Consider the following 55665-nt stretch of genomic DNA (forward strand, 5'->3'; position numbering starts at 1 on the left):
CGCCCTCACGGTGTCGACCTATGGCGCGGACCTCGCCGAATTTCTCGGCTTCGTCAGCCAACATATCGGCGCCGAGCCGGCCGGCGCCGATCTCGCCGCGCTGAGCCTTGCGGATTTCCGGTCCTGGCTGGCCAGGGCCGCCACCGATGGCATCGGCAATGCGACACGTGCGAAGAAACTCTCCGCGGTGCGCAGCTTCTTCCATTGGCTCCGCCGGCGCCATGGCATCGTCAACGAGGCGCCCGGCCTCCTGCGCACACCCAGATCCCGCCGCCCCCTGCCGCGTGCGCTGAGCGCGCCGGATGCCGCCGCCGTGGTCGAAAGCCTCGGCGACGATGCGTCAAGCCCCGCGCTCGCGGCGCGCGACACGGCGCTGATGGCGCTGCTCTACGGCGCCGGGCTGCGAATTCACGAGGCGCTCGGGCTCGATATCGGCGATCTCCCGCCGGACGGCGCGCCGCTGGCGGTCCATGGCAAGGGCGGGCGACAACGGATCGTGCCGCTGCTGCCGGTGGTTCGGCGGGAAATCATCGCCTGGCTGCGGCATCATCCCTCCTCCGCGCCCGATGCGCCGCTGTTTCTCGGCGCGCGCGGTGGGCGGCTCAATCCCGGCGTGGTGCAGCGCCGGCTGCGCGAGTTCCGCCGGCTCAACGGTCTTCCCGAACACGCAACACCGCACGCGCTGCGGCATTCCTTTGCGACCCATCTGCTGGCCAACGGCGCCGATCTCAGAGCGATCCAGGAGTTGCTCGGCCATGCCAGCCTATCCACCACCCAGCGCTACACCGCGGTGGATACCGAGCGGCTGATGGATGTCTGGCAGGCGGCGCATCCGCGCGCGAGGGGGATCAGATGAAGCGCTCGATCCCGTCCCAGCGATAGGCGATCTGCGGCACGTCGACCCCGCCGACCTCGACGCTGCCATCCGCCACCCGCCGCCCGCCCATGCGCTCATAGAACCAGCGGGCGGGGTTGTCGGCCAGAACCCACAGCATCGCCGAGGCGCAGCCCCGTCCGGCAAGATGCGCCAGCGCCGCCGTGAGCAGCTGCCGCCCGAGCCCGCGCTCGCGGAAATCGTCGAGCACGTAGAGCGTCTCGATTTCGGCATCGGCCACGCCGTCGCCGCGGCGCCGCCCGGTCACAAAGGCGACGACATCGCCGCGGCGGCCGGCTTCCGGCAGTTCGGGACCGGAGGCGACGGCCACATGCACGACGGCGCCGCTGCGGATCACCCGGTTGTAATATCCTGCCTGGTCCGGCGCCGAGAGGCCGGTGAGCACCGGTTCAGGCAGCACGCCGGCATAGGCGCTCCGCCAGCTCTCCACATGCACGGCGCCGATGCCGCGCGCATCCGCGGTCCGGGCGCGGCGGACGGTGATCATCCGCGCCGCTCCATCCGGCAGGCGAAAAAACCCGTCAGTGCCGTCCCGCGCGGGGGACAGGCGCAGCATGTCGCCATGCAGGTAAGGCGGCAATCCGTCGGTGACCGGCAGGATGGCGAAATCGGTGTGCCGGGCCAGAAACGCTTCGATCTGCGCCTCGTTCTCCGGGCGCAGCACCGAGCAGGTCGCATAGACCAGCCAGCCGCCGGGCTTGACCAGTCGCTGCGCCGCATCGAGGATCACCGCCTGCTTGGCCGTGAGTTCGGCGAGATCGGTCTCGGTCAGCTTCAGCCTTGCATCCGGATTGCGCCGCCAGGTGCCGGCACCGGTGCAGGGCGCATCGACCAGCACGCGGTCGAATTTCTTTTCCTGCCGCTTCACCCATTTGTCGCCCGCTTCGAGCAGATGGCGCTCGGCATTGTGCACCCCGGCGCGGCGCAGCCGGCGGATCGCGCCGTCGAGCCGCGGCGCGGAGACATCGCAGGCAATGATGTGTCCCTTGTTGGCCATCGTCATCGCCATCGCCAGCGTCTTGCCGCCGGCGCCGGCACAGTAATCGGCGACGCGCATGCCCGGTTGCGCCCCGGCGAGCAGGGCGACGAGCTGGCTGCCCTCGTCCTGGATTTCCACCAGCCCGTCGCGGAACGGCGCGGCGGCCGTCACGTTCTGCCGGCCGGCAAGGCGCAGGCCCCACGGGCTGAGCCGTGTCGGCTCCGCCTTCAGCCCGGTGCGCGCCAAAGCATCCAGCGCCGCCTCGCGCGTGGCCTTGAGCAGGTTGACCCGCAGATCGAGCGGCGCTGGCTGCATCATCGCCGCGCATTCCGCCTCGAGCCTGTCGCCGAAGCGCTCGCGCAGCAACGGCAACGCGAACCCGGGCATTTCCAGCCGCACTGCCTCGGGCATCGACGGATGGTCGAGCGTATGAGTGTCGAGCCGGTCGAGCGCGCGCCGCTCGGCGGCGTCGAGCGGCGGCGGGGCGAACCGCATCACGCCGAACAGCCCGGCGACGCGCGGCGCCGGCATGCCGGTGAGCACGCGCAGGGCGGCGATGAGCAGGCGCGGCGTCGCCTCGGCGCCGACCCGTTCCAGCCACCAGCCGAGCCGGCGGCGGGCGCGCAGCACCGACCAAACGATCTCGCCGATCTCGCGCCGGTCGCCACCGCCGATGAAGCGGCGGGTGCGCAGGAAGTCGTTGGCAATGGCGTCGGCCGGCCGGCGATCTGCCTCGATCGCGTCCAGCAGCTCGATCGCCGCCTGCAGCCGGCCCGCGGGGGTCAAGGCTCAGTCCTGCCGGTAATTCGGGGCCTCGCGGGTGATCGCCACGTCATGAACGTGGCTCTCGCGCAGGCCGGCGCCGGTGATGCGGCGGAACCGCGCCTTGGTCTGCAACTCCGCGATCGTCGCACAGCCGGTATAGCCCATGCCGGCGCGCAGGCCGCCGACGAGCTGATGCACCACCCCGGCCATCGGCCCCTTGTAGCCGACCCGGCCTTCGATCCCTTCGGGCACGAGCTTCAGCGAGTCCTTGATGTCCTGCTGGAAATAGCGGTCGGCCGAGCCGCGGGCCATCGCGCCCAGGCTGCCCATGCCGCGATAGGATTTGTATGACCGGCCCTGGTAGAGAAACACCTCGCCGGGCGCCTCGTCGGTGCCGGCGAGGAGCGAGCCGATCATCACGCAGTCGGCCCCGGCCGCGAGCGCCTTGACCACGTCGCCAGAGGTGCGGATGCCGCCATCGGCGATCGCCGGCACATCGGCCGCGTGGCAGGCGGCGGCGGTTTCCATCACGGCGGAGAATTGCGGCACGCCGACGCCCGCAACCACGCGGGTGGTGCAGATGCTGCCCGGCCCGATGCCGATCTTGACCGCATCCGCCCCCGCCGCGATCAGCGCCGCGGCGGCTTCGGGGGTGGCGACGTTGCCGGCGACGATCTGAACCGCGTTCGAGCGTTCCTTGATCCGGGCAACCGCGCGCAGCACGCCCTCGGAATGGCCATGCGCGGTATCCACCACCACGACATCCACACCCGCCGCGATCAACGCCTCGGCGCGGCGCGCTCCATCCTCGCCAACGCCGGTCGCCGCGGCAACGCGCAGGCGCCCCAGCTCGTCCTTGTTGGCCAGCGGATGTGCCTCGGCCTTGTCCATGTCCTTCACGGTGATCAGGCCGACGCAGCGATACGCCTCGTCCACCACCAGCAGCTTCTCGATCCGGTGCTTGTGCAGCAGCGACCGCGCAACCTCGGGCGCGACATTCGCCGGCGCGGTGACGAGATTGTCCCGCGTCATCAGCTCATGGACCCGCGCGGCCGGGTCGGTCGCGAAGCGGACGTCGCGATGGGTGAGAATGCCGACAAGGCGATTGGTGCCGCGCTCGACCACGGGAACGCCGGAAATCCGGTGCTGCGCCATCAGCGCCTGCGCCTCGGCCAAAGTCTGCTCGGGATGGATGGTCAGCGGGTTGACCACCATGCCGCTCTCGAATTTCTTGACCTGGCGCACATGGTCGGCCTGGTCCTCGATCGAGAGGTTCTTGTGCACCACGCCGATGCCGCCCTGCTGCGCCATGGCGATCGCCATCTGCGCCTCGGTGACAGTATCCATCGCGGCGGAAATGACCGGGATGTTGAGCGAGATGGTGCGCGTCAGCCGCGAACGGGTGTCCGCCGCCGCCGGCAGCACCGTCGAAAAGCCGGGCACGAGCAGAACATCGTCGAAGGCATAGGCCTCGGTGATGCGGTCTGCGCCGCGCGGGAGAGAGAGTTCGTTGCTGGGAGCCATGGTGCGTCCTTGCCGGTTTGCGGACCTTGGCGATCCCTACTATCTGGCTCCCACCGATCCGGCAAGGCCGGCGGCGCAGGGCAGACCGCGCGCCACCGGAGCTTGCGGCCTCAACCGACCGCGTGCGCCCGGCCGGGAACCAGATCCTCCGCCTCGATCGTCTTCGAGGGCGGCGGCAGCGCGTCCGCCGGCAGGCGCGGATGGGCCTGCGGGTGAAGCGCCCGCGGCGGATAGCCGCTAAGTGCCCGCGGCGGATAGCCGCTAAGTGCCCGCGGCGGATAGCCGCTAAGTGCCCGCGGCGGGTAGCCGCGAAGCGCCTGCGGCGGGTGGCCCGGCATGGCGGCGGCCTGCGGCGGGCAGCCGGCGCTGCGGCGAACGAACACATGCATCCGGCCATCGCGCCCCGGCACGATCGCCATCTGCTCGCTGCACACACCCTCGCCGTCCCCCGCGCGGGCCATCGTGATCCGGGTGACGCCGCCGGGCACCGCGCCGGGACCCGCCATCGCCGAAACCAGCGCCAGCGGGCTGGCGGCGAGCTGCCCCAGCGCTTGCATCCGAACCTGCATCGCGCGCTGCATCTCGTCGATCTGGCGGATCAGCGCGGCCGGGGCGGCCGGAATCGCCATCACCGGCACAGGCGCCACCGCGACGGGCACGACAACAATTTCCGCGGGCACATTCCCGGCGGGCGGCGCGGCAAGGGCGGCGGCCGGCATCGCCAGAATAGCCACGGCAAGGGGCAGGAACGAACGAATCATCGGCGTGACTCCTCCAGTGCGGGATCAGCGGTTCGGCTCCGGCGGGCTTGGCGCCGCACGTCCGCGATCTTGGCGCCCCACCCCCGCATGTCCAGCATCATCCGCGCCCCGCCCGTTCACATCGTCGCGCGCGGGCGGGATGGCGGCTCCGGAGGGCGGCTGATATCCTCAAGGCAACCAAACCGCCAAGCCGAGGAAACCACCATGACCGATTTCACCACCGGCCTCGAAAAGACCGAAGCGAACTATCAGGCGCTGTCGCCGCTGTCCTTCCTTGCGCGGACAGCGAAAATCTGGCCGGAGCGGACGGCGGTCGTTCACGGCTCGATCCGGCGCACATGGTCGGAAACCTTCGCCCGTTGCCAGCGGCTCGGCGCGGCGCTCGCCGCGCGGGGAATCGGTCCGGGCGACGTCGTCGCGGTGATGGCGCCGAACATCCCGGCCATGGTCGAAGCGCATTTCGGCATCGCGATGGCGGGTGCGGTGCTGAACACGCTCAACACAAGGCTGGATGCCCCGACCATCGCCTATATCCTGCGCCACGGCGAGGCGAAGCTGCTGCTGACCGACACCGAATTCGCTCCCGTGATCGGCGCGGCGCTGGCGGAACTCGGCGATGCCGCGCCGCCGGTGATCGACATCGACGATCCCGAGGGGCCGGGCGGCACGCGGCTTGGCATCATGGAATATGAGGCGTTGCTCGCCACCGGCACGGCGGCGTTCGACTGGCGGTTCCCCGATGACGAATGGTCGGCGATCGCGCTGAACTACACCTCGGGCACCACCGGCAAGCCCAAGGGCGTCGTCTATCACCATCGCGGCGCCTATCTGAACGGGCTCGGCAACGCCATCACCTGGAACATGCGCCAGCACCCGGTCTATCTCTGGACATTGCCGATGTTCCACTGCAACGGCTGGTGCTTCCCCTGGACCATCACCGCGCTGGCGGGAACGCATGTCTGCCTGCGGCGGATCGACGCGCCGAATATCGCCGCCGCCGTCGAGCGCCACGGGGTGACGCATCTCTGCGGCGCGCCGGTGATCATGAACATGATGATCAACGCGCCGGAGCCGCAGCGCGCGGTCTATGCCGGGCGCGGCGTCGCGATGATGACCGCCGGCGCGCCGCCGCCGGCCGCCGTGATCGAGGCGATGGAAGGGCTCGGCGTCGATCTCACCCATGTCTACGGGCTGACCGAAACCTACGGCCCGGTCACCTACTGCGCCTGGCAGGAGGACTGGAACGGCAGCCCGGCGGCGGAACGCGCAGCACTGCGGGCGCGGCAGGGCGTGACCTACGCGGTCGAGGAAGGGGCGATGGTCGCCGATCCGGCCACCCGCGCGCCGGTTCCGGCCGACGGGATGACGATGGGCGAGGTGTTCCTGCGCGGCAACATCGTCATGATGGGCTATCTGAAAGATCCGGCTGCAACGGAAAAATCCTTCGCCGGCGGCTGGTTCGCGACCGGCGATCTCGGCGTCATGCACCCCGACGGCTATATCGAGCTGAAGGACCGCTCGAAGGACATCATCATCTCCGGCGGAGAAAACATCTCGACCATCGAGATCGAGACCGTGCTCTATCGCCATCCGGCGGTTCTGGAAGCCGCTGTCGTGGCCGCGCCGGACGACAAATGGGGCGAGGTACCCTGCGCCTTCGTCGTGCTGCGGCCGGAGATGACCGCCACGGCGGAGGACATCATCGCCTTCTGCCGGCAGAACATGGCGCATTTCAAGGCGCCGAAGCGAATCGTGTTCAGCGACTTGCCGAAAACCTCGACCGGCAAGATCCAGAAATACGTGCTGCGCGAGCGCGCGCGGGCGGGCTGAGCCACGGCCGCGGTCAGAACAGGAAACCGCGCTCGCCGTTCCATCGCGCGACCAGGCCGCGCGCCTCGGCCGATTCGTCGAGCAGCCGGCCGTGGGCGCGAGCCAGCGCCTCGGCATGGTGCAGCGCCGCGGCAAGCGCGCGCATCGCCGGATCGGACGGCGCCGTGTGGCGCAGTTCGCCGCCGCGATAATCGATCGGGTCGCATACCATCCGCACCGGATCGACCGGCTGGGCCAGATAAGCCGGCTCGCGCAGCAAGCTCGCCGGCGCATCGCGCAGCCGCTCGAAGGGCACCCGGTAATGCGCCGAATATCCCGCCTGCTCCGCCAGCCCGCCGGCGGCCAGCACCTTGAGCCAGCCGATCCCGCTCTTCTGCAGGTCGTGCCAGCCGGAGCGGCGGGGAAAATGCGCGAGCGCGGCACCGGCAAGACTGAACTGCGGCAGCGCAACGCCGTCGACCGACGCACCATGATTGCCTGGCGCGACCGCGCAGCGCGCACCGAATCCGCCGCGCACGAAGACCTTCGGCACCAGCGGTATCTCCCGCGCGCGCCAGCGCATCCGCCGCGGAATCACCAGCTCGGCGGGATCGTCATCCATCGTGTCGAAATAATGCACGAGCGGCAGCATCACCGCCGGTGCCCGGGCCCCCGCAAGCGAGGCCGCCAGCCCGTCCCCACCCGCGACGATGAACTCGTCAACGTCGAGAAACGCCACCCAGTCCGGCCGATGCAGCCCGTCGGCGGTCTCGTAGAGCCACGAATTCACCCGCGCTTCATCAAAGCCCACGGCGCGCGCCTGGAACACCGAGAGCGGCAGCCCCTCGTCGCGCAGCGCCCGCAGGATCGCGAGCGTGCGGTCGGTGCTGCCATTGTCGAGGAAGAGCAGATGCGCCGCGAAGGCGGCGTTGTGGCGCACGAACGCCTCGACAATGTCCTCCTCGTTCAGGATCCGGCTGGCGATGACGATCCGCATCGCCCGCCGGTCAGCTCCGGCGGCTGACGGTAAAGGCGGCGAGCGCGCGCAGCAGGTCGGCCTTTGCGCCGAAACTGTCGAGATAGGCGGCGGCCTGGCTTGCGAGATGCGCCGCATGGGTGCGCGCGCGCTCGATCCCCATCACCGCGACCATGGTCGCCTTGCCCTGGGCCGCATCCTTGCCGGCGGTCTTGCCGAGGCTTGCATCAGAGCCCTCCTCGTCCAGAATGTCATCGGCAATCTGGAACGCAGCACCGAGATCCCGCCCGTACCCCGCGATATGATGCCGCTGCGGCCCCTGCGCGCGGCCGAGAATGGCACCGGCCTCGGCGCTGAACTGGATCAGCCGCCCGGTCTTGAGCGCTTGCAAGCGGGTGATCACCGGCGGTTCGAGCTGCTTTCCTTCCGAGACGATGTCGATCATCTGGCCGCCGACCATGCCGCGCGCGCCGGAGGCCGCCGCAAGGGCGAGCACCAGCTCGCAGCGCACCTCGGGGTCGGAATGGGTGTCCGGCTCGGCCAGCACCTCGAAGGCCCGGGTTTGCAACGCATCGCCGGCGAGGATCGCGGTCGCCTCGTCGAACGCCTTGTGGCAGGATGGCTTTCCACGGCGCAGGTCGTCATCGTCCATCGCCGGCAGGTCGTCATGCACCAGCGAATAGGCGTGCAGCATCTCGACCGCGGCGGCCACCCGCACCGCGCAGGTGAGGTTGACCGAAAACAGCCGCGCTGTCTCGATCACGAGAAACCCGCGCATCCGCTTGCCGCCGCCGAGCACCGCATAGCGCATCGCCTCGACCAGCGGCCGCTCCTCGCCGTCCGGCAAGGGCAGCAGCACGTCCAGCTCGGTCTCGATCAGCGCGGCGGCATCCCGCAGCGCCGCGGCGAGCGCGGCTTCCGGCCCGGCGGCGCTCATTGGTCGTCCTTCAGCGCGAGCGCGCCATCGGCCCGCGCGACGATCGACTGCACACGGCTCTCCGCTTCGGCCAGCCGAGCCTCGCATTGCTGCTTCAGGCGGCTGCCCCGCTCATAGGCGGCAATCGCGTCCTCCAGCTTCTGCTGCCCGGTTTCAAGCCCGCGCACGATGCGCTCGAGCTCGGCCAGGGCATCCTCGAACGACATCTTGTCGATGTCCGGGCCCGAATCGGGGACGCCGGCATCCGGCTTGGCTGCGGCCATGATCGAAACTCCCAAGTTTTCCCCGCGATAGCGCCGGATCAGTGCCGCATCAAGGCGCGGACATGGGCGGCGGTGCCGGCGGCGAGCGCATCGAGGTCGTAGCCGCCCTCGAGCAGCGAGACCACCCTGCCGCCGCAATGCCGGTCGGCGACGCCCACCAGCGACTCGGTCAGCCAGGCGAAATCGGCGGTTTCGACATTGAGTTCGGCGAGCGGATCGAATTTGTGCGCATCGAACCCGGCCGAGATGATCAGCAGTTCCGGCGCGAACCGCTCCAATGCCGGTATCAGCGTCTCCTGCCAGGCGGCGCGGAAGGCGTCAGACCCGGAGCCGGGCGGCAGCACCGCGTTGACGATGTTGCCGGCAACGCCGCGCTCGGAAGGCCGGCCAGTGCCGGGATAACATGGAAACTGGTGCGACGAGGCGTAGAACAGATCGGCGTCGGTCTCGAACATCGCCTGGGTGCCGTTGCCGTGATGCACGTCGAAATCGACCACGGCGATGCGCCGAAGGCCGTGCGCGCGGGCATGATGCGCGGCGATCGCGGCATTGGCGAACAGGCAGAACCCCATCGCCCGGTCGGGTTCGGCGTGATGGCCGGGCGGGCGCGTGGCGACGAAGGCGGCCCGCGCCCAGCCCTCCATCACCGCGTCAACCCCGCGCATCGCGCCGCCGGCCGAGCGCAGCGCCGCGGCAAGACTGCCGCTGCTCATCAGCGTGTCGGCATCGAGATGCACCGTCTCGCCCTCAGCCGGCAATTTCGCGAGAATCGAATCGACATAGGCATCGTGATGCACGGCCCGCAACGCCGACTCCGGCGCTTCCGGCGCCACCTCGCGCAGCAGATGCTGGAATTCGGGGGTCTCCAGCGCGCCGAGCACGGCGCGCAACCTTGCCGGACGCTCAGGATGGTGCGGGCCGGTATCGTGCTCGAAGCAGGCCGGGTGGGTGATCAGCGCAACGGACATTTTTCTTGTTTCTCCCCAGGCGTTTCCTCATTTTGCCGGACCGCGCGGCGCCGTTTCATGGGGCGCGGCCTCGCGCGCGGCGCCCGCCGCTCGAATGGTGAAGCTGAACAAGCCCTTCACCTCGCTCCACGAGACCAGGGCATGCCCTGCATCGCGGCAGAAATCGCGAAAATCGACGACGGTGCCGGGATCAGTCGCCAGCACGCGCAGCCGGGTTCCGGGGGCGAGGCTGCGCAGCTCCCGGGCCGCCCTCAGCACGGGCATCGGCCCTTTCAGATAGCGCGCGTCGAGCTGTCTGTCCGCCATGGCAACATGGTGACGCCTCGCCGCCTCTTGAGCAATAGGCCCAATGGCGTGATAGAGGCGCGGAACGCAACGGACGGGACAGATCATGACCTATCGCATCGGCATCGACCTGGGCGGGACCAAAATCGAGATCGCGGCGCTGATGCCGGACGGGTCTCTCGCGCATCGCATGCGCGTCCCGACCCCCAGGATTACGGCCGCACGATCGAGACCATTGCCGATCTCGTGCGGGAGGCCGAGGCGAAGCTCGGCACCGCGCACGGTATCGGCATCGGCATTCCCGGAACGATCAGCCCGGCCACCGGCCTCGTCAAGAACGCCAATTCCGAGCGGCTGAACGGCAACCCGTTCGACAAGGACCTCGAAGCGAAGCTCGGCCGGCCCGTCCGCGTCTCGAACGACGCCAACTGTTTCGCGATGAGCGAGGCGGCGGACGGCGCCGGTGCCGGCGCGCATTGCGTCTTCGGCGTGATCATCGGCACCGGCTGCGGCGGCGGCATCGTCGTCGATGGCAAGGTGCTCGAAGGGCGGCACCACATCGCCGGCGAATGGGGACATACCCCGCTGCCCTGGCCTCGAATGGAGGAAATGCCGCTGCGCCGGTGCTGGTGCGGCAAATCCGGGTGTCTCGAAACCTACATCGCCGGCCCCGCCCTTGCCGCCGAGGCGGACGGGCCGGGCGCGCGCGACGCCGGCCGGCTGCCGGCGCGCGCCGCCGCCGGCGAGGAGCGCGCCGTTCGCGCCCTCGCGACACATGCCGAGCGGCTGGCCCGGGGCCTGGCGATGATCGTCAATATCCTCGACCCTGACGTGATCGTGCTGGGCGGCGGGCTGTCCAATCTCGATCACCTCTACACCGACCTGCCGGAACTGATGAAACCCTACATCATCAGCGACACGTTCGACACGCCGGTAGTCCGCAACAAGCACGGCGATTCCTCGGGCGTGCGGGGCGCGGCCTGGCTCTGGCCAGCGCCCTGAGCCGGGTCTTCAGCCGTCGGCGCGGCCGAAGCAGAGGAAGTGGGGGTTCTCGAACCCCGCCTTGCCGTAGCGCAGCGGGGTTTCATCCGCCATGGTGACGACCCGGCCGCCCGCCGCTTCCAGCACCGCCTGCGGCGCCGCGGTGTCCCATTCCATGGTCCGGCCGAGGCGGGGATAGAAATCCGCCACCCCCTCGGCAAGGCGGCAGAATTTCAGCGCCGAGCCGATATTGGTCAGCCGCGCCACCTTGTAGCGGGCAAGATAGGCGGCGAGTTGCGGATCGTCGGCATAATGGCGCGAGGCATAGACGGTAATCCCCTCGTCCGGCGGCGTACGCGCCGCGATCGGATGCCGCCCGGCACCGTTCTGCCGCCAGGCCCCCTGCCCGACGATCCCGCCATACACCGCCCCCTCCGCCGGCGCGCCAACCGCGCCGAGACGAACCCGCCCATCGACCACGAGCCCGATGCAGACGGCGAACTCGTCGCGCCCCGCGGCGAATTCCCGCGTGCCGTCGAGCGGATCGACCAGCCAGAAGCGCCGGCCCGGATCGGTCTGCCGCCCGGCCGCGACCTCTTCCTCGGCGATCACCGGAATTTCGGGCGCGGCGCGGCGCAGACCATCGACGATCAGCCGTTCGGCCCGCATGTCGGCGAGCGTGACCGGGGTTTCGTCGGCCTTGCGATCGACCGAGAAGCCTCCGGCGCGGACGGCGAGGATTTCACGCCCCGCGTCCTCGGCCAGCGAGGCGGCGAGTTCGAGCAATTCACTGTCATTCATGGACGCCTGATATCGCGGGGCTTGGAAAACGCCAAATTGGCGGGCATGCTGGATCGCGACGCGAAACAAAACGGAAAACGGGACAAGACGGCATGATCGACATCGGCTTCGCCAAGACCGCACTGCCCGAAAGCGGCGCCCTCGCTTTGCTGCTGGCCGAGGGGGCGGCGCCGGAGGGTGTGGCGGCCGCGCTTGATGCGGCGCTCGAAGGCGGGCTTGCCCGCGCGATGGCGGCGGCGCGCTTCACCGGCAAGCGCGGGCAGACCGCGACGCTGATCGCACCCGGCGCCGGTCTCGACCGGGTCGCGCTGGTCGGCCTCGGCGCCGCCGACGACATCACGCCGCATCGCGCCGAGCGCGCCGGCGCTTCAGCCGCAGCGCTGCTGCTGAAGGAACCGCTTGCCGCGCTGGCCGCCGATGCGCTCGATCCCGCCCTGCTCGCCCATGCTGCCCTCGGCGCGCGGCTGCGCAGCTACCGGTTCGACCGCTACCGCACCCGCCAGAAGGAAGAGCAGAAGCCGAGGCTCGCCCGCCTCACCGTGCTGGCGCAGGATGCCGCCGCGACGCGCACCGCCTTCGCCCCGCTCGCCGCTCTCGCCGCCGGGGTGGAGCTGACGCGCGATCTCGTCTCCGAACCCGCCAACATCCTCACCCCGGCCGAGATGGCCGACCGCGCGAAGGCGCTGAAGTCGCTCGGCGTGAAGGTCGAGGTGATGGACCAGCGCGATCTCGAGAAGCGCGGCTTCGGCGCGCTGCTCGGCGTTGCCCGCGGCAGCGTCAACGAGCCGCGCGTGGTGGTGATGCAATGGCTCGGCGCCTCCGAGCCCGAAGCCCCGGCCCGCGGCCGCAAGGCGCAGGCGAAACAGGCGGCGAAGCCCGCGCGCAAGGAGCGCGCCGCCCCGCGCGATCCGCTGGTCTTCATCGGCAAGGGCGTCACCTTCGACACCGGCGGCATCTCGCTCAAACCCGCCGCCGGGATGGAGGACATGAAATGGGACATGGCCGGCGCCGGCACGGTGATCGGCCTGATGGCCGCCCTGGCCGGGCGCAAGGCGCGGGTCGATGCGGTCGGGCTGGTCGGCCTGGTCGAGAACATGCCCTCCGGCAGCGCGCAGCGGCCGGGCGATGTCGTGACCTCCCTGTCCGGCCAGACGATCGAGGTGCTCAACACCGACGCCGAAGGGCGCCTGGTGCTCGCCGACGTGCTGACCTACGCGCAGGAGCGGTTCAAGCCGCGCTTCATGATCGACCTCGCGACGCTGACCGGCGCGATCATCGTGGCGCTCGGCCACGAGAATGCCGGCCTGTTCTCAAACGACGACACGCTGGCCGGGCAACTCGCCGAGGCGGCGAGGATCACCGGCGAGGGCGTATGGCGCATGCCGATGGGCGAGGCCTATGACAAGCTGATCGACTGCGACATCGCCGACATGAAGAATATCGGCGGCGGCCGGGCCGGCGGCTCGATCACCGCGGCGCAGTTCCTCCAGCGCTTCGTCGACAAGGTGCCCTGGGCGCATCTCGACATCGCCGGCATGGCCTGGGCAGGCAAGGACGGCGCCGTGGGCCCAAAAGGTGCGACCGGCTTCGGCGTGCGCCTACTCGACCGGCTGGTGGCCGACCATTACGAGCGCTGAAGCCTCCGGCCTGCTGCGCGCGGCGGGCGGCGCGATCCCGCGGGTCCGCCTCGTCGGCGCGGCGAAGCCGGCGCCCTTGCCCATACCGCAGCCGGCGGACCCCGAATTCATCGCGCCGGAATGGATAGCGCTTCACGCCGAGGCGCCGCGCGCGCCCTTCGATCTTGCCCTGCTCGGGCCGATGCGGGCGCGCCTCGCCGGGCCTGGGCTGGTCTGGCATGGCGGCGCGCTGCTCGACGACGAGAGCGTCATGCCCGTCTATGTCCGCCGGATCGTGCAGCAGGAGGACGGGGCGATGCCGGCGCATCTCGCCGCCCTGCCGGTGCGGCGCGAGACCCGGCCGGGCTTCGTCTTTCACGGCTGGGGCGTGCGGGTCTATGGCCACCTGCTGATCGAGATGCTGCCGAAGCTGCTGCTGGCCATCCGGTTCCTGTCGCTGCTCGACGGGGTGCGCCCGGTGCTCGACCGCGAGATGCCGGACTGGTTCATCGCGATCATGCGCGATCATTTCGGTATCGATACATACGAGGCGATCTGGTACGATTCCGCACGGGAACAGCTCGATCTCGACCACGCCATCGTCCTGCCGCTGCTCGGCCGGACAGGCGGGTATCATCCGCTCACGGGCGGGCTGATCGACCATATGCTCTCCCGCATCGCCCGCCCGCCGGCGACGCCGATGACGCGGATCTTCGTTGCCCGCGGCGATTTTGCCAACCCGCATGCGCCGCTGCGCCGCTACGCCAACGAGGAGGAGATCGCCGCCATCGCCCGCGACGAATTCGGCTTCGCCGTGCTGCGGCCGGAAACCCTGCCCTTCGCCGAACAGATGGGGCTGTTCGCCGGCGCGCGGGCGATCGTGGGGCCGATGGGCTCGGGGCTGCACAACGCGATCTTCGCCGGGCCGGACTGCGTGACCGGCGTGATCCGCTGCCACGCGCTCGACCAGTCGGCGATCGCGGCACTGCGCGGCCAGCGGATCGGCCTGCTTAGCGAGGGCATCCACGAGACCGCGCCGCAGGCCTATACCGTGGAGCCCCGCCGGTTCCGCCGGTTCCTCGCGGCGCTGCTTCAGTCGTGACCCGCGATGCGGTCGGTCAGCGCCAGCAGCAGGCCGGTAAGCACGAGGGCGAGCATCAGGCCTGACTGATACAGCACGACCCGATCGGGCTCTGCGCGGACTTCGAGAAACACCCGCAGGACATGCACCGCCGCGATCACGGTGATCGAGCCCAGCATTTTCAGCTTGAGCCCGCCGAAATCGATGCTGCCCATCCATTCCGGCCTGCGGTCGCCTTCCGCCAGGGTGATGCGCGCGACGAAATTCTCGTAGCCCGAGAGAATGACGAGCACGATCAGGTTGGCGGTGAGCGAGAGGTCGATCAGCGACAACGTCGCCATGATCACCTGCGTCTCGCTCATCGCGATCAGGCCGGGCGCGGCATGGATAAGCTCGACGATGAACCGCGCGACGATCAGCGCCAGCAGCACCAGCATCGCGAGATAGAGCGGCGCGAGCAGCCAGCGGCCGCCGAACAGCAGCGCCTCGATGATGCGCACCACGCCGCCATTGCGGCGGGCCGGGCCTTGATCGCTCATGCGATGGTCTCCGAAGTGACGGGTTGGCGGACAAGTTCCGCCTGCCGGGCCAGCCGCGCAAGCCCGTCATCGATCGCGGGCAGGCCTACCGGCAGGGGCAAGGGCGGCGGATCTGGCAAAGCAGGGTCGAACCAGGCGGCGAGCACCTCGCCCCAGGCCCGGCACCCGGCCCTCGCCGCCACCTCCAGGCGGGGTTCGAGGGCCAGCGCCGCCAGCCGGCCGGCCGTGCGGCGCAATGCGGCATCGGTGACGATCGCGGCGCGCAGCAGCTTGTCGTCGTCGCGATGCGGCTCCATCATCACCCGCGCGATCGACGCTTCGAGATTGTTGCTCGCCAGACCCGCCTGCCGCCGCGCGGCCTCCGGCGGCGGCGCATCGCCGGCCAGATGGGCGAAAGTCGCGACGAGATAGGCCCGGTGCGCGGCGACGGCCTCGCGCCGCGCTGCGCCAAGCCGGTTGCCCTCGAAACTCGGCCAGAGGGCGAGATTGGCGGCAACCGCGAGGATGCCACCGGCCAGCGTGAAGCCGACGCGCGAGGCGGCGACAACCCACTGGTTCGCCCCCGGATCGATCTGCTCGATCAGCAGCACGATCATCGGTGTGAGCAAAACGACCCAGGCGCTGTAGTTCACCCCGCGCACCGCGAAGGCGAACAGGGTAAGCGGCACCATCGCCATCGCGAGTTCCTGCCTGGTGTGAACCAGCAGGCCGATGCCGGCGGCGAGCAGCCCACCCGCCACGGTGCCGCCGACGCGCTCGACCGCGCGGACCCAGGTGGCCGAGAAATGCGGCTGCAACACAAGAATCACGGTGATGGCGAGCCAGTGGCCGAACGGATTGCCAAGCCAGGCAACGAAAGCGAGAACCAGCGTCGCGACCAGCGCGGTGCGCAGCGCATGGCGCAGCGGCACCGACGCCAAGGTGAGATTGGAGCGCAGCGGCGCGAGGATCGCTTCCTTCAGCCCCGGCTGCGCGCTCTCGGCCGCAACCGGCGCGCCGGGCGCGTTCGAGACCGTGATAAGCACCGAAAGCCGGTCGAGAGATGCGGCCAGCGGCCGGCGTAGTGCCGGATCGCCCCCGTCAATGGCGACTCCATCGCGCAGCGCCGCAAGAGCGGCGCGGAACGAGGCGGTATCGAGCGACTGGCCCGCCTCCAGCGCCGGCGCCATCGCCGCCAGCACGTCGCCGATCCCGGCCACCGCCCGTCGGGCCGCCGGATCATCGGTGCCACGGGCCGCCATGTCCTCGCCCAGTGCGATCAGCGCGCCGAACAGCTGATCGAAGGTGGCGATGCGCAGAACGAGCGCGTTCGCCCGCTGGCTGGCCGCGCCGCGCCGGCGGAGCGTTGCCTGGGTCACGGCGCGGGCACGCTCGATCGCCTCGCGCACCGCCCGACGATGGCCGCGGGCATGCAGGTCGAACCCGGTCTCGCCCTCGGCATCGGCCTTGCGCGCAGCAAGGTCGCGGGCAAGCTCGGCGAGCGCCAGCGCCGCATCGGCCAGCGCGGCGCGCGCCGGGCCGAACGGGCGGATGCGCCAGAGGGCAAGGGTCAGGATCGCGGCTTCCGCGGCCCCCGCCCAGAAGCCGAACGCCGCATGCAGTGCCGCGACCGGGGAGCCGGTCGGCATGTCGAGCGCCAGCACGATGGTGACGCCGAGCAGATTGCCCGCGAGCAGCCCGCCCTGCCCATAGATCCGCGCGAGGCTGCAACAGAAAATGCCAAACCCCGCAACCGGAATGGCCAGCAGCGGGCTCACCCCGTCCAGCAGCCGGAACAAACCAAGGCAGATCGCCCCGCCGACGCCGAACACCAGCATGGGCGGCAGGCGGGCGCGCAGCGCGCCGCCGGGATCGGTAAAACAGGCCAGCAGCGCGCCGAGCGCGGCAAGGCCGAGCTGCGGCAGGCCGAGCACGGCGCCGGCGCCCAGCGTGCCCGCGACGGCAATCGCGGCGCGTACCCCCTCAAGCAGCGAGACGGCACGGAAATTCAGGGCGAGGCTGCCACCCGCCAGCGGCAACCCGGCGCGATCGGTCAGGCGCGGCCGGGCATCAGCCCGCGTCATCATCCGGCGGGCCGAACGTGCCCGAGCGCGGGAAGCCGGTCGGCGGCAGCCGTCCGGCCTGCCCGCGCGCGCCCAGCCATTCGGCAAGCCGCGTCTCGGTGCGCAGCTTGTCACCGAGGCGCCAGCTCAACCCGGCGGCAAGGGTGAAGCCCTTGGCATCGGCCAGCCCGCCATCCTTGTATTTCTGCAGCATCACACCGGCGCCGCGCGCCATTTCCGGCACCTGATCGAGCGGAAAGACCAGCAGCTTGCGGTTCTGCCCGATCACCGCGAGATGATCGCCCGCAACCTTGCGGCACAGCAGGGCCTCCTGCCCCGGGCGGACGGCGAGGATCTGCTTGCCGGTGCGTTTCTCCGCGCCGAGTTCCGCGCCAGCCACGATGAACCCCCGCCCGTCGGTGCCGGCGACGAGGTAACGCGCCTCGGGTTCGGCGACGAAGAGCGCCGTCACCTCGTCCTCGTTGCCGAGATCGACCATCAGCCGGATCGCCTGGCCATCGCCGCGGCCGCGCGGCAGCTCGGCGGCGCGCAGGCTGTAGACGCGCCCATTGGTCGCGAACACCGTTACCCGATCAAGGCTGGAGCAGCGCAACAGCGCCTTCAGCCGGTCGCCCTCCTTGAATTTCAGCTCGGACTCGGCCACGGCATGACCCTTGAGCGCGCGGATCCAGCCTTTTTCCGATAGGATCACGGTGAGCGGCTCGCGCTCCACCAGCGCCTCGACCGCCACCTCGGTGACCGGCGCCGCACCGCTGATCGTGGTGCGCCGCGCCCCCGGACCGCCGCCGAATGTCTTCGCCGTCGCCTCGATTTCAGCCTCGATCCGCGCCCAGCGCTTCGCCGGGTCGGCGAGCATCGCATCCAGCGCCTTGCGCTCGGCGGTCAGCGCCTTGTGTTCCTTGCGGATTTCCATCTCCTCAAGCTTGCGCAGGCTGCGCAGACGCATGTTGAGGATCGCCTCGGCCTGGGTATCGGTCAGGGTAAAGGCGGCGATGAGGGCGGGTTTCGGCTCGTCCTCGGTGCGGATGATGCGGATCACCTCGTCGAGATTAAGAAAGACCGCGAGATAGCCTTCGAGGATTTCCAGCCGGCGGGCGATCGCGGCGAGCCGGTGGCGGGAGCGCCGCTCCAGCACCACGTGCCGGTGATCGAGCCATGCCAGCAGCATCTCGCGCAGCCCCATCACGCGCGGCGTGCGGTCGGCGTCGAGCACGTTCATGTTCATGCTGAACCGCTGCTCGAAAGCGGTGGCGCGGAACAGGCTCGCCATCAGCATGTCGGGATCGACGGTGCGCGATTTCGGCTCCAGCACGATTCGCACACGCTCGGTGCTCTCGTCGCGGATATCGCCCAGCAAAGGCAGCTTGCGCTCGGCCATCAGCTGCGCGACCTGCTCGATGAGCCGGGATTTCTGCACCTGATACGGAATTTCGGTGACCACGATCTGCCACGTCCCGCCCTTGAGATCGCTGCGGCTCCAGCGCGCCCGCACCCGCAGCGAGCCGCGGCCGGTCTCATACGCCGAGAGCAGGGTCGCACGGTCCTCGACCAGTTCGCCGCCGGTCGGGAAATCCGGCCCCTGCACGACATCGAGCAACGACGCGGTGTCGGCGTCCGGATGACGGATCAGATGGATCGCGGCGGCGCACAGCTCGGCCGCGTTGTGCGGCGGGATCGACGTCGCCATGCCGACGGCGATGCCGGCCGCGCCATTGGCCAGCAGGTTGGGAAACGCGCCGGGCAGGACGACGGGCTCGGAATCCTCGTTGTCATAGGTCGGGCGGAAATCGACGGCGTCCTCGTCGATCCCTTCCAGCAGCGCGGCGGCGACCTCGGTCAGCCGGCTTTCGGTGTAGCGCATCGCCGCGGCGTTATCGCCGTCGATATTGCCGAAATTGCCCTGCCCCTCGATCAGCGGATAGCGCGAGGCGAAATCCTGCGCGAGGCGGACCAGCGCCTCGTAGATCGACATGTCGCCATGCGGATGGAACTTGCCCATCACGTCGCCCACCACGCGGGCGCATTTCTTGAAGCCCGAGCCCGGATCGAGCCGGAGCTGCCGCATCGCGAAGATCAACCGGCGATGCACCGGCTTCAGCCCGTCGCGGACATCCGGCAGCGATCGCGCCATGATGGTCGAGAGCGCATAGGCAAGATACCGCTCGGAAAGGGCGGTGGCGAGTTTCGTGTCCTGAACATTGCCCAGGAGATCATCGGGCATCGTCGTCTCCGTTCAGTCTGCGGTTCAGCCGGTCATAGAGGTCGAGCCGGGCCGTGGGAAGCGGGGCATGGCGCGCGCCGAACGCATCGCGGGTGAGGAAATGGCCGGTAAGCGCCAGCCCGTCGCGGCAGGCGGCAAGGTCGGCCTCGTCGTCGGCGCCGTCCTCATCGAGCAGGAAGCCCGGCAGCCTCAGCAGCCGCGGCGCCCAGTCCCCGGCGGCTTCACGCGCCACGGCGCGGCCGGTGCGCGGCGAGACGAAGGCGAGATCCTCGGCCACACCGGACAGCGCGCAGCACGACAGGTCAAGCCCGTAGCCGAGTTCGCGCAGCAATTCGAGTTCGAAGCGCACCAGCGCTGGCAGCGCCGCGCCGGCGACGCCGATGCCCCCCAGCAGCCGTGCGAGCCGGATGAAGACGCCGCGATGCGCCTCGCGCTCCGGCAGCGCGCCGGCCGCAACCGAACAGGCCGCGCGCAGCACAGCCAGCGCCAGCTTGTCCGCCATCGCGATCGCGGCGGCGGGGTGCACCAGCTCGCCGCTGAGACTGCCAAGCTGTTCCGGCAGGCGCGCGACCCAGCGGGCGTTGATCAGATTGCCTTCCTGCCAGGTCGCCGCGCCGCGCCGTCCGGCCCCGCCGCGCGCGAGGCCATGCCAGGCGCCATGCGTCTCGGCAAGGACAACGGCGCGCAGGTCGCTCTCGCCGAACGCGGCGACGCTGAGGACGATCGCCGGCTCGCTCCACTCCACCCGGAAGGCCCGTCGCCGTTCAGAGCAACGCCGGATCGTGGAGTTCGAGCCACCCGCCCTGCCCGTTCCCCTCGGCCACCGTCGCCTCGAAAACAATCTCCAGCTCGCCGAAAAACACCGGCAGGTCGAACCGCCAGATCACGCTTTCGCCCGGCCTGATCTCGCGCGCGGCGCGATGGATCGTGCGGCCCGTGTCCGCGGCGGCGAACCCGATCGCAAGCCGGGTCGGTGCGACCGGCGCGGGCAGCAGCCGCAACCCCGCCTCGAACCCTGAAGCGCCGGCGGCGAAGCAGCGCAGCGCAAGCCGCACCGCCTCCCCGCCGGCAGGCGGGGCGAGGCAGAACCCGGTCTCTCCGGCCGGTCGCCAACCCTGCGCCGGCATGGTGCAGGCGATGGTCTCGCCGGCAAGGTCGAACACCTTCTGGCGGCGCGACGAGGCGCGCGGCCCGGCAGCGGCGCGATCGAAGGTAACATGACGCGGCGCCCTCCCAGCCCGCCAGGCCGGCGGCGCCAGACGGTCGGCCAGCGCGATCTCCGCCCCCGCAGCCCCAACCCTGACCATGATCCGTCTGAAGGCGGACAGATCGCCGTCGATCGCGGGGTTGGCGAGGTCGGGGCAAACCGCCGGGTCGATCACCAGCAGGTCGGCATCCTGCCAGCCGAAATGCCGCAACACCTGGCCGAGGCCGAGTGTCGCGATCTCGCCGTTCGGATCCGCCACCAGCAGCTCGCCGCCGGTCGCGGGATCGGTAAAGACCGAAAGGCGGGTGCCAGCGACGCCGACGGGATTGTGGACGGTGGCAATGCGTCGCCACGGCAGCGTGTTGAGCGCGTGCAGCCGGGCGCGGTCCGGCACCGGCTCGACGCTGACCAGCCCGGCATCCGGATAGGATGCGGCAAGTGCCACCGCGAGATAGGCATCGCCGATCACCATGATCCGGTGCGGCAAAAATGGCAGATCGAGCCCGCCGCCCGCCTCCCGCACCGCCGCGATGGCAGCCGCCGCATCGCCGCTGCCCGCGCGGATCCACAGCGGATAGGCAAGGCTGGGCAAGGCGACACTCACCAGCCCGATCCGCCCGGCCACCGCCGCGCCCACAAGACCAGCGGCGTCCTCCGCCACCGGGCGGCGGTCCGCGGCGGCCGCCGCGCCGGCATTGCCCTCGCCCGCGGCAAGCCGGCGGGCGATATCGCGCCGCATCGCCGCGGTGAGCGCAACCGGCGGGCGGGGCTGAAACTCTTCCATCGCCGTCCCGTTCAGCCGGCCAGCGCCGCTTTCGCCACGCCCGCGAGATAGCCGGCGGCAACCGGCAGGATCGCGTCGTTGAAATCGTAGTTCTGATTGTGCAGGAACGCGCCCTGGTCGGCAGGGCCATTGCCGATCCAGGCATAGGCGCCGGGAATGTCCTGCAGGAACCAGCCGAAATCCTCGCTCGCCATGGTCGGCGGCAGGCCGGCGAGAACCGGCATCCCACGCTCCTGCGCCACGCGCCGGCCCATTGCCGCCTCGTCCTTGTGGTTGATGGTCGCGGCGAGCCGTCGCTCGAAGGTCACCTCGCCGCGGCACCCCATCGCGGCGGCGGTGTGCCCGACGATCTCGCGAATTCGCGCGGCGACGCTGTCGAACACCTCGGGCAGCAGGGCGCGCACCGTGCCGCGCAGCGTCACCGTGTCGGGCACCTGGTTGTCGGCCTCGGCCCCCCGCAGCCCGCAGATCGACACCACCGCGGCGTCGAGCGGATTGACGCTGCGCGCGACGACCGATTGCAACGCGACGATGATCTGCGCCGCGCAGACCACCGGATCGGCGGTCAGATGCGGCATGGCCGCATGGCCGGCATGGCCGTGGATGGTGATGCCAAGGCGCTCGCCCTGCGCCATCATCGGCCCGTCATGGATCATGATCGCGCCAGCTTCCAGGCCAGGCCAGTTGTGATAGCCGAAGATGCGCTCCATCGGGAACCGGCGGAACAGCCCGTCCTCCATCATCGCCAGCGCGCCGCCGAAGCCTTCCTCGGCGGGCTGGAACACGAAATGCACGGTGCCCGACCAGTCCGGGTCGTCGCGCAGCAGCATCGCCGCGCCGAGCAGCGAGGTGGTATGCCCGTCATGCCCGCAGGCATGCATCACGCCGGGGGTTTTCGAGGCATAGGGCAGGCCCGTCGCCTCGGTGATCGGCAGCGCATCCATGTCCGCCCGCAGGCCGACGCTGCGGTTGCCGCCGCGCCGCAGCGTGGCGACGACGCCATGCCCGCCGATCCCCGCCTCGAATGGAATCCCGAGCTCGCTGAGCCGTTCGCAGACGAACGCCGCGGTATTCTGCTCCTGCAACGAGAGTTCGGGGTGCTGGTGCAGGTAGCGGCGCCATTCGGTCAGTTGCGGGGCAAGACGCTCGGCATGGGTATCGGGCATGGATCACCTGTGAAGCTTGCGTGGCAGAGTATGCGCCGCCGCCGCATCGCGGCAAGGGGTGGCGTCGCCTCAGGCCAGGCGGTTCACGGAATGAGACAAGGTTTGCCGCATCGCGGCATGGGTGTTAATCGACAGAGGAGACGGCGTCCCGCGCCTTCAATTCGTGGGTGAATCCCAGGGACGGGCAGGCCGCCGCGACGCCGAGTTTTCAGAGTGTCCATCCTGAGCGTGAAACCCGGTGGTTTTCAGCTTCGGGACACTGGATAAGGAGCCGAGATGGATGAGCTGCTGGCCGGATATCGGCGGTTCCGCAACGGACGCTGGCCGTCGCAGCGGGAAACCCTGGAGGCGCTGGCGCGCGACGGGCAGAAGCCGCATACGCTCGCCATCGGCTGCTGCGATTCCCGGGTGACCCCGGAGATGATCTTCGACTGCGCGCCCGGCGATGTCTTCACCGTGCGCAACATCGCCAATCTCGTGCCCCCTTACGCGCCGGACACCGCCAATCACGGCACCTCGGCGGCGCTCGAATTCGCCGTGCGGGTGCTGCGGGTTCGGCGCATCGCGGTGATCGGCCATTCCTCCTGCGGCGGCATCGCGGCGCTGCTGCACGAGCCGCCGCCCGAGGCGCGCGATTTCGTGGCGAACTGGGTGCGGATCGCCGAGCCGGCCCGCAAGCGCGCCGCCCGCTTCGCCGACGATCCGGTCGAGGCGCCCGCCGCGCCGAGATCGAGAGCGTGCGGGTCTCGCTCGAAAACCTCATGACCTTCCCTGGATCGCCGAGGCGCACGAAGCCGGCCAACTCGGCGTCTATGGCTTCTATTTCGACGTGTCGAGCGGTACGTTGCGCGAGGTGACGGCGGATGGCGAGCGGCTGATTGCCGAAGCCTCGTGACGCGCGGGCAGGTCCCGGCACAGAAAGGCAGGACGATGGAAACGGCAGATCGCAAGGCCGACCGGAAATCGATCGGATCATGGGAACGCGCGAAGCGCAACGGCGAGCGCCGCGCCCTGATCACCGCCTATGACTATCCCTTCGCGAAGCTCGCCGAGGCCGCCGGGATCGACGGCATCCTGATCGGTGATTCCCTCGGCATGACGGTCCAGGGCGAGCGCGACACGCTGCGGGTCACGCTGGAGCAGATGGTCTATCACACCGGCATGGTCGCGCGCGGCGCGCCCTCCTGCCTGATCATGGCCGACCTGCCTTTCGGCAGTTTCGAGACCGGCCCAACCCAGGCCTTCGCCAGCGCCGCCCAGCTGCTCAAGGCGGGCGCCGACATCATCAAGCTCGAAGGCGGTGCGGCGATGGTCGAGACCGTCGGGTTCCTGTCCGCCCGCGCCGTGCCGGTCTGCGCGCATATCGGCCTGACGCCGCAGCATGTCCGCCAGCTCGGCGGCTTCCGCAAGCAGGGCAAGACCGAGGACGCGGCGGCGCGGATGATTGAGGAGGCCGGCGCGCTCGCCGAGGCCGGCGCGCGGATGGTGCTGATGGAGGCAATCCCGGCCGGGCTCGGCGCCGAAATCACCAAACGCGTCCGCGTGCCCACCATCGGCATCGGCGCCGGCAACGGGACCGACGCGCAGATCCTTGTGATGCACGACGTTCTGGGCCTGACCGGCGGCTATGTGCCCGGCTTCGCCAAGGTCTATGTCGATGGCGCCCGGGTGGTCCGCGAGGCGATCGGCGCCTACGCCGAAGAGGTCCGCGCCGGCGCCTTCCCGCCTGCCGAATAGGGCCTTAGCCGCCCGTCCGCGCCGCAGCGCTCAGCCGCCCTCCGCGCCACGGCGCTCAGCCACCCGTCCCGCGCCACGGCGCGGTGGCGGGCGGTCAGCGCCCCTGCTGCGGAATGGCGATGGTCGCCCGGCCCGGCCCGGCCGATCCGCCCGATCCGAAAATCCCGCAGCCGGAGAGCGTTCCCGCCAAGGCCAGCGCGAGAGCCAGGCCGATGATGCGCTTCGTCGTGTTCATGTCGCCTCTCCTTGGCCAAAAACAAACGGCGGACCGAAACGAAACGGGGCCCATACCCGATCCGGATATAGGCCCCATGACGTCGAACCGGAAGCAGGCTCAGCGCGAGTAGAACTCGACGACCAGGTTCGGTTCCATCTGCACGGGATAGGGAACGTCGGCCAGCTTCGGCGCGCGGGCGAAGGTGCCCTTCATCGCGCGGTGATCGACCTCGATATATTCAGGAACGTCGCGCTCGGCGCTCTGCACCGAGTCGAGCACCATGGCGAGCTGCTTCGACTTCTCGCGCACCTCGACGACATCGCCGTCACGCACCTGATACGACGAGATGTTGACGCGGCGGCCATTGACCAGAACGTGGCCGTGGCTGACGAACTGACGCGCGGCGAACGGGGTGATCGCGAACTTCATGCGATAGACCACCGCATCGAGCCGGCGCTCGAGCAGCTCGATCAGATTCTCCGAGGTGTCGCCCCGGCGGCGCACCGCCTCCTCGTAATACTTGTAGAACTGCTTCTCGCTGATATTGCCGTAATAGCCGCGAAGCTTCTGCTTCGCCATCAGCTGCACGCCGAAATCGGACGGCTTCTTGCGGCGCTGGCCGTGCTGGCCGGGGCCGTATTCGCGCTTGTTGATCGGGGATTTCGGCCGCCCCCAGAGATTGACGCCGAGGCGGCGGTTGATCTTGTACTTGCTCTCGGTACGCTTGGTCATGCGTGCCGCACTCCTTCTTGTTGACGCGGACATGCCGCTGATGTTGCACCGGTAGGTTCTGCCGCGCATGCGCGACAGAACGGGCGCGCACCCCGCAGGTGCGTCCACGTTCCCGGCCGTGACGGTGCGCTTATTGACATCGCGGTCTCTTGTCAAATCCGCCGCGTCAGAGCGCGAGCATCGCCGGGTTCCGCACCCAGCGCGGCACGCTGCCCACAAGATCGAGGGTGATCCGGCGCGCCGGGCGGGCGAACACCAGCTCGGCGGTCCCGCCACTCCACATGCCGCGATCCCCCTCGTCCGGGCTGTACCAGCCTGCGCCGTGCCAGGCTGGCAAGCGCACGCCGTTGGCAACAACCCCTCCCGTGCAAATGCCGAGGCAGCGGCGATCCTCGGATGCCGGGTCAGTATAGGCGGGCGGCGTCGCGCGGGCACGCAGCACCAGCCGCGAAACCGGCGCCGGCAGGCTGAAATCGAGACGCCCGCGCCGCCGCCGCGGCTGGATCGGCGGCGCATCGCCGGCCAGCGCGTCCACCTCGGCGCCATGCACGATCTGATATCCGAGCGCGATGGCACGGCTGTGCAGCTTCGCCCGAACCGAGCGCAACGCCGCGCCGGAGGTGACGACCGGGCAGCAGGACGCCACCGACGCCCCCGGCGCGCCGAGCGCCATCGCGAACCTGTCGCGGTTGCCGTCGTCGCGATAGGTCTCGCACGGCAGGTTATCCGCCCGGATCACCGCGTGGCGGGCGAGTTCCACATGGTAATAGGTCACGGCGAACCGGGCGCAATCCCGCCGCACGGTTGCGCCGTTCACCAGCAGCATCGCCGGCACCAGCACACCTTCCGCGAAAACGGCGTGCAAGGGTGAAAGCGTCACCTGGCGGGTTGGCGTGAGGGGAGCGAAAGCGCCCGGCGTGATGACGACCGGGTGCAGCAATGCGGCCGCCTCGTCGCGCGAGAGATCGATCGTCCGCCAGCCGATCCAGACAATCGGCTCCGTCGCGCCGCTCTCGGTCACCAGCCGCTGGCTGGGCCGCAGCGTCTCGACCGGCCGGTATCCGTCCGGCGTCAGCAGCCTCGTGCCGCGGGCAAAGCAGGGCATGGCGCCGCCAACCGTGACATAGGTGCCGCCAACCCCGTCCGCCCCGATCGCGATCGCCGCCTGCGCCGCCGCCTCCGCAAGGCCGAATCCGCCCTGCCCGCCGACCGTGAGCGTGCCGCTCGCATCGCTGACCAGCGATGGCGCGACGCCGATCAGGTCGATCGCGTCGCCGGCCGCCATGTTCACTACCGGATCGGTCATCGCCGCGACATCGCCGAGCGCAAGAATACCGTTTGCGCCGGCGAAGGCGATGCTGCCGCCGGCGGCCGGCCCCACCAGATCAAGTGCTGCGCCGGCGCCGATCATAGCGCCGCCGGCCAGCGTGCCGCCCACCACCAGCGTGCCGCCGGACGCCGCCAGCACGCCGCCGACATCGACGGGAACGAGGCCGGCCGGGCCGGCCGCGCCGATCAACCCATGCCCGGTGAGCGTGGCACCGGCGGCAAGGCTGATCGCCGAGGCACGCAGCGCGCCCTCCGCCAGGGTCAGCGTCGCGCCCGCGGCAAGCGTCGCGGCGCCGGCCAGCGCGATTGTGCCGCCCGCGAGCGTGGCCGAAGCCGAATCGAGCAGGGAGCCCGCGTCGAGCACGCCGCCCACCGTGAGCACCGCGCCGCCCCCAGCACCAGCCCGCCGCCGAGCGATGCCGAAGCGAGCCCGCCGATCGCCAGTGTCCCGCCGGTGAGATCGAGCCCGGCAGTGCCGGATAGCCGGCTGGAATCCGCAAGCCGCAGGGTGCCCGCGGTGATCGTGGCAGGGCCGAGGGCAAGGCTGCCTTCGCCCCCGAGCCCGACCGTGCCGCCCGCCAGCGTGAACGTGCCGAAATCGAGCGCGGCCGTGCCCAGCGCCGTGACCGCGCCGAAACCATCGATCGTCGCCGCGCCGAAAGCAGCCGTCCCCGTCAGGTCGAAGGTGCCGGCGGCGCCGCCCCCCAGCACCAGCGCCGCGGCGGCGATGCTGCCGGTGACATCGAGCCAGCCGGACGCCGCACCGCCGGCGACCACGATCGTTCCCGCGGCTTCGAGAGACCCGGCGATGCCGAGCGTGCCCGCCCCCGCCGCATCGCCGACCGCCACATCGCCGCCAAGCGAAACCACCGCGCCGGCATCGAACAGCGCCAATCCGCCCGCGCCGATATCGAGAGCCGTTCCGGTGCCCGGCAGATCGATCGTGCCGGTGAAATCATACGCACCGCCGACCGAGGCGCTGCCTGCAACCCCGGGGCCCACCACGAGAAGCGGGGCGCCGGCATGGCTGGCAAACACCGCCACATCGCCATTGGCCGGCGGCACGCCCCCCCGCCAGGACGAACCGGCATTGAACAGACTGCCACCGGCGCCGGAGAAATCGAGCGTGCCGGCATTGGCAATGGCGACGCCGATCGCCGCACTCAGCCCGGCAAGTCCGGTGCCGCCGGTGAAGTTCAGCACATCGCCGGTGCCGCCGCCGGACGCGGTATAGGCGAGTGCAGCAAGTTCAGCGTTCATCGCAAGCGCGTTCGCCGCACTCAGCACCAGCGAGCCCGAAGCCGTCCCGCCGCCGCTGGCGATCTGCCCATGAACGGCGCTGACGGTGAGTTGCAGCCCGGCCGAACCATTGCCGGGCACCAGCAGGCCAAGGCCGATCAGCGGCGTGGCGACGCCGCTCACCGCCTCGATCGAGGCGCCGGCGGCCGGCACGTCGTTCAGCGTCAGCGCGGCCGTGGCGGCGCGCAGCCCGATCACCGGATCCCCGGCGCGGTCCGTCTCCACCACCGGCGCCACCCCGGCGGGGATCGCGGCATGGATGGTGACGATCTCGCTCTGCGCGGTGTTGCCGGCGACGAGGCCCGCGACCTCGAACCCGGTGGTCGAGACGTTGAGCACCGACAGGCTGGTGAGACTGGGCAGGACGATCCGGTCGCCGGGGACGAAGCCGGCCAGGGTGGCGGCGAAATCGGCCGGGCTGTCGAGCACCAGGACCCCGCCCTGCTCGCCGAGCGTGCTGGCATAGGCGGTGGCGTCCTGCGCCGTGCTGGCCCCCGGCGCGAAGCTGATCGTGGCGTCGGCGCCGACAGTGACGGGCGTGGCGTTGAACACGCCATAGAGCGGCGAGACCGTGCCCAGCTCCAGCACGCCGCCCGGCGCGATCGCGAGATCGACCCCGCCGCCGATGCTGCCGGCGGCGATGGCGAGCGGCGTCGGGCCGGGGGCAAGAATGGTGCCGGGCCCGACAATGGTTTCCGGTTCGCTGAAATTGCCCGCCACCAGCAGCCCCGCCCCTTCGAGCGTGCTGCCGGCGGCGAGGGAGATGGCGTCGAACCCGGTGGCGAGCGACGCGGCGTCGGCTTGCAGCGTGCCGGCGAAATCCACCACGCCGCCGGACGCGAGATCGAGCGCGCCGGCCAGCGTGCCGCCGCCCGGCAGCAACGCCGTTCCCGACGCCGAGAGCCCGCCGGCCGCGAGCGCGCCGAAGGCGACGAGCGCGCCATCCGCGCCGATCGTGATCCCGGCGGCATCGAGCGTGCCGGAGGCGCCGACCACCAGCGTCGCGGCATCGAGCACAAGCCCGCCGGCGATCGACAGCGCGCCATCGATGGCGACCGCGGCAGCGCTGCCGAACGTCGCCGTGGCGACGCCGAATGCGCCGTCGAGCCCGACCGATGCGCCGGGTGCCACATCCAGCGCCGGGCCGAGCCCCTCGCCGCCGATCACCGCGCCGGTGCCGATCGTCACATCCGTGCCCACGCCCGGCACCACCCCGCCGGACCAGTCCGCCGCGCTCTGCCAGTTCCCGGCGCCGCCGGCCCAGCTCGCACTCCCGCCGGCGACCGCGCCGGTGACGGCGATGCTCAGGCCGCCATTGGTCACCGCATCGGGCAGCACGCCGCCGGACTGGCGGAGCACGTATTCGAGCGTGCCCGCTGCCGTGGCGGCGAAGCGCACCGCGTCGAGCGCGCTGGTGAGGCCGGCGAGATCGCTCGCCGCAGCGCTCAGCACCAGCGTCCCGGTGCCATTGCCGGCAACGCCGATCGCCGCAACTGACGCGGTATCGAGCAGGAACGCACCCGTATCGGCGATCAGGCTGACGGTGAGGGTCTCGCCGCCGAGGCCGAACCCGGCGAGCAGGGCCGCGGGATCATCGGCGATGGCAAGGCCGAGCGTCTGCCCGACCCCGGCGGCAAGGGTGAGTGCGGCGGGCGGCGCCACGAAGGCGGGCGGCGAGTCCGGAAATACCCGCACCGCCACGGTGGAGGACAGCGTCGTCCCGCCGCTCGCCGCGGTGATGGCGATGGTCCCGGTGCTGGCCGCCGTGGCGCTGATCGCGAGGCTGGCCAGCGCCGCGTTCACCTGCGTCGCGCTGCCGCCGATGGTGATCGCGCCGCCGCCGGAAGACACGGTCGCCCCGCCGGCGGCACTCGCGGAAAATCCGTAAGCGCCCGAGAGGGTCACGCTCGCCACCGCCCCGGCGGCAAGTCCGGCGAGCGCGAATCCGCCGGGCGGCACGCCCGCGAGAGACGACGTCGTCAGCCCCTCGATCAGCCCAATCGCGTCCGGCCCGACAAGTTCGAATGAAGCCGACATGCCGCCCCCATGCGTGAGGGCGGCATGATATTATTCTACCTAAAGTAGTTCAACCCAATCGTTCTACCCGCGCAACTCCCGCCGCAGGATCTTGCCCGTCACGGTCTTGGGCAGATCGTCGATGATCTCGACCGCGCGGGGATATTTATAGGCGGCCATCCGCTCCTTGCAGAAGGCGATGATCTCGTCCTGCGTCACGTTCGCGCCCGGTCGCAGGCTGATCACGGCCTTCACCGTCTCGCCGCGATAGGCGTCGGCCACACCCACCACCGCCGCCTCGCGCACCGCGGGATGGGTATAGAGCACGTCCTCCACCTCGCGCGGCCAGACCTTGTAGCCGGCGGCGTTGATCATGTCCTTCTTGCGGTCGACCAGATAAAACCAGCCATCCTTGTCCATGAACCCGACATCGCCGGTATGAAACCGGCCATTGCGGATCGCCTCGGCGGTCTTGTCCGGCTTGTTCCAGTACCCCGGCACGATCATCGGCCCCTGGCTGACGATCTCGCCGACCTCGCCCACCGGCAGTTCCCGCCCCTCATCGTCGCAGATCCAGGAGATGGTGTTGTAGGCCGGCACCCCGATCGACAGCGCGCCCGAGGCAGGATCGACCGGCGCCTCGCGCGACAGCGGCACGACATGCGTGGGCGAGTTGGTTTCGGTCAGCCCATAGCCGTTATGGATGTAGTGTCCGAACGTCTCGCGGAAGGCGGTGACCACGCTGGGCGGAATCGGCGCGCCGCCGGAATAGATCTTGGTCATCGAGGCGAGCTTGGCGGGGGCCGCGTTCTGGTGGTTCATCATCGCGATGAAGGCGGTGATGGCGCCGATAGTAAAGGCCGCCTTGTGTTCCTCGATCGCGTCCAGCATCACCCCCGGCTCGAAGCGATAGGCGAGGATCAGCGGGGATGCGGTGATGAAGGCGGCGGCGATATGGCCGATCAGCCCGGTGATGTGGAACAGCGGCGCGATGCCGAGGATCGGCTCGCCCTCCCCCAGCCCGATCCAGTCGCGATAGGTCTGGGCGTTGAAGGTGACGTTGCCATGCGTGTTCATCGCCCCCTTGGGCACGCCGGTCGTCCCCGAGGTGTAGACGAGGAAGGCGATGTCGCCCGGCTTGTAGGCGGGGGTGGGCGGCAGCGCCCCGCCCGCCGCGATCGCCGCCTCGAAATCGACCGTTCCAGAACAGGCCTGGCGCTGCATCCCCGCGAACAGGCGAGGATCGTTGCGGGTCTGGAAGGCGAGCGCCGAGGTGGTCAGCACGATCTGCGGCCGCAACCCCGGCTCCAGCGCGCCCACCGTCTCCTCGCAGGTCGTGTCATGGCAGACGACCGCCTTCGGCGTGCAGTCGGCGAACAGGATGCCAATCTCCCGCGCCCGGTTCATCGGGTTGACCGCCACTGCGATGCCCCCCGCCTTCCAGGCGCCAAGAATCGCGATGACGAATTGCGGCACGTTCTGCAGATAGACCGCCAGCCGGTCGCCCGCGCCGAAGCCGTGCGCCGCGAGATAGCCGGCCAGACCGTCGCTCTGCCGGTCGAGTTCGGCATAGGTCATCCGGCCGTCGAAATAGAGAATGGCCGGCGCTTGCGGCGCGCGCGCCACGGCGGCGCGGAACATCGCCAGCGCATCGGTGAAATCGGGCACGATCTCGCCAGTCTGGCCCGCGTCGTAGAGCGCGAGCCAGGGTTTCTCGTCGTAGATGCTCATCCAGGCGTCCTTACTTGATCACGACGGGGTTCACCGGCGCGCCGGTGCCGTTGACCACCTTGAGCGGGGCTGCGGTGTAGAGGAAGGTCCACTGCCCGTCCTTCGCGCAATCCTCGGCGAGGTCATCGAGGGCAGCGATCTCGGTGAAGGTGACGCCGAGATTGCGCATCAGCGCGTTGTGCAGCGGCAGGACCACGCCGGAGACCGGGTCGGCGGTGATCTCGTTAGCGATCGTGTCGGTGACGAGATTGGGGATCTCCATCTCGTGGAACCACTTCACCAGCTCCTTCGAATAGGTCAGGCCCGGCTCCATGAAATCCTTGTAGAATTCGTCCTTCTCGCGCTTGTAGTAGGAGCCGATCCAGCCGGTGCGGATGATCAGGATGTCGTGCTTCTCGATCTTCGCGCCCTGTTTCTCGGCCGCCGCCATCAGGTCCTCATGGGAGAAGGTCTCGGCGCGTTCCAGCCAGGGCTTGCCGCGATGGCGGGCCATGTCGATCAGGATGCCGCGCCCGACGATGCCGCGCTCGGCGATCGGCAGCACGCTGGCCTTGGTCATGCCGCCCGCCGTGGTGCGCGCGTCATAGCCGTTGTAGAGCGTGTCGTCGCACCAGACATGGCCGAGCGCGTCATACTGCGTCGAACCCTGCAGATACATGAACAGCACGTCGTCGGCATATTCGGCATGGCCGGGAAACACCGGGCCCTTGCCGCACATGTAATGGCCCTTGTCCATCACGTTGATCCGCACCGGGTCCTTGCGGCCGGGCCAGACCGGATCGCCCTTCGGGTGGCACATCTGGATCTGCAGGGTGAAGGTCTTGCCCTGCTTCACGGATTGAACGCCGCGCAGCACCTCCTCGCTGGTGAGAAAGTTCAGGCCGCCGACCTCGTCGTCCGGCCCCCAGCGCCCCCAGTTCTTCGGATCGTCCTTCAGCAGTTCGGTGACGGGAATCTCGGCGCGCAGTGATCCGGCCATCTTCGTTTCCTCCATGATGGGGCGGATCGTTGCCGCCCGGGCGCATCCTGCAACGCGCATCCGGGCGGCACAAGAGGCAGCGAGACTGCCCGGCTCAGGCTGTTTCCGTCTGGAACACCGCGGCCGGATGTTCGTCCGCCGGGCCGAAGAACTCGAAGCGCAGCCGCTCTTCCGGCACGCCCAGCCCGGCGAGCCCGCCGATCACCGCGCGCATGAAGGGCTTCGGTCCGCAGACGTGAAAGACCGTGTCCGCCGGCACATGCGCGTGCAGGAAGGCGGCGGTGACGAGGCCCTCGTGGTCATAATCAATGCCCGGCCGGTCCTCTTGCATGGGCTCGGCGTAAAATGTCGCGGTGGAAACGCCCGGCGCCCGCGCCTCCAGCGCGCGGACATGCTCGCGCATCGCATGGACACGGCCGTTCAGCGCGCCATGCACCCAGAAGGTCGGCCGCGCGGGCGATGTCGCCGCGATGGTCTCAAGCATGCTGATCATCGGCGTGAGGCCAACGCCGCCGCTGACCAGGGCGACCGGCGAAGCCGACGCGGCATCGAGGAAAAAATCCCCCGCCGGTGCCGCCACCCGCAGCATGGTGCCAGGCCGCGCATGGTCGTGCAGCCAGTTGGAAATCCGCCCCATCTCCTCGCGCTTGACGGTGATGCGATAGGTGCGGTCGTTCGGCGCGCAGGAGATCGAATAATTGCGCCGCTGCGCGCCGATGCCCGGCACGTCGAAGGCGAAGCCGAGATACTGGCCCGGGCGGTGCCGCAGCACGGGCCCGCCATCATCCGGCACCAGGGTGAAGGAGCGGATGACGCTGCTCTCTTCCACGACATCCTCGACCACGAAATCCCGCCAGCCGTTCCAGCCGCCGGGTGCGGCGGCGAGATCGCGGTAGATCGTGGCCTCGCGGCCGATCAGCAGCTCGGCGAGAAACCAGTACGCCTCGCCCCAGGCGGCGAGGATCTCGTCGGTCGCGGCATCGCCCAGCACATCGCCGATGGCCGCCAACAGCGCGGTCGCCACATGCGGATAATGCTCGGGCAGGATGTTCAGCGCGACATGCTTCTGCGCGATCCGCTCGACCGCGCCGGCCAGCGGCGCAAGATCGTCGATATGTCGCGCATAGGCCAGCACAGCGCCGGCCAGCGCCTTCGGCTGCGCGCCCGCGCCATCCTGGTGCGACTGGTTGAACAGCTCGGCGATCGCCGGATTGCGGAACATCCGTTCATACATCCGGCGGGTGATGGCCAGCCCGTGCCGTTCAAGCGCGGGCACCGTGGCCTTGATGAGAGCGATGGTCTGGTCGGAAAGTGGAGCGGGCATGGGCAATCTCTTCCTGCGGCCTGGGGCGGACCCCGAATAAAACATGTATTTGATATGAATGTTTATACGCCTTAAAAGGTTCATTCAAAATACGTGTTTTGAGGATCACCCATGCGCCCGCGGGCCTCGACGTAAATCGAGCCCTTTCCGATTTCAGAGCATCATCCGATCCGGATGCGGCGCCCTGTCGGCCTACTGGCTGTCGGCAGCCTCGAACTCGACGTCGCGGTGAACATGCACCGACATCAGCACCCCGAATCCCAGCATCACGGCGGTGAGCGCCGAGCCGCCATAGGAAACCAGCGGCAGCGGCACGCCGCCCACCGGAATAAGCCCCATCACCATGGCGAGATTGACGAAGCAATACAGAAACAGGTTCGTCGAGATCCCGATGGCGACGAGCCGGCCGAACTGGTGGCGGCAGCGCAGCGCCGTATAGGTCGCCATCGCCACCATCGACAGCAGGATGGAGAGCAGCACCGCCGATCCGGCGAAGCCGAATTCCTCGGCGATGATGGTGAAGACGAAATCGGTCTGCTTCTCGGGCAGGAAGTTGAGCTGGTTCTGCGAGCCGTGCAGATAGCCCTGCCCCCACATCCCGCCCGAGCCGAGCGCGATCTTCGACTGGATGATGTTGTAGCCCGCGCCGAGCGGATCGCGCCCCGGATGCAGGAAGGTCAGGATCCGCTCCTTCTGGTAGCCATGCAGATGGTGATAGGCGAACGGCGCGATCACCGCGACGAGCGCGAGCACGATCGCGAATTTCCACCATCGCACCCCGGCGCCGAACATCACTGCGCCGCCGATGCTCATGGTGATGACGGCGGTGCCGAGATTGGGCTCCTTCAGGATCAGCGCGGCCGGCAGCAGGATGGTCAGCGCCGGCGGAACCAGGAAAAGCGGATTGCCGACCTGCTCGTGGCTGGCGCGCTGAAACCAGGCGCCGAGCGCGAGCGCGAGAAACAGCTTCATCAGCTCCGAGGGTTGCAGGTGCACGCCGCCGACATCGAGCCAGCGCTTGGCACCGAGCCCGACATGCCCGAACTTCCAGACCGCGACCAGCAGCAGCAGCCCGAGCCCGTAAAGCGGCCAGGCCATTTTCGCGATCAGCCGGATATCGACCATCGCAATCGCGATCATCATGATCAGGGCCGCGAAGAAGCGCTCGATCTGCGGCGTGGCATAGGGTTGCCCATGGCCGCCCGCGGCCGAGTAGAGCGCCGCGTAGCCGATGCCCGCCACAGCGCAGCAGGCGAGCACGAACAGCCAGTTCATCCGCAGCAGCTTGGCCGGAATGCCGGTGCCGCGCTCGTAATAGGGCCGATAGGTCTTGTCGGTCAGCAATGGCGTCATGCCGGCCCGCTCCGGCCCGCGCTGGCCTCGGCCGGCGTCTCGACCACGGTGCCGGGCGGCGCTGCGCGCAGGTCGCGGGTCAGCGCCGCGGTGACGAGGTCATGCGCGATCGGAGCCGCCGCGGTCGCCCCCTCATCGCCATGCTCAACCGCGACCGCCACGGCCACGCGGGGCGCGTGCGCCGGGGCAAAGGCGATGAAGAAGGCGTTCGGCCGGAATTTCCAGGGCAGCGTTGCGTCGCTGAGATTGGCCTTTTCCTGCGCCTGGGTGTTGTCATGGACCTGTGCCGTGCCGGTCTTGCCCGCCATGAACACGCCCGGCAGCGCTAGCCGCGCGCCATAGGCGGTGCCCTTGGTCGTGTTCACCACCTCGAACATGCCCTGGCGCACCGCGGCAAGGCTGCGTTCGTCAAGGCCAAGCTCCGGCCAGCGGTCCGGCTGGTCCTGATGCAGAAGGTCCCGCCCGATTCCCCGCGCGACATGCGGCTCCACCGCCCGGCCGGTCGCGATTCGCGCGGTCATCGTCGCCAGCCCCAGCGGCGTCACCTGGGTGTAGCCCTGCCCGATGCCCTGGATCACGGTATTGCCCTTGGTCCAGACCAGCCGGCGCCGCCGCGCCCAGCCGGAGGTCGGCAGAAACCCCTCGGAGACCGCCGGCAGGCCGAGCGGCAGCCTGCCGATCAGCCCCAGCCGCCGGCCCATCGCCGCCATCCGGTCGATCCCGACCAGCAGGGCCGCATGATAGAAGAACACGTCGCAGCTCTGCTGCAGGGCGGTGACCACATTGATATGGCCGTGTCCGTAATGATCCCAGCAATAGAAGGTATGATTGCCGAGCTTGAGGTACCCCGGGCAGAAGAACCGGGTCTGCGGCGTGATCACGCCCGCCTCCAGCGCCGCCAGCGCGGTGCAGGGCTTGAACGTCGAGCCCGGCGCATAGAGCCCGCGCGTCGCCCGGTCGCTCATCGGGTGCCGCGGGTTGGACATCCACGATTTCCACACCGATTCCGGCACGCCGGTATCGAACAGCGTGGGATCGAACCCCGGCTCGCTCGACATCGTCAGCACTTCGCCATTCTGGGTGTCGATCATCACCGCGGCGCCCGACTGCCCGCTGAGCCGCTGCGCCGCGATCGATTGCAGGCCGGCATCGAGCGTCGTCTGCACCGTGCGGCCCTGCACGCCGTTGTCGCGGTCCAGCACGCGCACCACGGTGCCGTGGACGTTCACCTCGGTCTGCACGATCCCCGGCGTGCCGCGCAGCGCCGCGTCGCGCACCCGCTCGATGCCGGCGCGCCCCACCCGCATGCCCGGCAGGGCGAGCAGCGGATTGGCGGCGGCCTCGGCCTGGGTCGGCCTTGCGACATAGCCGACCACATGCGCCATCTGCTCGCCGAACGGATAGACCCGCGAAGCCCCGACATCGACGAACACGCCCGGCAGGTCGGTGGCATGCACCTCGATGCGCGCCATATCCCGCCAATCCAGATAATCTTTCAAAAGCAACGGAATATAGTGTGGTTTTCCCTTGAGATCGCGCATGATCCGGGCCGTCTCGGCGGGATCGAGGCCAACGATCCCGGCAAAGCGCGTCACCACCGCCGCAGGGTCCGGCGCCTCGACCATCATGAACATCGCCCGCCAGTGTCGCTTGTTGCTGGCGAGCAGCGTGCCGTAGCGGTCGGTGATCAGCCCCCGCATCGGCGCGACGAGACGCTCGTTGATCGAATTGTGCTTCGCCAATGTCGCGTATTTGCCGTGTTCGAGCACCTGCATGCGATACAGGCGGGAGCCGAGCACGCCGAACGCGCCAAGCTCGGCCGCGCCCAGCAGCAGGGCGCGCCGGGTGAAGATCGGCCGGATCTCGCGTTCGCGCTTCATCGCCGCTCAGGCCTGTTCCGGCGCGGCCGGGCCGGCATGGGCGCGCGCCAGCGGCACGACCACGAGCGGATAGATCAGCACGCTGAGGGTGAATTCCAGAACGGTCGGCATCAGCGGCAACGCGGTGAATGACAGCAGCATCCGGGCCAACCACTCCAGGGACACCACCGCCAGCACGCAGCCGGAAAACGCCAGCCAGACCAGCATGAAACCCTGCCTCAGCAGAACCCGCCGCGACATGCCGGCAATCGCCTGTTCGAGCAGCAGCAGCACCGACCAGATGCCGAGCGGCACATCGCCCAGCAGGCCGAGCAGCACCCCGATCAGGGCGACGACCGGCGCGGGCAGCGCCGCTGGACGGTAAATCGTCCAGAAAAACACCGAGGACATCACGAACCCCGCCCGCAAATCGGTTGCCGCCGGCAGCAGGCCGGGCAGCGCCAGCAGAACCATGACCACCACGATCACCGCGGTCGGCAGCATCGCCCTAGCCGTGCGGTCGAGTGCGCGCAGAATTTCCGCGACATCCATCATCCGCGGGCAACCCGCCGCCTCACGCCGCCCCCGGCGCGTGCGCGCCCGCCGTCTTGCCGCCGGCATCGGCGGCGCCGTATTCGAAAATCCGCAGCACCCGCAGGCTGTCGAGCTGGGCGAAGGGCAGCACCACGGGGTCGTTGCGCCCCACATAATGCACGATGCCGATCGGCAGCCCGTTCGGAAACACCCCGCCGACGCTGCTGGTCAACACGATCGCTCCCTCGCGCGGGGGGGAGCCGGGTGCCCAGTAGAGCAGTCGCGGCGCGCCGGTATTCTGCCCGATCATCATCGCCCGCGCGCCGCCCGGCCCGATCGCCACCGGCACCTTGCTGTTCAGGTCGGTGATCAGCAGCACCCGCGCCGAACGCGATCCCACCTCGATCACGCGGCCAACTACCCCGGCCCCGTCCATCGCCACGGCATCGTGCACATCGCCCGGATCGCGCGGCAGGGTCACGAGCACCGAGCGGGAATACAACCCGCCGAGATCGGCGATGACCCGGGCGGTGAAAAACGACGGCGTGGGCGTCGGCACATAATGAAGCTGCGATTTCAGCGCCTCGTTCTGCGCCTCGAGCGCGAGCGCGACCGCGCGCCACCGCCGCAACGCGCGGTTCTGCCGCGCCAGTTCGGAATAGCCGGCGCGAAGATGCAACCATGAGCCCAACGCCCCGCGGTCGCTCTCCAGGGCCGCCACCGGCGCGATCGCGGCGCGATAGAGCGGCGCCAGCGCGTCGTCCACCTGGGTGCGCAGGAAATCGCCAAGGTGCCGGTCGGCCCGGCCGGCCAGAACCAGGGCCAGTGACGCCAGCAGCATCACGGGAAGGGTTAGCCGGGCAAGCGCGGCTCGCACGGGCATGGACAGCCGCAGCATGCGGCAAGCTCCGTTAATGGATGTTTATGGTGCGGCCGTCTTACGCCAAACCGCACCCGAGTCCAAGCCACCGCCCTGGGTTACGGCGGCGCGGCGTCATCCGGTTCGCGGTCCTGCAGATATTCGGCCAGCGCACCCAGCACCAGCCCCGCCAGCACCATCTTCGCCGGATCGCGCCGGAGCAGCGCGAGCGCCACGGCCAGCCCCTCCCGCAACACCCCGGCGCGCGCCGCCTCGGCCACCGGGCGCCGCCGGTGGCGCCAGCGATAGGTGCCCACCGCATGGAGCGCCGCCGCGACGAGGATCAGCCCGCCGCCGAGCGCCAGCGCCGCATGCACGGGCCCGATCGCCGCACCCAGCGCTTCCGCCGCGGCGGCGAGCAGAAGGCCGAGTCCCGCCAGCAGCAGGGCCAGCGCAACAGCCGCAAGCCCGATCCTCGCCCCCAGCCGCCGCAGGGTCACGCCATCGAACAGCTCGACGAGAACGCGCAGCACCTCAGCGTCCCGCCGGACCCGGCCCGGCGCTCACGGCGCCCGGCGCCGGCGGAACAGATGCGCGGCGACGAAGCCGAGCCCGGCCGCCATCGCCAGCGCCGCCAGCGGTTTCTCGCGCACCGTATCCTCGATCCGCCCGGCGACAGCGCCGCCCTGCTCGCGCAAGGCGCGGCTCAGCGTCTCGATATCGCGCTCGATGCCGGCGAGCCGCCCATCGAGCGCGGCGCGCAACTCGGCAAGCGCCCGCATCCCGGCCTGCGTGCCCGCCGCGGCACGGCCATCGGCCCCGGCCTCGCCCACAATCTCACCGCCAGTCTCACCGCCTGTCTCGCTGGCCAGCCCGGCCAGCCGCGCGCGCAGCGACTCGAATTCGTGCTGGAACCGGTCGAACTCGCCGCCCAGCCGATCCGCGGCCTCACGCCCTTTTGCCGTCCAGTCCGTCATCCGGGCCTCCTTTCGCGTCTCGCTGCCGTCACGGGCGAAAATCACCCGTTCATCATGGAATGGGGCTCGCCGCTTGCCGCTTCAAGCCACCGGCTTCCGCAGGCCGCAACATAGGATTTGACTATGACAGGGTTCTTCGGTCGGGAAAATCGATTAAACACAGGCCATGAATACCCCCGCCGCCGAACTGCCCCGCTCGCTTGCCGGCCTCTCGCTGCGGGATCTGGAATATGCCCAGGCCGTCGCCGAGCTGCGGCATTTCGGCCAGGCGGCGGAGCGCTGCGGCGTCTCCCAGCCGGCGCTCTCCGAACAGATTCGCAAGCTCGAGGCGATTCTCGGCGTCACCCTGTTCGAACGCGCGCGGCGGCGGGTCACGCTCACCCCGGCGGGCACCGCCCTGCTGGCGCAGATCGAGCGGGTGATGGCCGAAGCCCGCCATCTCCTCACGCTCTCGCACGAGCAGCCGGAGGGTCTGGCCGGCACGGTCGGCCTCGGCGCGATCGAGACGCTCGGCCCCTATTATCTGCCCGCCCTGCTGCGGCTGCTGCGCGCGGTCCGGCCGGACGTCTCGTTGCGCCTCACCGAGGGGCGGACGGCGCGCCTGCTCGAACGGCTGGCCGATGGCACGCTCGACATGGTGCTGCTCGCGGCCCCGGTGCCGCGCGGCCGTTTCGGCGCCGCGCCGCTATTCTTCGAACCGTTCCAGCTTGCCGCCCCGCCCGGCCACGCGCTGGCCGGCCTCCGCCGGCTGATGCTCGACGACCTGCCGACCCAGGACCTGCTCCTCCTCGAAGAGGGCCACTGCCTGCGCGACCATGCGCTCTCCCTGTGCGATGCGAAGCCGGTCACCCGGCACGCCACCAGCCTGGAGACACTCTGGCAGATGATCGCCGCCGGCGAGGGCTACTCGCTGCTGCCCGAACTCGCGGTGGTGGCGCGGCCCGAACTGCGCGATCTCGTCGTCTGCCGCCGGCTGGACGACACGACAGCCGGGCGGACCATCGTGCTCGCCTGGCGCGCCTCCGACCCGCGCGAGGCGGCATTCCGCGACCTCGCCACGCTGCTCGCCAAGAACCGGCCGCCCTGCACCCATGCCCCGGCGCCCGGATGACGCCGCCCCCGGCAGGTGCTACCGCCACCGCGATGTTGAGCGCCCTGAAATCCCGCACCCAGTCCCCCGCGATCCAGGCCCGGATCGGCGAAGCGATCGGCGCCGTCCTTGCCTTCGGGCTGCGGACGACACGCTGGCGGATCGATGCGGACTCTCTCCTCGCCACGGTCGGCGCCGGCGCCCCGGCGATCGTCGCCTTCTGGCACGAATGCCTGCCCACGATGCCCGCCGCGGTGCGCCCCCTGCGCCGCCCGGACGACGCGCCGACGATCCACGTGCTCGCCAGCCGCCACCGCGACGGCCAACTGGTGGTCAACGCGCTGCGCCGCTTCGGACTCGAAGCCATCTCGGCCTCGTCCTCGCGCGGCGGCGCGGCGGGGCTGCTCGAACTGGCCCGCCTGGTGCGCGCCGGGCATCCCGTCGCGATCACGCCGGACGGACCGCGCGGCCCCAGGCGGCAAGCGGCGGCGGGCGTTGCCCAGCTCGCGGCGCTGACCGGCGTACCCGTCATTTGCGCCGGCGCGGCCACCAGCCGCGCCATCGGGCTCGACAGCTGGGACTCGATGCGCCTGCCCCTGCCCTTCGGCCGCGGCGCGCTGGTCGCCGCGGCGCCGATCGCCGTGCCCCGCGACGATTGGGCCACTTCACTGCCGCGGATCGAGGCCGAGATGAGCCGCACGCTGGACGAGGCGCTCGCGCGATGCCGCCGTCCCTGATCGCCTATCGCCTCGCCACCGCCGCCATCGCCCCATTGCTGCCGCTCTGGCTGGCGCGGCGGGTGCGGCGCGGCAAGGAAATCGCCGGCCGCCTGCCGGAGCGCTACGGCATCGCCGGGCTGGCACGGCCGCCGGGCCGCCTCGTCTGGGTCCATGCCGCCAGCATGGGCGAGACGATGTCCGCCCTCGGGTTGATCGACGCGCTGGCCGACACGGCAACCGTTTTGCTGACCACTGGCACCCGCACCGCGGCGGCCCTTGCCGAATCGCGGGCGCGGGCGCTGCACCAGTTCGTCCCGCTCGACGTCGCCGCCCATGCCGCGCGCTTCCTCGACCATTGGCGGCCGGACGCGGCGATCTTCCTCGAATCCGAGATCTGGCCGAACCTGCTCGCCGCGCTCGATGCGCGGCGCATCCCCCGCTTCCTGTTCAATGCCCGCCTGTCCGCCCGCAGCGCCGCGCGCTGGCGCCGCGCCCCCGGCCTCGCCCGCGCCCTGTTCGGCGGATTTCGCCTGATCGCCGCGCAATCGGCGCCAGATGCCGACGCCCTGCGCGGCCTCGGCCTCACCCGCGTCGAGACCTGGGGCAACCTGAAATTCGCCGCCCCCGACCTGCCGGACGATCCCGCCGCGCGCGCCGCACTCGCCGCCGCCGCAGCCGGCCCGTTCATCCTCGCCGCCAGCACCCATTCCGGCGAGGATGCGCCGGTCATCGCCGCGCACCGCAGGCTGCGCGAAACCCGCCCCGGCCTCGTCACCATCATCGCGCCGCGTCATCCCGAACGCGCCGCCGCGATCGCCGATCTCGCGGGTGATCTGCGAGTGGCCCGGCGCTCGCGCGGCGAGGCGCCGCCCGCCGGCGGGCTCTACATCGCCGACACGCTGGGCGAACTCGGCCTGTTCTACCGTCTCGCCGCCGTTTCCTTCATCGGCGGCTCGCTGGTCCCCGTCGGCGGCCACAACATGATCGAGGCGGCCCAGCTCGGCTGTCCCGTGCTCACCGGCCCGCATCTTGCGAATTTCGCCGAAGCCGCGGCAACGCTGCGCGCTTCCGGCGCCCTTGCCGATCTCGCCGGCCCGGACGACCTCGCCCCCGGCTTCGCCGCCCTGCTCGACGATCCCGCCCGCCGCGCCGCGATGGCCGCATCCGGCCGCACCGCCTGCGCCGGGCTCGCCGATCTGCCCGCCCGACTCGCCCATATCGTTCTTGACGAGGCCGCCTGATGCGCGCCCCCGCCTTCTGGACCACCGATGCCTTCCCCGCACCGCTCCTCGCCCCGCTCGGCGCGATCACCCGCGCGCTGACCGCCCGGCGCGTCGCCCGGCCGGGATTCCGCTGCGGCACGCGCGTCTTCTGCGCCGGCAATGCCGGGGTCGGCGGCGCCGGCAAGACCATCCTCGCCCGCCATCTGCTCGCCCGCCTCGCCGACCGGGGCGAGACGGTCTTCGCCCTCACCCGCGGGCATGGCGGGCGCCTCGCCGGGCCGCTGCGGGTCGATCCCGCCCGGCACGGCGCCGCCGATGTCGGCGACGAGGCGCTGCTCCTCGCCGCAACCGCGCCCACCATCCTCTCCCGCGACCGCGCGGCCGGCGCCGCCGCCGCGGTCGCTGCCGGCGCGACCGCCATCGTCATGGATGACGGTCTGCAAAACCCCGACCCGGTGAAAACCGCATCGTTCCTCGTTATCGATGGCGGCGCCGGTTTCGGCAACGGGCGGCTGCTGCCGGCCGGGCCGCTGCGCGAGCCGGTCGCCGCCGCCGCCGGCCGCTGCGCCGCCGCGGTGCTGATCGGCGCCGACCGCGCCGGCGCCCGCGCCGTCCTGCCGCAATCGCTGCCGGTGCTCACCGCAAGCCTCGTCACCGATGCCGGGAAGCTTGCCGGCACCCGCATCCTCGGATTCGCAGGTATCGGCCGGCCGCAGAAATTCTTCGAATCGCTGAGCGACGCCGGCGCCGTTCTGGCCGGCACGATGCCCTTCCCCGATCATCACGCCTATCGCCCGGCCGACCTCGCCCGGCTCGACGCCGAAGCGAAGCGCCACGACGCCCGCCTCGCCACCACCGCGAAGGACGCGGTGAAACTGCCGCCGGCGTTCCGCGCACGCTGCGCCGTGATCGAGGCGGGGCTTGCCTTCGACGACCCGGCCGCGCTTGATCGGTTCCTGACATGAGCCTCCTGCACCAGATCGAAACCACCGCCGCCCGCGCCTTCCTCGGCATCTTCCGCGCCCTCGGCCCGGTAGCGGCCAGCAACCTCGCCGGCGCTCTGGGGCGCGGCATCGGCCCGCTGATCCCGACCTCGCGCGTCGCCGATGAGAATCTCCGCCGCGCCATGCCCGAACTCGACGAGGCCGCGCGCCGCCGGATCATCCGCGAGGTCTGGGAAAGCCTGGCCCGCACCGCCGGCGAATTCCCGCATCTCGCGGCCCTGCGCGAAACCGAATCCGGCCCTGGCTACGAAATCATCGGCCGCGAGCATTGCCTGGCCCTCGCCGCGCAGGGCGGCCCGGCGCTCATCTTCACCGCGCATTTCGGCAACTGGGAGCTGATCCCGCCGGTCCTGCACCGGCTCGGGGTCAGGCTCGCCTTCTTCTACCGCGCCGCCGCCAACCCCGCGGTCGACCGCCTGATCCTCGACCTACGCGAGCAGGCCACCGGCGAGCCCGTCACCATGTTCGCTAAGGGCGCCGCCGGCGCGCGCGGCTCCTACGCCCATCTGGTGCGCGGCGGCATTCTCGGCATGCTGATGGACCAGAAACTGAACGACGGCATCGCCTCGCCCCTTTTCGGCATCGACGCGATGACGGCTCCAGCGCTGGCCGTCTTCGCCCGCAAGTTCCGCTGCCCGATCCTGCCGGTGCGCGCGGAACGCATCGGCCCCGCGCGCATCCGCATCGTCTTCGAGGCGCTGCACCGGATCGAGATCACCGACGACCGCGAGGCCGACATCGCCGCCGGCACCGCCTGGATGAACGCGACGATCGAGCGCTGGGTGCGCCAGCGGCCCGGCCAGTGGCTCTGGCTGCACCGGCGCTGGCCCAAGCCGGTGGCCTAACGCCCATCCGTCGGGTAAGGTGACCGGACAATAACAAGACCGGGAGCCATCATGTCTGTTCTGGGTTCGCATCACCGACTGAAGCGCGACGCGCTGGGCCTGCCCCAGATCGTCGCCTCGACTCTCGCCAATATCGCGCCGGCGATGAGCTTCTTCTTCGGCTTCGGGCTGATCGTCAGCGGCGCCGGCGTCGCCGCCCCGCTCACCATCCTGGTCGCCATGGTGGTGGTGCTGTTCCTGACCAACACGCTTGCCGAATTCTCGAAATACCGGCCCTCGACCGGCTCCTTCGTCACCTTCATCGGCATGGCGTTCGGCCCGGTGGCGGGGGCTGCGGCCTCGATTTTCGTGGTGTTCGGCTATGTCGTCGCCGCCTCCTCGGTGGTGGTGATCTCGGGCGGCTGGGCGCATGACACGCTGAAATTGTTTCTCGGCCTGAACATTCCCTGGCAGCTCCTCAGCCTGCTCGAAACCGGCCTGGTCGGCATCCTGGTCTCGCGCGGCGTCGCGCTCTCGACCACCTGGGCCGCCGTGTTCTTCTATTTCGAACTCGCCCTGCTGCTGATCGGCGCGATCACCATGCTGGTGGTCAATGCCGGCCATCTCAGCCTTGCGCCGTTCGAGTGGAGCCACCTGTCGGGCGGGCTCAAGGGCATCGGCCTCGGCTTCCCGATCGCGATCTACCTCTTCATCGGCTGGGAGAACTCGGCAACGCTGGCCGAGGAAACCCGCGATGCGCGGCGCAACATCCCCCGCGCCCTGATCATCGGCACGCTGTCGATCGGCATTCTCTACATGTTCCTCGCCTATGCCACCGAAATCGCCTTCCACAACAACGCGACCGCGATCGGCAAGGCGGACATCCCCTTCGTCGACGCGTTCAAGGCCTCGGCGGCGTCGTTCCTGATCATCGCCTATCTCGCCGGCGTCACCAGCATCTTTTCCTCGCTGCTGGGCCTGACCAACAGCCAGGCGCGCATCCTGTTCAGCTCCGGCCGCGAGGGGCTGCTGCCGCGCTTCTTCGGCAAGATCCACCCGCAGCACCGCACGCCCTTCGTCGCGATGTGGAGCTACGTGCTGGTCGCCCTCGGAATCGTCATCTTCTTCGGCTGGAACATCAAGCCGGTCGATCTCTTCGGCGAGACCGGCTCGCTCGGCACGATCCCGGTGATCCTCACCTATCTCGTCACCAACATCGCGCTGCCGGTCTACATGCTTCGCCACCACCGCAACGAGTTCAACCCGGTGAGGCACGCGCTGATCCCCATCCTCGGCACGATCCTGATGCTCTTCCCGCTCTGGGGCCTGATCCAGCCCGGCCAGCCCTACCCCTACAACATCTATCCCTGGGCGGCGCTCGGCGTGCTGGTCCTCTCGGTCATCTACGGCATTACCCTTGCGAAGCGCGACCCCGATCTCGTGCAGAAGATCGGCGCCTACGTCGCCGACGAGGAATACTGATGCCGCGCCGCCACCGCATCGCCGTCATCGAGGGTGACGGCATCGGTCGCGAGGTCATCCCGGCGGCCCGCACGGTGCTCGACCGTGCGGCCGCCGCCTGCGGCTTCACGCTCGACTGGCGGGATTTCGACTGGAGCTGCGAAACCTGGAAGGCCACCGGGCGGATGATGCCGGAAGACGGCATCGCCCGCCTCGCCGATCACGACGCGATCTTTCTCGGTGCCGTCGGCTATCCCGGCGTGCCGGACCACATCTCCCTCTGGGGCCTGCTGATCCCGATCCGCCGCGAATTCGACCAGTATGTGAATCTCCGCCCCGTCCGCCTGCTGCCCGGCGTTCCCTGCCCGCTCGCCAACAAGCAGCCCGGCGACATCGATTTCTGGGTGGTGCGCGAGAATGTGGAGGGCGAATACAGCCAGATCGGCGGGCGCATGTTCGCCGGCACCGAGCGCGAATTCGTCGAGCAGACCGCGATCTTCACCCGCGCCGGCACCGACCGCATCCTGCGCTACGCCTTCGACCTCGCCCGCCGCCTCGGCCGCCCGCACGTCACCTCGGCGACCAAGTCGAACGGCATCTTCCACTCGATGCCGTTCTGGGATGAACGCTTCGCCGCGGTGGGCGCGGAATACCCCGAGATCCGCACCGACCAGTACCATATCGACATCCTCGCGGCGCGCTTCGTGATGAGCCCCGAGCGGTTCGATGTCGTCGTCGGCTCGAACCTGTTCGGCGACATCCTCTCCGATCTCGGCCCCGGCGTGACCGGCACGATCGCCGTCGCCCCCTCGGCCAATCTCAACCCGGAGAAGAAATTTCCCTCGATGTTCGAGCCGGTGCATGGCTCGGCCCCCGACATCTTCGGCCAGCGCATCGCCAATCCGGTCGGCGCGATCTGGGCCGGTGCGATGATGCTCGATCACCTCGGCGAGACCGAAGCCGCATCGCTGGTCCTCCGCGCGATCGAGACCGCCCTCGGCGATCCCGCATCGCCGCGCACGCCCGATCTTGGCGGCACCGCGAAGATGGACGATCTCGCCGCGGCGATCACCGCCGCGGTCTGATCCCGCTCAGAGTGTTTTCGCGAACCCGAACAGGGTGATGGCAAGGCCCTCGCGGAAATAGAACCGGTGCGCCCGCTCGCGATGGGTGCCCGATTCGAGCGTCAGCCGGGTGCAGCCGCGCCGGCGCGCCTCCGCCTCGCACCAGCCGAGCAGGGCGGCGCCATGCCCGGCGCTGCGGCGATCGGGGGCGGTGACGAGATCGTCGATATAGAACCTATAGCCGTTCGCCGTGTCGTGAAAGGCGCGGAACACCGCCAGCGCCCGCGGCGCGCCCGCCTCGTGCAGCAGCGCCATTTCTGCTCCCCCGGCCAGAATCCGGCGCATCGTGCCCTCGTAATCGGCGGGAAGATGCGGCCGCAGCACGCGGTGCAGCGCCTCGGAACACGCCAGCCAGTCCGCGAGATCATCCGCGCCGGCGGTCAGATGGACGATCGGCGGCATCATCCGCCGAGCAGCGCCACGGCATCGCCGAGCAGGGCCGGATTGCCGAGCGCCAGCGCGGTGCCGTCGCTCTCCAGGGTAAGTGGCGCGCCCCGCCAGTCGGTCATCGCCCCGCCCGCCGCCTCGATCACCGGGGCCAGCGCCGACCAGTCCCACGGCTTGAGATCGGCCTCGGCGATGACGTCGATCTGCCCCAACGCCAGCAACCCGTAACCATAGGCATCGCCGCCATAGCTCACCCGCCGGCAGGCGCCGGCAAGCCGGCGAAACCGGCCGAATTGCGGCTCGGTGAACATGTCGGGCGAGGTGCAGGAAAGCTCCGCCTCGGCCAGCGAGGCCACAGCCCGCGTCCCGGGTTCCCCGCCATGCGGGCCGGAAAAGTGCAGCTCGCCCTCATGGGCAAGCCACCGCTCGCCCAGCACCGGCTGGTCGATCAGCCCGAGTATCGGTCGCCCATGTTCCAGCAGCGCGATCAGCGTCGCGAAGACCGGCCGGCCAGTGATAAAGGCCCGCGTGCCGTCGATCGGGTCGATCACCCAGGTGAACCGCCCGCCTTCCCGCCCGCCCATTTCCTCGCCGATCACGGCATGGTCCGGGCAATGCTGGTCCAGAACACGGCGGATCGCGGCTTCCGCGCCCCGATCCGCAAGCGTCACCGGACTTGCATCCGCCTTGGTGTCGACATCGATCCGCGCCCGGAAATGCGCGCGGATTACCGCCCCCGCCGCGTCCGCCGCGGCCGAGGCCACGGCGACCGGATCAAACCTCATTTGAAGGTTTCGGGATGGTCGGACTGCTGGTTGAGATAGGCGATCATGTTGGCGCGGGCGACGTTGTTCTTGATGCCCGGATAGGCCATGTGCGTGCCCGGCACCGCCTTCATCGGATCATAGAGCCACTCGTTCAGCTCATGCACGGTCCAGTCGCCGGTCGCGTGCGTCTTCGCGGCCGAGGAGAAGCTGTAGCCGGCGGTCGCGAACATCTTGGAGCCCAGCACGCCATACAGGTTCGGCCCGACGCCGTTGGCGCCCCCCTTGTTGATCGAGTGACAGGCCGAGCATTGCTGCTGGAACATCGCCTGGCCCTTGGCCGGCGCGGCCTTGGCCATCAGCGTCTTCACCGGCGGCGCGCTGGCATCGAGCCCTGTCGGCGCGGCGCCCGCGGCAGAAGCGGTCGTCGCGGCGGGGCCCGACGCGGCGGCGAGGTTCACCGGATGGTCGGACTGCTTGTTGAGATAGGCGATCACGTCGGCCCGGGTCTGGTTGTTCTTGATCCCCGGATAGGCCATGTGCGTGCCCGGAACCGCCTTCATCGGCGCATACAGCCATTCATCAAGCTCGTGCGGGGTCCACTTTCCATCGGCATGCTGCTTGGCCGCGCCGGAGAAGGTGTAGCCGGCCTTGGCGAACATCGGCGCGCCGACGACACCGTAAAGATTCGGCCCAACGCCGTTCGCCCCGCCCTTGTTCACCGAGTGACAGGCCGAGCATTGCTGCTGGAAGAACGCCTGGCCCTTGCTCGCGTCGGCACTGGCGTAAAGGGTGGCGATCACCGGCGCGCCGGACTCAAGACCCGCCGGCGCCGCCCCCTTCGAGGCCACGGCGGTGCCGCCGGCGCCCGGCTTGGGCAGCGGGATCGGGCTGTCCGCCAGCGTGCGCAGATAGGCGATCGCATCGGCGCGAACATGATCATTCTTGATGCCGGTGTAGCCCATGCGGGTGCCCGGCGCGAATTTCTGCGGATCGTCCAGCCACTCGTTCATCTTCTGGTAGGTCCAGACGCCGTTGGCGACCTTCTTCACCGCGCCGGAGAAGGTATAGCCCGCCTTCTTGAACATCGGATCGCCCATCACGCCGTAGAGGTTCGGCCCCACGCCGGCCGCGCCGCCCTTGTTGAGTGTGTGGCAGGCCGCGCATTGCTGCTGCACGAAGGCCTGGCCCTTCTTCACATCGGCCTTGACGATCAGCCCGTCGATGGAGGGGATGCCGCTGCTCTGCGCCGCGACGGGCGCTTCGGCGGTCTTGATGACCGGCTTTTTGACGTCCTTCTCGCCGGTAATCACCCCGGCGGCGTGGATCGCGATCCAGACCAGAAGCCCGGCCGAGAGAATGCCACCGGCAATCTTGTTCAGCAGCAGCGGGTCGCGGCCCTTGCCGCCGTGTCCGGAAGACGGGTGGTTCTGATCACTCATAAGCGCGGTCCCTCCAAAGCTTTACGGAGGGATGTATAGCGATTTAGGAAAGTGCGACAAGCGATAACAATGGTGTTGGCCCCATATCCTTCAAGGAGGCAGATATTCCGGCTCCCATCGTCCTGATTCCCGCCCGCCTGGGCTCGACCCGGCTGCCCGGAAAACCCCTTGCCGATATCGGCGGACTGCCGATGATCGTCCACGTCCTGCGCCGCGCCGAGGCCGCCGCGATCGGCCCGGTTGCGGTCGCCTGCGCCGAATCGGCGATCGCCGACGCGGTGCGCGCGGCCGGCGGCACGGCGGTGCTGACCGACCCTGACCTGCCCAGCGGGTCCGACCGTATCCATGCCGCGCTTGCCACACTCGATCCGGCGGGCGTTCATGACATCGTGGTGAATCTTCAGGGCGACCTGCCCGGCTTCCCCCCGCGCGCGCTGCGCGACCTCGTCGCGGTGCTCGACGATCCCGGATTCGACATCGCCACCCTGGTCGCCCCGGTCACCACCGCGAAGGAAGCCGCCGCCCCCTCGGTGGTCAAGGCCGCCTGCGGCTTTGGCGACGCCGCCACCGCCCCCGCGCTCTATTTCTCGCGCCACCCGATCCCCTCCGGCCCGGGGCCGCTCTGGCACCATGTCGGCGTCTACGCCTATCGCCGCGCGGCACTCGAGCGTTTCGTCGCCGCCCCGCCCTCGCCGCTCGAGTTGCGGGAGAAACTCGAACAGCTTCGCGCTCTCGAACTCGGCCTGCGGATCGGCGCGGCGCGGATTGACCGGGCTCCCTTCGGGGTCGATACCCCTGAAGACCTCGACCGCGCCCGCAGGAACCTTGCCGCATGACATCCCGAATCGCCTTCCAGGGCGCGCCCGGCGCCTATTCCGACCTCGCCTGCCGCACCGCCTGCCCCGGCATGGCCACCCTGCCCTGCCAGACCTTCGAGGCGGCGATCGAGGCGGTGCGCACCGGCGAGGCGGAATACGCCATGCTGCCGACCGAGAACTCGCTCGCCGGAAGAGTGCCGGACATGCATGCCCTGCTGCCCGACTCCGGGCTTTCGATCATCGGCGAGCACTTCCAGCGCGTGGAGCACTGCCTGCTGGCCCCGCGCGGCGCCGTGATCGACGCCATTCGCCAGGTGCATTCCCACGCCGTCGCCCTCGGCCAGGTGCGCGCCCTGGTCCGCGAACTCGGCGCGCAGGCGGTTGTCGAGGCCGACACCGCCGGCTCGGCCGAACTCGTCGCCCGCTGGAACGACCTTTCCCGCGCCGCGATCGCCTCGTCTCTCGCCGCCGATATCTACGGGCTCGACATTCTCCGCCGCAACGTCGAGGATGCCGCGCACAACACCACCCGTTTCTACATGATGGCCCGCACCCCGCGCCTGCCGCCGGTCGAAACGCCGGACCTGATCACCAGCTTCGTCTTCCGCGTGCGCAACGTGCCGGCTGCGCTCTACAAGGCGCTCGGCGGCTTCGCCACCAACTCGGTGAACATGACGCGGCTGGAGAGCTACATGGTCGGCGGCCAGTTCGCCGCCACCCAGTTCCTCTGCGAGATCGACGGCCACCCCGAACAGCGCAACGTCCGCCTCGCCCTTGAGGAACTCGATTTCTTCTCCCGCGAAATCCGGATCCTCGGCGTCTATCCCGCCGCTGCCTTCCGGCTGGAACAGCGCATGGCCCGGCAGGGCGCCGACTGAAACCTCAAGTAGAAAAATCCTTAAAAATACTCATTTTTCAGTATTTTTTTAGAAATTGGTGAAGAATTTGTTTGAACCCTCCACGGAGCCCTGCTAACCCGGCGACAGTTTCGGGCGCAAAACACCGCCCTCTTCACGGTCACCGGCACATGACGTGCGAGGCCCGGCCGTTGGAGACATTTGATGACGGGCGATTTGACGACAGATACTTTCCAGCCCCCTGCCGGCGCCGTCGCCGACTGGAGTGCCGCATGGAACTGGAGTAACGGCGCCGTCCCCGGCCCGGCCGGCGCGGCGGAGATCGATGGCAGCGTGGCTCTGGTCGATCCGGGTGTGACGATCGCGGGCGCGCTCCGGCTCGACGGCCGGCAAAGCGCCGCCGGCCTCACCGGCAATGGCGGCGCCGTCGCCCTCGGCACCGACTCGCGGCTCGACATCGCCGGCACGGCCGCACTCTTTGCATCCGACCAGATCATGACCGCGGGGACGATCACGCTCGAAGGCGGCGCGTCGGCCGATGTGGTGGTCGATATCGGCGCGCTTACCGGCCTGCCCGGCGCGGCCGCACCGCAATTCGACAATACCGGAACCATCGCGGTCGGCGCCGGCGCCACGCTGTCGGTCGGCAGCACGGCGTTCGACAATGAAGGCGCCGTCAGCCTCGCCGGCGGCACGCTCATCATCGATGGCGGCGCGCTGTCAGGCGGCGGCACGATCGCGCTCGACGATGGCAGTTCGGTGCGCCTCGCGGATGCGGTCGCCAGCCAGACTTTCCAGTTCGGCCCGGGCAGCGCAACCCTCACCCTCGCCGACCCCTGTCTCGGTGCCAACGTGACCATCGGCGGCCTGTCCGGCGGCGACGCCATCCTGCTGCCATCGCTGGTCGGCGGCTCGATCCGCCAAAGCGGCGCCACCGTCAGCCTGCTCGACGCGCGGGGCCATGTCGATGGCAGCTTCACCAGCGCCAATGCCGCGCCGCTCTTCGCCACCACCGGCCCGGGCGGGCTCAGCCTCACCGCCTCCATCGCCACGCACACCGCCGGCCCGAACCCGAACTGCTATGCGCGCGGCACGATGATCCTCACGCCGAACGGCCCGCGCCCGGTTGAAACCCTCATGGCCGGCGACCGGGTGGTTACCGCCGCAGGCCAGACCGTTCCCGTCATCTGGACCGGATCGCGCGTGCTCGATCTGACGGCGCATCCCGCGCCCGAGCAGGTGCAGCCCATCAGCCTCGCCGCCGGGTCGCTCGCGCCCGGGCTGCCGGCGCGCCGCCTGCGCCTGTCACCCGACCACGCCCTGCTGCTGGACGGCGTGCTGGTGCCGGCGCGGCTTCTCGTCAACGGAGCCACCATCCGCCGGGACGAGGCCTGCCTCGCAATCTCCTATCACCACGTCGAACTCGCCCGGCACGATCTGTTGCTGGCCGAAGGCGCGCCCTGCGAAAGCTATCTCGACACCGGCAACCGGGCGGGCTTTGCCAGCGCCGAAACCTGTGCCGTGCGCGATCTGAGCTGGGATCACGACGCCTGCGCGCCGCTCTGCACCGGCGGCGCCCGCCTGCGCGCAATCCGCGAAACCCTGCATGCCCGCGCCCTCGCGCTCGGCTTTGCGGTCGAGACACATCACGATGCGGCCCTCTGGGCCGGCGGCACAGTCATGCCGATCACGCCCGACAAATGGATCGCGCTGCCGCACGGCCATGGCGGCAGGGCCTTCCTGCACTCGCCCCGCTTCGTGCCCGCCTGGATCGATCCCGCCTCCGAAGACCGGCGGGAACTCGGCGTCGCGCTCGCGGAATTGAGAACCGAGACCCTCGGTCTCGACATCGCCGCCAGCGCGGCAAGCGGCTTTCACCCCAAGGCCGCAGGCGATCAGACGATCTGGTCGTCAGGCCATGGCGAACTTTGCCTTCCACCCGGTGCGACTCGCCTTTTTATCCGGCTTGCGGCTTTCCCACAGCTTTGGCGCCGCGTAGACTCATCCGAGCAATTACACACAGCCGCCCACAATCTGTGCCGCTTTTAACAATATGGAAACGTTTTTGATGTTAAAATTGTCTAAAATATGATCCAGTTCATCTCAAGAATAAATTTGCTCAGGAGAGCGAAATATGAAATTTTAATTCGAATGAAATTCGTTCATTAAAAAGTATGGTATTTCGATTACTATTTGGTAATATGGTCTCAGAAATAACAGGAATTCGAGCATGTCCCTGACCGACAACGACCACCAGACCCCCGCCGTCGAAGACACCGGCAAGGCCGAGCGGTCGACAACCCGCTACAGCCGCCGCCTCTCGGACAAGATCCTGATCGCATTCCACCATGCCTGCGACCAGGACGATTACGAAATCGCGGAAGATCTCCTGGGCATTCTCGAACGCCTGCTGACCCGCCGTTCCGTCCACCCGGACGCCAACCGCAGGAAAAGCATCGAGAGCCTCGTCGCCGCTCATGAGCGTCTGTGGCATTTGCGCCACCCCGAACGCCGCTACGCCTGACCGGCGAAGTCCTGACGGATTCCGTCTCGCCCGGCGCGGATCAGGGCCGCGCCAGGCCCAGCCCCGCCGGCTGGATCATGTGACTTAGAGCATCATCCGATCCGGCTGGATCAGAAAGTGCTTTAGTGTCCTGAATCCGAAATCCGATGGATTTCAGATTGAAAGTGGATACTAGAAAAATCAATCATTTAGCTTCTCAGTAGCGGGCCGAACCCACGCCGGTGATGCGCGGTGGCGCCGAGACTGACAATCGCCGCACGATGGCTCGCCGTGCCATACCCCGCGTTGCGCTCCCAGCCATAGCCCGGATACCGCCGCGCCAGCCGCTCCATCGCCCTGTCGCGCACCACTTTCGCGGCAATCGACGCCGCCGCGATGGACAGCGACAGCGAGTCCCCCCAACCAGACACTGACAGGGTATCGGCAGGTCGGGGCCGATCTTGCCATCGACGAGCACGCGGTCGGGCCAAACCCGCAACCGCGCCACCGCCCGGCGCATCGCCAGCAGGCTCGCCCGCAGGATGTTCATTTCCTCGATCTCGGCGACGGACGCCGCCGCCACCGCAATGTCCGCGCCGGCGCCGATCAGCGCCGCCAGCGCCGCCTCCCGCCGTGCCGCGGATAAACGCTTGGAATCATCGACCATCGCGGCAATCTGCGCCGGCAAGTCCGGCGGCAGCACCGCGGCGGCGGCCATCACGGGTCCGGCCAGCGGACCGCGCCCGACCTCGTCCACCCCCGCGACCACGCCGCCAAGGACGCGCTCATGGCTGAAATCAGGCATGCGGTTCGGTGCGCCTCACCCGCGCTTCGCGCGCATTCGCCTCCAGCAGCGCCACCAGCCCCGCGAGGATCTGCCGTGGCGAGGGCGGGCAGCCGGCGATCAGCAGATCGACCGGGATCACCGCCTGCACCCCGCCCAGAACCGGCGGCGCGCCCTTGAACACGCCGCCATCCAGCGCGCAGTCCCCGGCCGCGACGACGAAACGCGGCGGCGCCATCCCGGCAAGGCTCTTGCGCACCGCCTCCGCGAGGTTGCGCGTCGCCACCCCGGTCACCAGCAGGATATCGGCGGCGCGGATGTCGTCCACGAGCGCGATACCTTGCGCCGCCATGCCGCCCCGCAACCGTCGGCAGGCGCCGATCTCGATCTCGCAGCCGCCGCAACTGCCGGCATCGACATGCCGCACCGCGAGGCTCCGCCCGAGCAGCGCCTGACCAGTCGCCGCAAGCCGAGTGCTGAGCACCCGGACCGGATCGTCCGCGTCATCCATCGATCGCCCCCGGCGGCACCGCGTAGCAGGCCTCGAGCACGCCGAACCCCTCGATGTCCAGCCCGGCGGCCGCAACCTCCAGGCGGCCAGCCAGCCGAGGCGCGGGGTCCATCAGCGCCGCGGCGGCGATCTGCCCGTCATGCAGCTTCACCCAGTGATGCACCATCCCCCGCGACGAGCCCGCCGAACCGAGCCCGGCGGCGCTGACCGGCGGCAGCGCCGCCACGATCTCGCCCGGCGGCGCCGCCTCGATCGCGGGCACGATCGCGGCCCCGCGCGCCAGCACCGCCCGCGCCCTGTCCCGCGCCAGCGCCGCCGCCGGCCCCAGCGCCCGGCGGACGCGAAATTCCCCTACGCGCCGGACCGACGCCGCAGCCTCGGCCAGCGCCGCGGCGAGCGCCGGCAGCGCCTCCGGCCGGGCGTCCACCTCCAGCCCTCCGGGCGTCACCGCGTCCATCATCAGCCGATGGCCGAACAGCACCGCGACGGCGGCGGCGATATCGTCCCGCGCGCGACCGAGACTGGTCGCAAGCCCGGGTCTGCCCGCCGCATCGAGTGCTGCCGCCAGCGCCAGAAGATGCGCCGTC

Annotated in this window: 50 protein-coding genes and 3 pseudogenes (1 of these 53 only partly in view); 18 read left to right on the top strand and 35 right to left on the bottom strand. The window is 69.7% G+C overall.

Annotated features, from left to right (window positions below; all coding sequences use genetic code 11):
• The coding region (locus ACIDOCELLA78_RS000000106095; RefSeq protein WP_201728833.1) for a tyrosine recombinase XerC at positions 1-856 on the top strand (856 nt) is incomplete at its 5' end.
• Here ACIDOCELLA78_RS000000106095 and ACIDOCELLA78_RS000000106100 read toward each other — a convergent pair.
• The 4 genes and pseudogenes from ACIDOCELLA78_RS000000106100 to ACIDOCELLA78_RS000000106115 form a co-directional block, all read right to left on the bottom strand.
• Positions 849-1382, bottom strand: a complete 534-nt coding sequence (locus tag ACIDOCELLA78_RS000000106100; RefSeq protein WP_201728896.1) for a GNAT family N-acetyltransferase — start codon at positions 1380-1382, stop codon at positions 849-851. The genes ACIDOCELLA78_RS000000106095 and ACIDOCELLA78_RS000000106100 overlap by 8 nt on opposite strands.
• Before the next feature lie 24 nt (positions 1383-1406).
• A pseudogene (locus ACIDOCELLA78_RS000000106105) lies at positions 1407-2660 on the bottom strand (RsmB/NOP family class I SAM-dependent RNA methyltransferase); the annotation flags it as partial.
• Between the two features lie 3 nt (positions 2661-2663).
• Entirely contained in the window at positions 2664-4163 is a 1500-nt protein-coding gene (gene guaB / locus ACIDOCELLA78_RS000000106110; RefSeq protein WP_201728834.1) for an IMP dehydrogenase, read from the bottom strand.
• Positions 4164-4273: 110 nt separating this feature from the next.
• Positions 4274-4924: a hypothetical protein gene (locus ACIDOCELLA78_RS000000106115; protein ID WP_201728835.1), complete on the bottom strand. Its 651-nt coding sequence runs from the start codon at positions 4922-4924 to the stop codon at positions 4274-4276.
• 204 nt (positions 4925-5128) lie between these two features.
• On the opposite strand from ACIDOCELLA78_RS000000106115, the gene ACIDOCELLA78_RS000000106120 reads away from it, so the two are divergent.
• Complete coding sequence (locus ACIDOCELLA78_RS000000106120; RefSeq protein ID WP_201728836.1) at positions 5129-6754, top strand: acyl-CoA synthetase; 1626 nt, start codon at positions 5129-5131, stop codon at positions 6752-6754.
• A gap of 13 nt (positions 6755-6767) precedes the next feature.
• Here ACIDOCELLA78_RS000000106120 and ACIDOCELLA78_RS000000106125 read toward each other — a convergent pair whose 3' ends face one another.
• The 5 genes from ACIDOCELLA78_RS000000106125 to ACIDOCELLA78_RS000000106145 are packed head-to-tail and all read right to left on the bottom strand — an operon-like array spanning position 6768 to position 10183.
• Positions 6768-7730 carry a glycosyltransferase family 2 protein gene (locus ACIDOCELLA78_RS000000106125; RefSeq protein ID WP_201728837.1) on the bottom strand — a complete coding sequence of 321 codons (963 nt, stop codon included), beginning with the start codon at positions 7728-7730 and terminating at the stop codon, positions 6768-6770.
• Between the two features lie 10 nt (positions 7731-7740).
• Entirely contained in the window at positions 7741-8646 is a 906-nt protein-coding gene (locus tag ACIDOCELLA78_RS000000106130) for a polyprenyl synthetase family protein (RefSeq protein ID WP_201728838.1), read from the bottom strand.
• Positions 8643-8909, bottom strand: coding sequence for an exodeoxyribonuclease VII small subunit (locus tag ACIDOCELLA78_RS000000106135; RefSeq protein WP_201728839.1), 267 nt, complete (start codon positions 8907-8909; stop codon positions 8643-8645). Before ACIDOCELLA78_RS000000106135 ends, ACIDOCELLA78_RS000000106130 begins: the two co-directional genes overlap by 4 nt.
• Positions 8910-8947: 38 nt before the next feature.
• Positions 8948-9877, bottom strand: a complete 930-nt coding sequence (locus tag ACIDOCELLA78_RS000000106140) for a histone deacetylase family protein (protein WP_201728840.1) — start codon at positions 9875-9877, stop codon at positions 8948-8950.
• A gap of 27 nt (positions 9878-9904) precedes the next feature.
• Complete coding sequence (locus ACIDOCELLA78_RS000000106145) at positions 9905-10183, bottom strand: sulfurtransferase TusA family protein (RefSeq protein ID WP_201728841.1); 279 nt, start codon at positions 10181-10183, stop codon at positions 9905-9907.
• An 85-nt stretch (positions 10184-10268) separates the two neighbouring features.
• On the opposite strand from ACIDOCELLA78_RS000000106145, the pseudogene ACIDOCELLA78_RS000000106150 reads away from it, so the two are divergent.
• Positions 10269-11164, top strand: a pseudogene (locus ACIDOCELLA78_RS000000106150) (ROK family protein).
• Between the two features lie 9 nt (positions 11165-11173).
• Here ACIDOCELLA78_RS000000106150 and cysQ read toward each other — a convergent pair.
• A complete protein-coding gene (cysQ, locus tag ACIDOCELLA78_RS000000106155) occupies positions 11174-11944 on the bottom strand; it encodes a 3'(2'),5'-bisphosphate nucleotidase CysQ (RefSeq protein WP_201728842.1) in 771 nt (256 codons plus the stop codon).
• Between the two features lie 92 nt (positions 11945-12036).
• On the opposite strand from cysQ, the gene ACIDOCELLA78_RS000000106160 reads away from it, so the two are divergent.
• Both ACIDOCELLA78_RS000000106160 and ACIDOCELLA78_RS000000106165 read left to right on the top strand, forming a co-directional pair.
• Entirely contained in the window at positions 12037-13581 is a 1545-nt protein-coding gene (locus ACIDOCELLA78_RS000000106160; protein ID WP_201728843.1) for a leucyl aminopeptidase, read from the top strand.
• Positions 13520-14662: a DUF563 domain-containing protein gene (locus ACIDOCELLA78_RS000000106165; protein WP_249675903.1), complete on the top strand. Its 1143-nt coding sequence runs from the start codon at positions 13520-13522 to the stop codon at positions 14660-14662. The genes ACIDOCELLA78_RS000000106160 and ACIDOCELLA78_RS000000106165 overlap by 62 nt, the downstream gene beginning before the upstream one ends.
• On the opposite strand, the gene ACIDOCELLA78_RS000000106170 is transcribed toward ACIDOCELLA78_RS000000106165, so the two are convergent.
• From ACIDOCELLA78_RS000000106170 to ACIDOCELLA78_RS000000106195, 6 genes are read right to left on the bottom strand one after another with little or no spacing between them, the layout of a single operon-like run.
• Complete coding sequence (locus ACIDOCELLA78_RS000000106170; RefSeq protein WP_201728844.1) at positions 14653-15180, bottom strand: YqhA family protein; 528 nt, start codon at positions 15178-15180, stop codon at positions 14653-14655. The two genes, ACIDOCELLA78_RS000000106165 and ACIDOCELLA78_RS000000106170, sit on opposite strands and share 10 nt — an antisense overlap.
• On the bottom strand, positions 15177-17243 hold the full coding sequence (locus ACIDOCELLA78_RS000000106175) for an FUSC family protein (protein ID WP_201728845.1): 2067 nt from the start codon (positions 17241-17243) through the stop codon (positions 15177-15179). The genes ACIDOCELLA78_RS000000106170 and ACIDOCELLA78_RS000000106175 overlap by 4 nt, the downstream gene beginning before the upstream one ends.
• Positions 17230-19464: a DNA topoisomerase IV subunit A gene (gene parC, locus ACIDOCELLA78_RS000000106180; RefSeq protein ID WP_201728846.1), complete on the bottom strand. Its 2235-nt coding sequence runs from the start codon at positions 19462-19464 to the stop codon at positions 17230-17232. Before parC ends, ACIDOCELLA78_RS000000106175 begins: the two co-directional genes overlap by 14 nt.
• On the bottom strand, positions 19454-20209 hold the full coding sequence (gene recO / locus ACIDOCELLA78_RS000000106185) for a DNA repair protein RecO (RefSeq protein WP_201728847.1): 756 nt from the start codon (positions 20207-20209) through the stop codon (positions 19454-19456). Before recO ends, parC begins: the two co-directional genes overlap by 11 nt.
• A gap of 19 nt (positions 20210-20228) precedes the next feature.
• A complete protein-coding gene (locus ACIDOCELLA78_RS000000106190) occupies positions 20229-21455 on the bottom strand; it encodes a hypothetical protein (protein ID WP_201728848.1) in 1227 nt (408 codons plus the stop codon).
• Between the two features lie 11 nt (positions 21456-21466).
• Entirely contained in the window at positions 21467-22621 is a 1155-nt protein-coding gene (locus tag ACIDOCELLA78_RS000000106195; protein ID WP_201728849.1) for a M20 aminoacylase family protein, read from the bottom strand.
• 276 nt (positions 22622-22897) lie between these two features.
• Between ACIDOCELLA78_RS000000106195 and ACIDOCELLA78_RS000000106200 the strand changes: the two genes are divergently transcribed.
• The gene (locus ACIDOCELLA78_RS000000106200) at positions 22898-23386 is read left to right on the top strand and encodes a carbonic anhydrase (protein ID WP_249675906.1); all 489 of its coding nucleotides are present in this window, start codon (positions 22898-22900) and stop codon (positions 23384-23386) included.
• A 165-nt stretch (positions 23387-23551) separates the two neighbouring features.
• Entirely contained in the window at positions 23552-24358 is an 807-nt protein-coding gene (panB, locus tag ACIDOCELLA78_RS000000106205; protein ID WP_201728850.1) for a 3-methyl-2-oxobutanoate hydroxymethyltransferase, read from the top strand.
• Between the two features lie 94 nt (positions 24359-24452).
• Here panB and ACIDOCELLA78_RS000000106210 read toward each other — a convergent pair whose 3' ends face one another.
• From ACIDOCELLA78_RS000000106210 to ACIDOCELLA78_RS000000106270, 13 genes are all read right to left on the bottom strand, one after another.
• Positions 24453-24593 (bottom strand): hypothetical protein, encoded by a 141-nt coding sequence (locus ACIDOCELLA78_RS000000106210; protein ID WP_201728851.1) that lies wholly within the window; start codon positions 24591-24593, stop codon positions 24453-24455.
• A gap of 99 nt (positions 24594-24692) precedes the next feature.
• Positions 24693-25307 carry a 30S ribosomal protein S4 gene (gene rpsD, locus ACIDOCELLA78_RS000000106215; protein WP_007423933.1) on the bottom strand — a complete coding sequence of 205 codons (615 nt, stop codon included), beginning with the start codon at positions 25305-25307 and terminating at the stop codon, positions 24693-24695.
• Positions 25308-25473: 166 nt separating this feature from the next.
• Positions 25474-27000 (bottom strand): Hint domain-containing protein, encoded by a 1527-nt coding sequence (locus tag ACIDOCELLA78_RS000000106220; protein ID WP_249675909.1) that lies wholly within the window; start codon positions 26998-27000, stop codon positions 25474-25476.
• Complete coding sequence (locus ACIDOCELLA78_RS000000106225) at positions 26898-29972, bottom strand: hypothetical protein (protein WP_249675911.1); 3075 nt, start codon at positions 29970-29972, stop codon at positions 26898-26900. Before ACIDOCELLA78_RS000000106225 ends, ACIDOCELLA78_RS000000106220 begins: the two co-directional genes overlap by 103 nt.
• Positions 29973-30035: 63 nt before the next feature.
• Positions 30036-31682: a class I adenylate-forming enzyme family protein gene (locus ACIDOCELLA78_RS000000106230; RefSeq protein WP_201728852.1), complete on the bottom strand. Its 1647-nt coding sequence runs from the start codon at positions 31680-31682 to the stop codon at positions 30036-30038.
• 10 nt (positions 31683-31692) lie between these two features.
• Positions 31693-32661 carry a cyclase family protein gene (locus tag ACIDOCELLA78_RS000000106235; RefSeq protein WP_201728853.1) on the bottom strand — a complete coding sequence of 323 codons (969 nt, stop codon included), beginning with the start codon at positions 32659-32661 and terminating at the stop codon, positions 31693-31695.
• 94 nt (positions 32662-32755) lie between these two features.
• Complete coding sequence (gene hmpA / locus ACIDOCELLA78_RS000000106240) at positions 32756-33985, bottom strand: NO-inducible flavohemoprotein (protein WP_201728854.1); 1230 nt, start codon at positions 33983-33985, stop codon at positions 32756-32758.
• Positions 33986-34177: 192 nt separating this feature from the next.
• On the bottom strand, positions 34178-35338 hold the full coding sequence (rodA, locus tag ACIDOCELLA78_RS000000106245; protein ID WP_201728855.1) for a rod shape-determining protein RodA: 1161 nt from the start codon (positions 35336-35338) through the stop codon (positions 34178-34180).
• On the bottom strand, positions 35335-37218 hold the full coding sequence (gene mrdA / locus ACIDOCELLA78_RS000000106250) for a penicillin-binding protein 2 (RefSeq protein WP_201728856.1): 1884 nt from the start codon (positions 37216-37218) through the stop codon (positions 35335-35337). Before mrdA ends, rodA begins: the two co-directional genes overlap by 4 nt.
• Before the next feature lie 6 nt (positions 37219-37224).
• Positions 37225-37749 carry a rod shape-determining protein MreD gene (locus tag ACIDOCELLA78_RS000000106255; protein ID WP_249675914.1) on the bottom strand — a complete coding sequence of 175 codons (525 nt, stop codon included), beginning with the start codon at positions 37747-37749 and terminating at the stop codon, positions 37225-37227.
• A gap of 22 nt (positions 37750-37771) precedes the next feature.
• The gene (gene mreC / locus ACIDOCELLA78_RS000000106260; RefSeq protein ID WP_201728858.1) at positions 37772-38629 is read right to left on the bottom strand and encodes a rod shape-determining protein MreC; all 858 of its coding nucleotides are present in this window, start codon (positions 38627-38629) and stop codon (positions 37772-37774) included.
• Between the two features lie 80 nt (positions 38630-38709).
• Positions 38710-39123 (bottom strand): phage holin family protein, encoded by a 414-nt coding sequence (locus tag ACIDOCELLA78_RS000000106265; RefSeq protein WP_201728859.1) that lies wholly within the window; start codon positions 39121-39123, stop codon positions 38710-38712.
• A gap of 30 nt (positions 39124-39153) precedes the next feature.
• Positions 39154-39567 (bottom strand): DUF883 family protein, encoded by a 414-nt coding sequence (locus ACIDOCELLA78_RS000000106270; protein WP_201728860.1) that lies wholly within the window; start codon positions 39565-39567, stop codon positions 39154-39156.
• A gap of 166 nt (positions 39568-39733) precedes the next feature.
• Here ACIDOCELLA78_RS000000106270 and ACIDOCELLA78_RS000000106275 point away from each other — a divergent pair, with 166 nt between their 5' ends.
• The 7 genes from ACIDOCELLA78_RS000000106275 to ACIDOCELLA78_RS000000106305 are packed head-to-tail and all read left to right on the top strand — an operon-like array spanning position 39734 to position 46973.
• Positions 39734-40678 carry a LysR substrate-binding domain-containing protein gene (locus tag ACIDOCELLA78_RS000000106275; RefSeq protein ID WP_201728861.1) on the top strand — a complete coding sequence of 315 codons (945 nt, stop codon included), beginning with the start codon at positions 39734-39736 and terminating at the stop codon, positions 40676-40678.
• Positions 40675-41394, top strand: coding sequence for a lysophospholipid acyltransferase family protein (locus tag ACIDOCELLA78_RS000000106280; RefSeq protein ID WP_201728862.1), 720 nt, complete (start codon positions 40675-40677; stop codon positions 41392-41394). Before ACIDOCELLA78_RS000000106275 ends, ACIDOCELLA78_RS000000106280 begins: the two co-directional genes overlap by 4 nt.
• Positions 41379-42617 (top strand): 3-deoxy-D-manno-octulosonic acid transferase, encoded by a 1239-nt coding sequence (locus ACIDOCELLA78_RS000000106285; protein ID WP_201728863.1) that lies wholly within the window; start codon positions 41379-41381, stop codon positions 42615-42617. Before ACIDOCELLA78_RS000000106280 ends, ACIDOCELLA78_RS000000106285 begins: the two co-directional genes overlap by 16 nt.
• Entirely contained in the window at positions 42617-43564 is a 948-nt protein-coding gene (lpxK, locus tag ACIDOCELLA78_RS000000106290) for a tetraacyldisaccharide 4'-kinase (protein WP_201728864.1), read from the top strand. The genes ACIDOCELLA78_RS000000106285 and lpxK overlap by 1 nt, the downstream gene beginning before the upstream one ends.
• Positions 43561-44448, top strand: coding sequence for a lysophospholipid acyltransferase family protein (locus ACIDOCELLA78_RS000000106295; protein ID WP_201728865.1), 888 nt, complete (start codon positions 43561-43563; stop codon positions 44446-44448). The genes lpxK and ACIDOCELLA78_RS000000106295 overlap by 4 nt, the downstream gene beginning before the upstream one ends.
• Positions 44449-44499: 51 nt before the next feature.
• Positions 44500-45909, top strand: coding sequence for an APC family permease (locus ACIDOCELLA78_RS000000106300; protein WP_201728866.1), 1410 nt, complete (start codon positions 44500-44502; stop codon positions 45907-45909).
• On the top strand, positions 45909-46973 hold the full coding sequence (locus tag ACIDOCELLA78_RS000000106305) for a tartrate dehydrogenase (protein ID WP_201728867.1): 1065 nt from the start codon (positions 45909-45911) through the stop codon (positions 46971-46973). Before ACIDOCELLA78_RS000000106300 ends, ACIDOCELLA78_RS000000106305 begins: the two co-directional genes overlap by 1 nt.
• A 6-nt stretch (positions 46974-46979) precedes the next feature.
• Here the strand turns inward: ACIDOCELLA78_RS000000106305 and ACIDOCELLA78_RS000000106310 are convergent, their stop codons facing one another.
• The 3 genes from ACIDOCELLA78_RS000000106310 to ACIDOCELLA78_RS000000106320 are packed head-to-tail and all read right to left on the bottom strand — an operon-like array spanning position 46980 to position 49605.
• Positions 46980-47414, bottom strand: coding sequence for a GNAT family N-acetyltransferase (locus ACIDOCELLA78_RS000000106310; RefSeq protein ID WP_249675922.1), 435 nt, complete (start codon positions 47412-47414; stop codon positions 46980-46982).
• A complete protein-coding gene (locus ACIDOCELLA78_RS000000106315; protein WP_201728869.1) occupies positions 47414-48184 on the bottom strand; it encodes an inositol monophosphatase family protein in 771 nt (256 codons plus the stop codon). The genes ACIDOCELLA78_RS000000106310 and ACIDOCELLA78_RS000000106315 overlap by 1 nt, the downstream gene beginning before the upstream one ends.
• The gene (locus ACIDOCELLA78_RS000000106320) at positions 48181-49605 is read right to left on the bottom strand and encodes a cytochrome c family protein (RefSeq protein WP_201728870.1); all 1425 of its coding nucleotides are present in this window, start codon (positions 49603-49605) and stop codon (positions 48181-48183) included. Before ACIDOCELLA78_RS000000106320 ends, ACIDOCELLA78_RS000000106315 begins: the two co-directional genes overlap by 4 nt.
• A 104-nt stretch (positions 49606-49709) precedes the next feature.
• On the opposite strand from ACIDOCELLA78_RS000000106320, the gene ACIDOCELLA78_RS000000106325 reads away from it, so the two are divergent.
• The 4 genes from ACIDOCELLA78_RS000000106325 (at position 49710) to ACIDOCELLA78_RS000000106340 (ending at position 53804) form a co-directional block, all read left to right on the top strand.
• Positions 49710-50441, top strand: a complete 732-nt coding sequence (locus ACIDOCELLA78_RS000000106325; RefSeq protein WP_201728898.1) for a 3-deoxy-manno-octulosonate cytidylyltransferase — start codon at positions 49710-49712, stop codon at positions 50439-50441.
• A complete protein-coding gene (locus tag ACIDOCELLA78_RS000000106330; protein ID WP_201728871.1) occupies positions 50438-51301 on the top strand; it encodes a prephenate dehydratase in 864 nt (287 codons plus the stop codon). The genes ACIDOCELLA78_RS000000106325 and ACIDOCELLA78_RS000000106330 overlap by 4 nt, the downstream gene beginning before the upstream one ends.
• 183 nt (positions 51302-51484) lie before the next feature.
• Positions 51485-53329 (top strand): Hint domain-containing protein, encoded by a 1845-nt coding sequence (locus tag ACIDOCELLA78_RS000000106335; RefSeq protein ID WP_201728872.1) that lies wholly within the window; start codon positions 51485-51487, stop codon positions 53327-53329.
• Positions 53330-53510: 181 nt separating this feature from the next.
• Entirely contained in the window at positions 53511-53804 is a 294-nt protein-coding gene (locus ACIDOCELLA78_RS000000106340) for a hypothetical protein (RefSeq protein WP_201728873.1), read from the top strand.
• A gap of 188 nt (positions 53805-53992) precedes the next feature.
• Here ACIDOCELLA78_RS000000106340 and ACIDOCELLA78_RS000000106345 read toward each other — a convergent pair.
• From ACIDOCELLA78_RS000000106345 to ACIDOCELLA78_RS000000106355, 3 genes and pseudogenes are all read right to left on the bottom strand, one after another.
• A pseudogene (locus ACIDOCELLA78_RS000000106345) lies at positions 53993-54588 on the bottom strand (ribonuclease HII).
• On the bottom strand, positions 54581-55078 hold the full coding sequence (locus ACIDOCELLA78_RS000000106350; RefSeq protein ID WP_201728874.1) for an NADH-quinone oxidoreductase subunit B family protein: 498 nt from the start codon (positions 55076-55078) through the stop codon (positions 54581-54583). Before ACIDOCELLA78_RS000000106350 ends, ACIDOCELLA78_RS000000106345 begins: the two are co-directional and overlap by 8 nt.
• On the bottom strand, positions 55071-55665 hold the 3' end of the coding sequence (locus tag ACIDOCELLA78_RS000000106355; protein ID WP_249675979.1) for a Ni Fe-hydrogenase III large subunit. Its footprint extends 674 nt past the window's final position; 595 of the gene's 1269 nt are visible here — the last part of the coding sequence; its start codon lies off the right edge, out of view; it ends in the stop codon at positions 55071-55073. Before ACIDOCELLA78_RS000000106355 ends, ACIDOCELLA78_RS000000106350 begins: the two co-directional genes overlap by 8 nt.

Source organism: Acidocella sp. C78 (assembly GCF_907164655.1).

Excerpts from the sequence above, each read along its gene's own strand:
- ACIDOCELLA78_RS000000106100 (WP_201728896.1), bottom strand. The coding sequence starts at position 1,382 with ATGATCACCGTCCGCCGCGCCCGGACCGCGGATGCGCGCGGCATCGGC.
- guaB (WP_201728834.1), bottom strand. The coding sequence starts at position 4,163 with ATGGCTCCCAGCAACGAACTCTCTCTCCCGCGCGGCGCAGACCGCATC.
- ACIDOCELLA78_RS000000106115 (WP_201728835.1), bottom strand. The coding sequence starts at position 4,924 with ATGATTCGTTCGTTCCTGCCCCTTGCCGTGGCTATTCTGGCGATGCCG.
- ACIDOCELLA78_RS000000106120 (WP_201728836.1), top strand. The coding sequence starts at position 5,129 with ATGACCGATTTCACCACCGGCCTCGAAAAGACCGAAGCGAACTATCAG.
- ACIDOCELLA78_RS000000106125 (WP_201728837.1), bottom strand. The coding sequence starts at position 7,730 with ATGCGGATCGTCATCGCCAGCCGGATCCTGAACGAGGAGGACATTGTC.
- ACIDOCELLA78_RS000000106130 (WP_201728838.1), bottom strand. The coding sequence starts at position 8,646 with ATGAGCGCCGCCGGGCCGGAAGCCGCGCTCGCCGCGGCGCTGCGGGAT.
- ACIDOCELLA78_RS000000106135 (WP_201728839.1), bottom strand. The coding sequence starts at position 8,909 with ATGGCCGCAGCCAAGCCGGATGCCGGCGTCCCCGATTCGGGCCCGGAC.
- ACIDOCELLA78_RS000000106140 (WP_201728840.1), bottom strand. The coding sequence starts at position 9,877 with ATGTCCGTTGCGCTGATCACCCACCCGGCCTGCTTCGAGCACGATACC.
- ACIDOCELLA78_RS000000106145 (WP_201728841.1), bottom strand. The coding sequence starts at position 10,183 with ATGGCGGACAGACAGCTCGACGCGCGCTATCTGAAAGGGCCGATGCCC.
- cysQ (WP_201728842.1), bottom strand. The coding sequence starts at position 11,944 with ATGAATGACAGTGAATTGCTCGAACTCGCCGCCTCGCTGGCCGAGGAC.
- ACIDOCELLA78_RS000000106160 (WP_201728843.1), top strand. The coding sequence starts at position 12,037 with ATGATCGACATCGGCTTCGCCAAGACCGCACTGCCCGAAAGCGGCGCC.
- ACIDOCELLA78_RS000000106170 (WP_201728844.1), bottom strand. The coding sequence starts at position 15,180 with ATGAGCGATCAAGGCCCGGCCCGCCGCAATGGCGGCGTGGTGCGCATC.
- ACIDOCELLA78_RS000000106175 (WP_201728845.1), bottom strand. The coding sequence starts at position 17,243 with ATGACGCGGGCTGATGCCCGGCCGCGCCTGACCGATCGCGCCGGGTTG.
- parC (WP_201728846.1), bottom strand. The coding sequence starts at position 19,464 with ATGCCCGATGATCTCCTGGGCAATGTTCAGGACACGAAACTCGCCACC.
- ACIDOCELLA78_RS000000106190 (WP_201728848.1), bottom strand. The coding sequence starts at position 21,455 with ATGGAAGAGTTTCAGCCCCGCCCGCCGGTTGCGCTCACCGCGGCGATG.
- ACIDOCELLA78_RS000000106195 (WP_201728849.1), bottom strand. The coding sequence starts at position 22,621 with ATGCCCGATACCCATGCCGAGCGTCTTGCCCCGCAACTGACCGAATGG.
- ACIDOCELLA78_RS000000106200 (WP_249675906.1), top strand. The coding sequence starts at position 22,898 with ATGGATGAGCTGCTGGCCGGATATCGGCGGTTCCGCAACGGACGCTGG.
- panB (WP_201728850.1), top strand. The coding sequence starts at position 23,552 with ATGGAAACGGCAGATCGCAAGGCCGACCGGAAATCGATCGGATCATGG.
- ACIDOCELLA78_RS000000106210 (WP_201728851.1), bottom strand. The coding sequence starts at position 24,593 with ATGAACACGACGAAGCGCATCATCGGCCTGGCTCTCGCGCTGGCCTTG.
- rpsD (WP_007423933.1), bottom strand. The coding sequence starts at position 25,307 with ATGACCAAGCGTACCGAGAGCAAGTACAAGATCAACCGCCGCCTCGGC.
- ACIDOCELLA78_RS000000106225 (WP_249675911.1), bottom strand. The coding sequence starts at position 29,972 with ATGTCGGCTTCATTCGAACTTGTCGGGCCGGACGCGATTGGGCTGATC.
- ACIDOCELLA78_RS000000106230 (WP_201728852.1), bottom strand. The coding sequence starts at position 31,682 with ATGAGCATCTACGACGAGAAACCCTGGCTCGCGCTCTACGACGCGGGC.
- ACIDOCELLA78_RS000000106235 (WP_201728853.1), bottom strand. The coding sequence starts at position 32,661 with ATGGCCGGATCACTGCGCGCCGAGATTCCCGTCACCGAACTGCTGAAG.
- hmpA (WP_201728854.1), bottom strand. The coding sequence starts at position 33,985 with ATGCCCGCTCCACTTTCCGACCAGACCATCGCTCTCATCAAGGCCACG.
- rodA (WP_201728855.1), bottom strand. The coding sequence starts at position 35,338 with ATGACGCCATTGCTGACCGACAAGACCTATCGGCCCTATTACGAGCGC.
- mrdA (WP_201728856.1), bottom strand. The coding sequence starts at position 37,218 with ATGAAGCGCGAACGCGAGATCCGGCCGATCTTCACCCGGCGCGCCCTG.
- ACIDOCELLA78_RS000000106255 (WP_249675914.1), bottom strand. The coding sequence starts at position 37,749 with ATGGATGTCGCGGAAATTCTGCGCGCACTCGACCGCACGGCTAGGGCG.
- mreC (WP_201728858.1), bottom strand. The coding sequence starts at position 38,629 with ATGCTGCGGCTGTCCATGCCCGTGCGAGCCGCGCTTGCCCGGCTAACC.
- ACIDOCELLA78_RS000000106270 (WP_201728860.1), bottom strand. The coding sequence starts at position 39,567 with ATGACGGACTGGACGGCAAAAGGGCGTGAGGCCGCGGATCGGCTGGGC.
- ACIDOCELLA78_RS000000106275 (WP_201728861.1), top strand. The coding sequence starts at position 39,734 with ATGAATACCCCCGCCGCCGAACTGCCCCGCTCGCTTGCCGGCCTCTCG.
- ACIDOCELLA78_RS000000106280 (WP_201728862.1), top strand. The coding sequence starts at position 40,675 with ATGACGCCGCCCCCGGCAGGTGCTACCGCCACCGCGATGTTGAGCGCC.
- ACIDOCELLA78_RS000000106285 (WP_201728863.1), top strand. The coding sequence starts at position 41,379 with ATGCCGCCGTCCCTGATCGCCTATCGCCTCGCCACCGCCGCCATCGCC.
- lpxK (WP_201728864.1), top strand. The coding sequence starts at position 42,617 with ATGCGCGCCCCCGCCTTCTGGACCACCGATGCCTTCCCCGCACCGCTC.
- ACIDOCELLA78_RS000000106295 (WP_201728865.1), top strand. The coding sequence starts at position 43,561 with ATGAGCCTCCTGCACCAGATCGAAACCACCGCCGCCCGCGCCTTCCTC.
- ACIDOCELLA78_RS000000106300 (WP_201728866.1), top strand. The coding sequence starts at position 44,500 with ATGTCTGTTCTGGGTTCGCATCACCGACTGAAGCGCGACGCGCTGGGC.
- ACIDOCELLA78_RS000000106305 (WP_201728867.1), top strand. The coding sequence starts at position 45,909 with ATGCCGCGCCGCCACCGCATCGCCGTCATCGAGGGTGACGGCATCGGT.
- ACIDOCELLA78_RS000000106310 (WP_249675922.1), bottom strand. The coding sequence starts at position 47,414 with ATGCCGCCGATCGTCCATCTGACCGCCGGCGCGGATGATCTCGCGGAC.
- ACIDOCELLA78_RS000000106315 (WP_201728869.1), bottom strand. The coding sequence starts at position 48,184 with ATGAGGTTTGATCCGGTCGCCGTGGCCTCGGCCGCGGCGGACGCGGCG.
- ACIDOCELLA78_RS000000106320 (WP_201728870.1), bottom strand. The coding sequence starts at position 49,605 with ATGAGTGATCAGAACCACCCGTCTTCCGGACACGGCGGCAAGGGCCGC.
- ACIDOCELLA78_RS000000106330 (WP_201728871.1), top strand. The coding sequence starts at position 50,438 with ATGACATCCCGAATCGCCTTCCAGGGCGCGCCCGGCGCCTATTCCGAC.
- ACIDOCELLA78_RS000000106335 (WP_201728872.1), top strand. The coding sequence starts at position 51,485 with ATGACGGGCGATTTGACGACAGATACTTTCCAGCCCCCTGCCGGCGCC.
- ACIDOCELLA78_RS000000106340 (WP_201728873.1), top strand. The coding sequence starts at position 53,511 with ATGTCCCTGACCGACAACGACCACCAGACCCCCGCCGTCGAAGACACC.
- ACIDOCELLA78_RS000000106350 (WP_201728874.1), bottom strand. The coding sequence starts at position 55,078 with ATGGATGACGCGGACGATCCGGTCCGGGTGCTCAGCACTCGGCTTGCG.